Origin of the sequence: Staphylococcus lugdunensis (assembly GCF_001558775.1) — a bacterium.
Taxonomy (GTDB): domain Bacteria; phylum Bacillota; class Bacilli; order Staphylococcales; family Staphylococcaceae; genus Staphylococcus; species Staphylococcus lugdunensis.
This window is the reverse complement of record NZ_CP014022.1, coordinates 1,703,873-1,761,543: the sequence shown is the minus strand read 5'-3', so window position 1 is coordinate 1,761,543 and position 57,671 is coordinate 1,703,873. Positions and strand designations below refer to the sequence as shown.

At 33.3% G+C, this 57,671-nt stretch carries 55 protein-coding genes (2 of these 55 running past the window's edge); 22 read left to right on the top strand and 33 right to left on the bottom strand.

Annotated features, from left to right (window positions below):
* From AL499_RS08270 to AL499_RS12345, 6 genes are all read right to left on the bottom strand, one after another.
* A protein-coding gene (locus AL499_RS08270; RefSeq protein ID WP_002492483.1) for a nucleoside-diphosphate sugar epimerase/dehydratase crosses the window boundary here: on the bottom strand, positions 1-804 show its 5' portion. 219 nt of this gene lie to the left of the window's left edge; the window shows 804 of its 1,023 coding nt (coding positions 1-804); its start codon is at positions 802-804; its stop codon lies off the left edge, out of view.
* Between the two features lie 10 nt (positions 805-814).
* Complete coding sequence (locus tag AL499_RS08265) at positions 815-2,614, bottom strand: polysaccharide biosynthesis protein (protein WP_002492552.1); 1,800 nt, start codon at positions 2,612-2,614, stop codon at positions 815-817.
* A 34-nt stretch (positions 2,615-2,648) separates the two neighbouring features.
* A complete protein-coding gene (locus AL499_RS08260; RefSeq protein ID WP_002460634.1) occupies positions 2,649-3,416 on the bottom strand; it encodes a tyrosine-protein phosphatase in 768 nt (255 codons plus the stop codon).
* A complete protein-coding gene (locus AL499_RS08255; protein ID WP_037540927.1) occupies positions 3,417-4,112 on the bottom strand; it encodes a polysaccharide biosynthesis tyrosine autokinase in 696 nt (231 codons plus the stop codon). It lies immediately after the preceding gene.
* Positions 4,113-4,123: 11 nt separating this feature from the next.
* Positions 4,124-4,786, bottom strand: a complete 663-nt coding sequence (locus AL499_RS08250; protein WP_002460638.1) for a Wzz/FepE/Etk N-terminal domain-containing protein — start codon at positions 4,784-4,786, stop codon at positions 4,124-4,126.
* A 266-nt stretch (positions 4,787-5,052) separates the two neighbouring features.
* On the bottom strand, positions 5,053-5,154 hold the full coding sequence (locus AL499_RS12345; protein WP_002478498.1) for an SE2200 family small protein: 102 nt from the start codon (positions 5,152-5,154) through the stop codon (positions 5,053-5,055).
* A 243-nt stretch (positions 5,155-5,397) separates the two neighbouring features.
* Here AL499_RS12345 and AL499_RS08245 point away from each other — a divergent pair, with 243 nt between their 5' ends.
* Positions 5,398-6,024 carry an FMN-dependent NADH-azoreductase gene (locus AL499_RS08245; protein WP_002492456.1) on the top strand — a complete coding sequence of 209 codons (627 nt, stop codon included), beginning with the start codon at positions 5,398-5,400 and terminating at the stop codon, positions 6,022-6,024.
* 31 nt (positions 6,025-6,055) lie between these two features.
* Here the strand turns inward: AL499_RS08245 and AL499_RS08240 are convergent, their stop codons facing one another.
* The 4 genes from AL499_RS08240 to arcA all read right to left on the bottom strand — a co-directional run bounded on the left by AL499_RS08240 (position 6,056) and on the right by arcA (position 10,877).
* Positions 6,056-6,898 carry a poly-gamma-glutamate hydrolase family protein gene (locus AL499_RS08240; RefSeq protein WP_002478496.1) on the bottom strand — a complete coding sequence of 281 codons (843 nt, stop codon included), beginning with the start codon at positions 6,896-6,898 and terminating at the stop codon, positions 6,056-6,058.
* Positions 6,899-7,072: 174 nt separating this feature from the next.
* Positions 7,073-8,212 (bottom strand): CapA family protein, encoded by a 1,140-nt coding sequence (locus AL499_RS08235; RefSeq protein ID WP_002478495.1) that lies wholly within the window; start codon positions 8,210-8,212, stop codon positions 7,073-7,075.
* A 370-nt stretch (positions 8,213-8,582) separates the two neighbouring features.
* Positions 8,583-9,344: an alpha/beta hydrolase gene (locus AL499_RS08230; RefSeq protein ID WP_002492397.1), complete on the bottom strand. Its 762-nt coding sequence runs from the start codon at positions 9,342-9,344 to the stop codon at positions 8,583-8,585.
* 294 nt (positions 9,345-9,638) lie between these two features.
* A complete protein-coding gene (arcA, locus tag AL499_RS08225) occupies positions 9,639-10,877 on the bottom strand; it encodes an arginine deiminase (RefSeq protein ID WP_002492452.1) in 1,239 nt (412 codons plus the stop codon).
* A gap of 173 nt (positions 10,878-11,050) precedes the next feature.
* Here arcA and AL499_RS12550 point away from each other — a divergent pair, with 173 nt between their 5' ends.
* Positions 11,051-11,194, top strand: coding sequence for a hypothetical protein (locus tag AL499_RS12550; RefSeq protein WP_094449190.1), 144 nt, complete (start codon positions 11,051-11,053; stop codon positions 11,192-11,194).
* A gap of 51 nt (positions 11,195-11,245) precedes the next feature.
* On the opposite strand, the gene blaI is transcribed toward AL499_RS12550, so the two are convergent.
* Both blaI and blaR1 read right to left on the bottom strand, forming a co-directional pair.
* Positions 11,246-11,626 (bottom strand): penicillinase repressor BlaI, encoded by a 381-nt coding sequence (blaI, locus tag AL499_RS08220; protein WP_001284658.1) that lies wholly within the window; start codon positions 11,624-11,626, stop codon positions 11,246-11,248.
* Positions 11,616-13,373: a beta-lactam sensor/signal transducer BlaR1 gene (blaR1, locus tag AL499_RS08215; RefSeq protein WP_001096367.1), complete on the bottom strand. Its 1,758-nt coding sequence runs from the start codon at positions 13,371-13,373 to the stop codon at positions 11,616-11,618. Before blaR1 ends, blaI begins: the two co-directional genes overlap by 11 nt.
* A gap of 106 nt (positions 13,374-13,479) precedes the next feature.
* On the opposite strand from blaR1, the gene blaZ reads away from it, so the two are divergent.
* Together blaZ and AL499_RS08205 are read left to right on the top strand one after the other, a co-directional pair.
* Complete coding sequence (blaZ, locus tag AL499_RS08210; protein ID WP_000733622.1) at positions 13,480-14,325, top strand: penicillin-hydrolyzing class A beta-lactamase BlaZ; 846 nt, start codon at positions 13,480-13,482, stop codon at positions 14,323-14,325.
* Positions 14,326-14,638: 313 nt separating this feature from the next.
* Complete coding sequence (locus AL499_RS08205) at positions 14,639-15,049, top strand: YolD-like family protein (RefSeq protein ID WP_000612779.1); 411 nt, start codon at positions 14,639-14,641, stop codon at positions 15,047-15,049.
* Positions 15,050-15,091: 42 nt separating this feature from the next.
* On the opposite strand, the gene AL499_RS08200 is transcribed toward AL499_RS08205, so the two are convergent.
* From AL499_RS08200 to AL499_RS08185, 4 genes are read right to left on the bottom strand one after another with little or no spacing between them, the layout of a single operon-like run.
* A complete protein-coding gene (locus AL499_RS08200; RefSeq protein WP_000368919.1) occupies positions 15,092-16,462 on the bottom strand; it encodes a hypothetical protein in 1,371 nt (456 codons plus the stop codon).
* Between the two features lie 4 nt (positions 16,463-16,466).
* The gene (locus tag AL499_RS08195) at positions 16,467-16,832 is read right to left on the bottom strand and encodes a DUF6262 family protein (protein ID WP_000410574.1); all 366 of its coding nucleotides are present in this window, start codon (positions 16,830-16,832) and stop codon (positions 16,467-16,469) included.
* Between the two features lie 8 nt (positions 16,833-16,840).
* Entirely contained in the window at positions 16,841-18,904 is a 2,064-nt protein-coding gene (locus tag AL499_RS08190; RefSeq protein WP_000026850.1) for a site-specific integrase, read from the bottom strand.
* Positions 18,905-18,906: 2 nt separating this feature from the next.
* Positions 18,907-20,019: a tyrosine-type recombinase/integrase gene (locus AL499_RS08185; RefSeq protein WP_000706213.1), complete on the bottom strand. Its 1,113-nt coding sequence runs from the start codon at positions 20,017-20,019 to the stop codon at positions 18,907-18,909.
* A 195-nt stretch (positions 20,020-20,214) separates the two neighbouring features.
* Here AL499_RS08185 and AL499_RS08180 point away from each other — a divergent pair, with 195 nt between their 5' ends.
* Positions 20,215-20,499: a YolD-like family protein gene (locus tag AL499_RS08180; protein WP_081094472.1), complete on the top strand. Its 285-nt coding sequence runs from the start codon at positions 20,215-20,217 to the stop codon at positions 20,497-20,499.
* Positions 20,500-20,568: 69 nt separating this feature from the next.
* Here the strand turns inward: AL499_RS08180 and AL499_RS12675 are convergent, their stop codons facing one another.
* Positions 20,569-20,706 carry a hypothetical protein gene (locus AL499_RS12675; protein WP_162494754.1) on the bottom strand — a complete coding sequence of 46 codons (138 nt, stop codon included), beginning with the start codon at positions 20,704-20,706 and terminating at the stop codon, positions 20,569-20,571.
* A gap of 356 nt (positions 20,707-21,062) precedes the next feature.
* On the opposite strand from AL499_RS12675, the gene AL499_RS08175 reads away from it, so the two are divergent.
* Positions 21,063-21,551 (top strand): hypothetical protein, encoded by a 489-nt coding sequence (locus tag AL499_RS08175; protein WP_002492560.1) that lies wholly within the window; start codon positions 21,063-21,065, stop codon positions 21,549-21,551.
* A 61-nt stretch (positions 21,552-21,612) separates the two neighbouring features.
* Here AL499_RS08175 and AL499_RS08170 read toward each other — a convergent pair whose 3' ends face one another.
* Entirely contained in the window at positions 21,613-24,450 is a 2,838-nt protein-coding gene (locus AL499_RS08170; protein ID WP_002492582.1) for a YhgE/Pip domain-containing protein, read from the bottom strand.
* Between the two features lie 308 nt (positions 24,451-24,758).
* Here AL499_RS08170 and AL499_RS08165 point away from each other — a divergent pair, with 308 nt between their 5' ends.
* A complete protein-coding gene (locus AL499_RS08165; protein WP_002492407.1) occupies positions 24,759-26,765 on the top strand; it encodes an amidase domain-containing protein in 2,007 nt (668 codons plus the stop codon).
* A 505-nt stretch (positions 26,766-27,270) separates the two neighbouring features.
* Here the strand turns inward: AL499_RS08165 and AL499_RS08160 are convergent.
* Complete coding sequence (locus tag AL499_RS08160) at positions 27,271-29,250, bottom strand: GA module-containing protein (RefSeq protein ID WP_037540924.1); 1,980 nt, start codon at positions 29,248-29,250, stop codon at positions 27,271-27,273.
* A gap of 645 nt (positions 29,251-29,895) precedes the next feature.
* On the opposite strand from AL499_RS08160, the gene AL499_RS08155 reads away from it, so the two are divergent.
* Together AL499_RS08155 and AL499_RS08150 are read left to right on the top strand one after the other, a co-directional pair.
* Entirely contained in the window at positions 29,896-30,948 is a 1,053-nt protein-coding gene (locus AL499_RS08155) for an LLM class flavin-dependent oxidoreductase (protein WP_002492426.1), read from the top strand.
* Between the two features lie 12 nt (positions 30,949-30,960).
* Complete coding sequence (locus tag AL499_RS08150; protein WP_002492563.1) at positions 30,961-31,320, top strand: hypothetical protein; 360 nt, start codon at positions 30,961-30,963, stop codon at positions 31,318-31,320.
* A 186-nt stretch (positions 31,321-31,506) separates the two neighbouring features.
* On the opposite strand, the gene AL499_RS08145 is transcribed toward AL499_RS08150, so the two are convergent.
* Together AL499_RS08145 and AL499_RS08140 are read right to left on the bottom strand one after the other, a co-directional pair.
* Positions 31,507-32,349, bottom strand: a complete 843-nt coding sequence (locus AL499_RS08145) for an SDR family oxidoreductase (RefSeq protein WP_002460656.1) — start codon at positions 32,347-32,349, stop codon at positions 31,507-31,509.
* A gap of 1,170 nt (positions 32,350-33,519) precedes the next feature.
* Positions 33,520-33,891 (bottom strand): hypothetical protein, encoded by a 372-nt coding sequence (locus AL499_RS08140; RefSeq protein WP_002478990.1) that lies wholly within the window; start codon positions 33,889-33,891, stop codon positions 33,520-33,522.
* A gap of 642 nt (positions 33,892-34,533) precedes the next feature.
* On the opposite strand from AL499_RS08140, the gene AL499_RS08135 reads away from it, so the two are divergent.
* From AL499_RS08135 to AL499_RS08120, 4 genes are read left to right on the top strand one after another with little or no spacing between them, the layout of a single operon-like run.
* Positions 34,534-34,737, top strand: a complete 204-nt coding sequence (locus AL499_RS08135; RefSeq protein ID WP_002460658.1) for a helix-turn-helix transcriptional regulator — start codon at positions 34,534-34,536, stop codon at positions 34,735-34,737.
* The gene (locus AL499_RS08130; RefSeq protein WP_002492438.1) at positions 34,734-35,450 is read left to right on the top strand and encodes a DUF3169 family protein; all 717 of its coding nucleotides are present in this window, start codon (positions 34,734-34,736) and stop codon (positions 35,448-35,450) included. Before AL499_RS08135 ends, AL499_RS08130 begins: the two co-directional genes overlap by 4 nt.
* 58 nt (positions 35,451-35,508) lie before the next feature.
* Positions 35,509-36,351 carry an ABC transporter ATP-binding protein gene (locus AL499_RS08125; RefSeq protein ID WP_002460661.1) on the top strand — a complete coding sequence of 281 codons (843 nt, stop codon included), beginning with the start codon at positions 35,509-35,511 and terminating at the stop codon, positions 36,349-36,351.
* Positions 36,351-36,986, top strand: coding sequence for an ABC-2 transporter permease (locus tag AL499_RS08120; RefSeq protein WP_002460663.1), 636 nt, complete (start codon positions 36,351-36,353; stop codon positions 36,984-36,986). The genes AL499_RS08125 and AL499_RS08120 overlap by 1 nt, the downstream gene beginning before the upstream one ends.
* 99 nt (positions 36,987-37,085) lie before the next feature.
* Here AL499_RS08120 and rbsK read toward each other — a convergent pair whose 3' ends face one another.
* The 4 genes from rbsK to AL499_RS08100 form a co-directional block, all read right to left on the bottom strand.
* A complete protein-coding gene (rbsK, locus tag AL499_RS08115) occupies positions 37,086-37,961 on the bottom strand; it encodes a ribokinase (protein ID WP_002492500.1) in 876 nt (291 codons plus the stop codon).
* Positions 37,962-38,083: 122 nt separating this feature from the next.
* Complete coding sequence (locus tag AL499_RS08110; protein WP_002492459.1) at positions 38,084-38,488, bottom strand: SRPBCC domain-containing protein; 405 nt, start codon at positions 38,486-38,488, stop codon at positions 38,084-38,086.
* Positions 38,489-38,501: 13 nt separating this feature from the next.
* Complete coding sequence (locus AL499_RS08105; protein WP_002478995.1) at positions 38,502-39,068, bottom strand: VOC family protein; 567 nt, start codon at positions 39,066-39,068, stop codon at positions 38,502-38,504.
* A 149-nt stretch (positions 39,069-39,217) separates the two neighbouring features.
* Positions 39,218-40,195 (bottom strand): SMP-30/gluconolactonase/LRE family protein, encoded by a 978-nt coding sequence (locus AL499_RS08100; protein ID WP_002492574.1) that lies wholly within the window; start codon positions 40,193-40,195, stop codon positions 39,218-39,220.
* 230 nt (positions 40,196-40,425) lie between these two features.
* On the opposite strand from AL499_RS08100, the gene trhO reads away from it, so the two are divergent.
* Positions 40,426-41,388, top strand: coding sequence for an oxygen-dependent tRNA uridine(34) hydroxylase TrhO (trhO, locus tag AL499_RS08095; RefSeq protein ID WP_002492567.1), 963 nt, complete (start codon positions 40,426-40,428; stop codon positions 41,386-41,388).
* A 67-nt stretch (positions 41,389-41,455) separates the two neighbouring features.
* Here the strand turns inward: trhO and AL499_RS08090 are convergent, their stop codons facing one another.
* Genes AL499_RS08090 through AL499_RS08075 form a run of 4 tightly spaced genes read right to left on the bottom strand, consistent with a single transcriptional unit; the run spans position 41,456 to position 45,503 of the window.
* On the bottom strand, positions 41,456-42,811 hold the full coding sequence (locus AL499_RS08090) for a PTS ascorbate transporter subunit IIC (RefSeq protein WP_002492448.1): 1,356 nt from the start codon (positions 42,809-42,811) through the stop codon (positions 41,456-41,458).
* Between the two features lie 14 nt (positions 42,812-42,825).
* Positions 42,826-43,110 carry a PTS sugar transporter subunit IIB gene (locus AL499_RS08085; protein WP_002460675.1) on the bottom strand — a complete coding sequence of 95 codons (285 nt, stop codon included), beginning with the start codon at positions 43,108-43,110 and terminating at the stop codon, positions 42,826-42,828.
* Complete coding sequence (locus AL499_RS08080) at positions 43,110-43,556, bottom strand: PTS sugar transporter subunit IIA (RefSeq protein WP_002460676.1); 447 nt, start codon at positions 43,554-43,556, stop codon at positions 43,110-43,112. The genes AL499_RS08085 and AL499_RS08080 overlap by 1 nt, the downstream gene beginning before the upstream one ends.
* A gap of 15 nt (positions 43,557-43,571) precedes the next feature.
* Positions 43,572-45,503 (bottom strand): BglG family transcription antiterminator, encoded by a 1,932-nt coding sequence (locus tag AL499_RS08075; protein ID WP_002492561.1) that lies wholly within the window; start codon positions 45,501-45,503, stop codon positions 43,572-43,574.
* A 210-nt stretch (positions 45,504-45,713) separates the two neighbouring features.
* Between AL499_RS08075 and AL499_RS08070 the strand changes: the two genes are divergently transcribed.
* Entirely contained in the window at positions 45,714-46,694 is a 981-nt protein-coding gene (locus AL499_RS08070; RefSeq protein WP_002492511.1) for a choloylglycine hydrolase family protein, read from the top strand.
* Positions 46,695-46,811: 117 nt separating this feature from the next.
* Here the strand turns inward: AL499_RS08070 and AL499_RS08065 are convergent, their stop codons facing one another.
* A complete protein-coding gene (locus AL499_RS08065; protein WP_002492370.1) occupies positions 46,812-48,185 on the bottom strand; it encodes an MFS transporter in 1,374 nt (457 codons plus the stop codon).
* A gap of 284 nt (positions 48,186-48,469) precedes the next feature.
* Here AL499_RS08065 and AL499_RS08060 point away from each other — a divergent pair, with 284 nt between their 5' ends.
* From AL499_RS08060 to pcp, 3 genes are read left to right on the top strand one after another with little or no spacing between them, the layout of a single operon-like run.
* Positions 48,470-49,186, top strand: a complete 717-nt coding sequence (locus AL499_RS08060) for a DUF969 domain-containing protein (RefSeq protein WP_002460682.1) — start codon at positions 48,470-48,472, stop codon at positions 49,184-49,186.
* Complete coding sequence (locus tag AL499_RS08055; RefSeq protein WP_002460683.1) at positions 49,167-50,093, top strand: DUF979 domain-containing protein; 927 nt, start codon at positions 49,167-49,169, stop codon at positions 50,091-50,093. Before AL499_RS08060 ends, AL499_RS08055 begins: the two co-directional genes overlap by 20 nt.
* A gap of 44 nt (positions 50,094-50,137) precedes the next feature.
* On the top strand, positions 50,138-50,776 hold the full coding sequence (gene pcp, locus AL499_RS08050) for a pyroglutamyl-peptidase I (RefSeq protein ID WP_002460684.1): 639 nt from the start codon (positions 50,138-50,140) through the stop codon (positions 50,774-50,776).
* A 91-nt stretch (positions 50,777-50,867) separates the two neighbouring features.
* Here the strand turns inward: pcp and AL499_RS08045 are convergent, their stop codons facing one another.
* Positions 50,868-51,515 (bottom strand): CPBP family intramembrane glutamic endopeptidase, encoded by a 648-nt coding sequence (locus tag AL499_RS08045; RefSeq protein WP_002492411.1) that lies wholly within the window; start codon positions 51,513-51,515, stop codon positions 50,868-50,870.
* A 289-nt stretch (positions 51,516-51,804) separates the two neighbouring features.
* On the opposite strand from AL499_RS08045, the gene AL499_RS08040 reads away from it, so the two are divergent.
* Complete coding sequence (locus AL499_RS08040) at positions 51,805-52,605, top strand: CPBP family intramembrane glutamic endopeptidase (RefSeq protein WP_002479005.1); 801 nt, start codon at positions 51,805-51,807, stop codon at positions 52,603-52,605.
* Positions 52,606-52,763: 158 nt separating this feature from the next.
* Here AL499_RS08040 and AL499_RS08035 read toward each other — a convergent pair whose 3' ends face one another.
* A complete protein-coding gene (locus AL499_RS08035) occupies positions 52,764-53,345 on the bottom strand; it encodes an NDxxF motif lipoprotein (RefSeq protein ID WP_002460688.1) in 582 nt (193 codons plus the stop codon).
* Between the two features lie 19 nt (positions 53,346-53,364).
* Positions 53,365-54,183 carry a CPBP family intramembrane glutamic endopeptidase gene (locus AL499_RS08030; RefSeq protein WP_002460689.1) on the bottom strand — a complete coding sequence of 273 codons (819 nt, stop codon included), beginning with the start codon at positions 54,181-54,183 and terminating at the stop codon, positions 53,365-53,367.
* 300 nt (positions 54,184-54,483) lie between these two features.
* Between AL499_RS08030 and AL499_RS08025 the strand changes: the two genes are divergently transcribed.
* The 3 genes in view from AL499_RS08025 to AL499_RS08015 are tightly spaced (at most 9 nt apart) and all read left to right on the top strand, a layout consistent with a single transcriptional unit that may run on beyond the window.
* Positions 54,484-55,590: a carbohydrate kinase gene (locus AL499_RS08025; protein WP_002460690.1), complete on the top strand. Its 1,107-nt coding sequence runs from the start codon at positions 54,484-54,486 to the stop codon at positions 55,588-55,590.
* The gene (locus tag AL499_RS08020; protein ID WP_002492513.1) at positions 55,574-56,485 is read left to right on the top strand and encodes a pseudouridine-5'-phosphate glycosidase; all 912 of its coding nucleotides are present in this window, start codon (positions 55,574-55,576) and stop codon (positions 56,483-56,485) included. Before AL499_RS08025 ends, AL499_RS08020 begins: the two co-directional genes overlap by 17 nt.
* 9 nt (positions 56,486-56,494) lie before the next feature.
* A protein-coding gene (locus AL499_RS08015) for a NupC/NupG family nucleoside CNT transporter (protein WP_002492421.1) crosses the window boundary here: on the top strand, positions 56,495-57,671 show its 5' portion. The gene runs 44 nt beyond the window's last position; only the first 1,177 of its 1,221 coding nucleotides appear in the window; it begins with the start codon at positions 56,495-56,497; its stop codon lies off the right edge, out of view.

The window sequence follows — 57,671 nt, the reverse complement described above, 5'->3', positions numbered from 1 at the left end:
TTCTTCTCTAGTTAAAAGTGTCTCAGCTTTCTTTTCACCATGTCTTGTACCAATAATTTTTATTTCATTATCCGCTTCAAACAATTGTAATAGCGCTTCAGCTAAGTCGCCGACTGTTGAGCTTGGTGCTTTTTGAACCATAATGTCACCCGTTTTGGCATATTTAAATGCATGTACTACGAGTTCAACTGCCTCTTCTAAACTCATTAAAAATCGTGTCATGTTAGGATCTGTTATTGTTAAAGGCTCACCAGCTTTTATTTTTTCAATAAATAATGGAATAACTGACCCTCTTGATGCCATAACATTGCCGTATCTCGTACCACAAATTAATGATTGCTCACCATCAACATTTCTAGATTTGGAAACAAAGACTTTTTCCATCATTGCTTTTGAAATACCCATCGCATTAATCGGATAAGCAGCTTTATCTGTTGATAAACAAATGACTTTTTTCACTTTATTACGAATTGCATTTTGAAGTACATTTTCTGTTCCAATAATATTCGTTTTTACAGCTTCCATAGGGAAAAACTCACAAGATGGAACTTGTTTCAATGCAGCGGCATGAAACACATAATCAACATCTCTCATTGCAGTTTCAACACTATGCGAATCTCTTACGTCTCCAATATAGAACTTTAATTTGGCATTGTTGTATTTTTTTCTCATGTCATCTTGCTTTTTCTCATCTCTGGAGAAAACTCTTATTTCTTTAATATCAGTATCAAGAAATCTTTCCATAACTGCATTTCCAAATGACCCTGTTCCTCCAGTTATTAGTAGCACTTTATCTTTAAACATATTAAGTCTCCTAATCATTAGCAATTTTGATTATTTTTTCTTTCTTAAAATCTTTCACTAAATCATTGATGATTGCTTCTACTTCGTCTTTAGAAAAGTTTCTTACTTTACCTCTATAAATCTTTTCATAAACTTGCTCAGGATGTATTTCATTTTCATTCAGTAATTCTTCGTACATCTTTTCACCTGGACGAATACCAGTAAATTTAATTTGAATATCATCTTCGGATTTTCCACTTAATCTAATTAAATTTTTTGCTAAATCAACAATCTTAACAGGTTCGCCCATATCTAAAACAAATATTTCTCCACCTTGTGCTAAGGCACCAGCTTGTAACACAAGTCTTGAGGCCTCTGGAATCGTCATGAAATATCTCGTCATATCAGGATGTGTTACTGTAACTGGACCACCAGCTTCAATTTGTTTTTTAAATAATGGGATTACTGAACCACGTGAACCTAATACATTACCAAAACGAACAGCTACGAAATCGGTTTTACTATTTTCTTCATTTAAACTTTGAACAACCATTTCAGCTAAACGTTTTGACGCGCCCATCACATTTGGTGGATTTACAGCTTTATCTGTAGAAATCATGACGAATTTTCTGACCCCTGCAGTTTTAGCAGCTATCGCGACATTTCGTGTACCTAAAACGTTATTTCTAAATGCTTCAATTGGATTGTATTCCATTAAAGGTACATGTTTATGCGCAGCAGCGTGATATACGGCATATGGCTTATACCGATTCATCACATCTTGAATGCGTTCTGGATTTTGTACATCGGCTATAATTGGAATAATTCTAATTTTATCTTTGTAAATTGCATTTAATTCTTGATGAATAAGATAAATACTATTTTCGCCGTGCCCTAATAACAGAATACAATCAGGTTCAAACTTACAAACTTGTCTACATATCTCAGAGCCAATCGAACCACCAGCACCGGTAACCATTATCGTTTTATGCGTTAGTTCTTTTGAAATCATAGCCATATTTAATTCAACTGGTTCACGCCCAAGTAAATCTTCTACCTCTACACGTTTTAATTGATTAACTTCTAGTTCACCAACTAATACTTGTTCAATGCTAGGCATTTTAAACAATTCTATGCCAGTGCTATTACAAATATCGTTAATTTCTTTTAGGCGATTAGGCTTGAGTGTTGGAATAGCAATAATAATACGCTTAATGCGGAATTTATTTACTAAATTAGGGATATCATCAATTGTCCCTTGTACTTTTACACCGTCTGCTATGGTGAGTTTTCTTTTTTGAGGATCATCATCCACTGCCAATACCGGTTCTAGCCCCATTTCAGGACTTCTTAACATTTGGCGAATAAGTAAAGAACCACCTCGTCCAGCCCCAACAATAAGGGTTGGTTTTTTCTTTTGATGTTTGCCAACGACAAATTTTCGTGTCACTCTCCATGAAATACGGGAACCTCCGATTAATATTAACACCATCATCCATGTAATAAGATATAATCTAAAGAACGGTGGGTGCCCCGTAAATACTGGAACTAATATGACTGTAGCTAAAATAGAACAAGTCACTGACTCTACTATGATTAATAATTCATTTACACTGGCATACTCCCATGCACGATGGTATAAGTTAAAAATATAAGCAAATACATGATGCGCGATTAATAGCAATATTGAAGTCAAAATTAGAATTTTATTGGCGTATCCTTTGAAAAAAGGCTCCAAAATGTTATAACAAATAAAAACTGAAAATGCTACAATCAACGAGTCTATTATAATTAAAGCAAAAAGCCTTACTCGAGCATTTAATTTGTTCACATGTTTTCATCTCCTCATCCATCATGCGTATAAATTAAAATAAACCAAACAATTTTTTATGCTTATATTCTTGAAGTGGTTGTTTTTTTACTATATTTTCATTTTTGATGACAGATTTTGCATTATTCATAAAATTTTTTATGTTTTCTTCATATTTTTGTAAATTTTTATTGCTAAACAAACTATTCATGATAAAAGGTCTTTGGGTGACATGGTGTGCATCTGAAGCTATGAAATGGGATAAATTATTTTCAATCATTTGAATGGACAATTTTTGCACTTTTTTTCCAAGTTTTCCCATTAACGAGGCTGAAGTAAGCTGGCTGAACGCACCCGAATTTATAAGTTCATATAAAACATCTAAGTCTTGGGTGATGACCTTATTCCTCTCTGGATGGGCAATGATGGGGATATAACCATTCGACTGTAAATCAAAGAAAAGACGTTTTGTATAGTGTGGAACACTATTTGACGGCAACTCTATTAATAAATAGTTAGAGTTATTTAATCCAATGGCATCTCCTTTTTGTAATAAGGACAGTATTTGATCTGTTATTCTTATTTCTTGTCCTGGATAAAGCTTGATACCTAAATCTTTGACTTCATCCATATCTAAGAGTTGTTCTAAACTTTCTTTAACCTGACTATAACTGTTATCATATTGGGGACTTAAGTGATGTGGTGTCGCAACAATCTCTGTAACCCCTTCATTCTTCGCTTGAGTTAATAAAGTAATGGCATCTTCTTTAGTTTTAGGACCATCGTCCACATTAATCAAAATATGATTATGTATATCAATCATTTATTCATCATCTCCGTAATAATAATAACTAGATGATTTTTCTTTAGGTGTTTTATTTAACACTGCTCCTAGTACACGTCCTCCTACTTTTTCAATTAATTCTTTTGCTTTCTTCACTTCATTTTTATTATTATTCTGTACATCAATGACCATGACACAATTAGGTACGAATCTTAAGTATACCTGTGCATCTGTAACTGAAATGATTGGCGGTGTGTCAATTAAAATGAAGTCATATATTTCATTTAAATCACGTAATATGTTCTCAAATGCCCCAGAACCAATTAATTCAGATGGATTAGGTGGTGTGGGACCTGCTGTCATTAAATCAAGATTCTTTACTCTCGTCTTGATAATCGATTTATCAAAGTTAGACTTTCCTATAATTAAATTTGATAATCCATCATAATTCGTCGTTTCAAAATGATAATGTTGCGTGGGCTTTCTCATATCTCCATCTATGATTAATGTTTTATATCCTGCTTGTGCATATGTGATTGCAATATTCGCTGAAATAATACTTTTACCTGCAGCTGGCTTTTCAGAAGTAACAATGATACTTTGAACTTCTTCTACTCCTGAAAACATGATATTAGAGCGTATACCTCTAACTTTTTCACTCACGATTGATTTAGAATTATCTTCAGTAAACAATGGCGTACTTAAATTTTTTCGTTTCTCATTCTTTTTAGTCATACTTTCGTCTCCTATTTCAATTTATGGATTGAACCTAGAACTGGAATGTCCAACTCTCTAATAACATCTTCTTCTGTTTTAATTCTTCTATCAAATAATTCTTTAAAAATGATAATTACAATAGTGAGTACTAAGCCTAATACAAGTCCTATTGCTAAGTTTTGCGACAAATTAGGTGAAACTTTGGATGCAGTTCCATCTGCTTTCGATAATATCGAAACGTTATCTATATCCATGATTTTCGGCATATCTTTACTAAATACACTTACAATTTCATTTGCTATGCGTTCTGCGTCTGCCTTGCTATGATTTTCAACACTTACATTTAAAATTTGTGAGTCAGCTTGTTTTGTGACTGTAAGCATGTTGCCAATTTCACTTGCAGAGAGATTTTTATCTTTTTTCGCTACGTCTTCTAATATACGTGGACTCTTAAGAATTTCAGAATACGTATTAACAAGTTGAATATTACTTTGAACTTCTTGAGCCCTGTATTGTTCATTGCTTTCTTTTTGGTTTACTAACACTTGTGTATTTGCCTCATATTTAGGCTTCATTAAAAATATAGTTATTAATAAGCTTATAACTACAAAAACCACAGGTATTAAAATAAATAACTTCCAATTCTTTTTTAGTGCAGTTATAAACATCGATAAATCAAGCGTTTTTTCCATTTTGACCTCCAGCAGTAATTTGAATTTTTGTATTTATTTGTGAAATTATCTAGTATGTTTAGAATTACTCTTTATATCTAAGTATTATAAACTTTTTTAAGAAATATACAATTACATTTAATCCTACAATAACTTTTATAAATTAAATTTAATTTTTTGTAAACATCATGTAAATTTTCACTATAAAGTTACGATTTACACTGCACATCCTATAAAACAAAAGCCAGGATATTTTCTAGATGTGAAAATATCCTGGCTTGTTGTTTTTAATATTCAATATTTGGCATTTTATTTACTTTCTCTTGATATTTTTTGAAAGCTACAAAACCAACTGCACCTAATATAATTGTAATGAATAGACCTTTCATTCTTGTCACTCCTTTTGGTAAATCAAAATTCAAACTCTTCACGTGTCGTGTGAAAGCTTCATATACCTATTATACACATTTATCTTCTATTTTTAAAAATAAGAATTCTATTTTATGCATCGCTTATCAATAATATCAATCATACATACGCCATTAGTATGATTTTAAAACAAAGTGCTTGCGCTATATGCAATTAGAAGTATAATAATTATATCTAAATCACAATTTAAAGGAGCTCAACTCATGTCTAAATTACTCTATATTACTGCACATCCATTAGATGAACTGGCATCTAACTCTATGGCAGCTGGTAAAGCCTTTTTAAACGCTTATAAAGAACAACATGCTCAAGATGACATCGTGCATATCGATTTATTCAATACTTACATTCCACTCATTGACAAAGATGTCTTAACAGGATGGGGTAAAGCAGCAAACGGTGAAACACTTAACGGTGATGAAAAAGAAAAAATTGAACGTTTAGCTGAAATTCTTGATGAATTTTTAAGCGCTGATAAATATGTATTCGTGTCACCAATGTGGAATTTATCATTCCCTCCTGTATTAAAAGCTTATATTGACGCTATTACTGTTGCCGGTAAAACATTCAAATACACAGCAGAAGGCCCACAAGGTTTATTAACAGATAAAAAAGTACTACATATCCAATCTCGTGGTGGATATTATAGTGAAGGCCCCGCAGCTGAAATGGAATCTGGTGACCGTTACTTGAAAACAATTATGACTTTCTTAGGAGTGCCATCATATGAGAATGTCATTATTGAAGGTCACAATGCAGAACCAGAAAAAACAGAAGAAATCAAAGCAGCTAGTCTAGCAAAAGCTACAGAAGTTGCTAAAAACTTCTAATAAATTTTATTTAAAAAGCACGTCCGACCATTTAATCTGAGTCAGACGTGCTTTTCTTATGTTCTATTTCATCTATTGCGCGATCAATAGCGTCTGCAAAAACATACATACGCTTTGTAAAATCTTGATGCTTATCCTTAGCGATATGATTAAAATTATCATTGACGAAAAAAGATTTGCGCAATGCAGTGGTGAGCTCCAATTGTACTCCTGCATGCTTTAAATCCTTGTTGACAAAGTTACCGGTCAGTTCGCCACCAAGATATGTTGGCGCAGGTTTAACAACAAAATGTGACTTAATCAATTGCTTTTGAATGGCTAATTTTAAAGGTGTGTCCAATCCCCCAATATAGACAATCGGGTGATTCCCTTTTGCGCCATGTATCGCAACGGCATATTCTTGCTTTTGGAGCATCTTTAATAGTTGAGGATCATTATAATGCGCCGACGTTACATGTAAACGTTCTGCATGATGACGCAAAGCTATAAATGAATAGAAATTATAATGGTTCTTTCGTGCAACAAGTCGCGATAATTCCGTTGTTCCTTTTTCAATATTACCCCCGTGCGGTGCAATAATGATTGCATCGCTCTTTGTATGTATGACTTCTTTCTTCCAATCTCGCCCTTCTTTAGTATGAGCAAATAATTGAGTCATTGATTTAAAGTAATCTGGACGTCTCACATCTGGGACAGGAACTTTATCTGGTGCTAATTGTGCTAGTTCACCACGATTAAATACTCCGTGATGTAACTCTGCCGTTGTCCTATGATAAAAAATTGCTAAACATACGCATATAATGGTAATGAGTATCATAACAAACAGAAATATTTTTTTATTATTTGTGCGTTGTTTGGCTTTTTGTGGTGACATATTTTATCTCCAATATCAATTTATAGCTTTTATATTAGCTTATTCACAAGAAAAAACAAATCTTTCCTGTTATATTTAATGAAAACGTTAGACCTTTTCACATATACTTTAACATGATTTTACGTTAGCTCAATGGTTGGATGACAAGCGATGTTTCTCGTGAAACGTGACGCACTAAATACTTTGTGCGTCTAAAAATTCATCATCAATAATGCTTTTAGTCATTTGCTGTAAGTGTGGGATGTCCCATTGACTTTGTATATTTTGGCGTAAGGCATGTTTCTCAGCCAACGCCGGTGTATAATCGTGTAAATTATATAATACAAAATGTTTGCGCGTACGTTTATCCATAGGCTTACTTTGTTCATAATGGTTAACCATGCTGCGCCATTTTACGTTGTTCACGGTAACACCTTTAGAAGTTTTTTCTAAATTAAAATTCAACCGTCCTAATAATTGGTTCCATTCCGTTGAAGTATATTGCCCGTTTAAGAAATTACCAAGTGAATATGCCACTAACGTTTGATGCTGATTTTTTCCTTTTACCCATTTAACCGGTTGAATAACATGTGGATGCATTCCTAAAACAACGTCAACACCTTCATCTGCAAATAACTGCGCATACTTTTGTTGCTTCTCATTCGGCATTGTATGATTCTCATTGCCCCAATGTGCTGAAACAATTACCGCATCACTATGTTCCTTTGCTTTGCGCACATCTTTTTTTATCGTTGCTTCATCAAAGGTTTTTACTGTATAAGGATATTGAGATATTTGGCCATTTGTACCATATGTATAGCAAAGTAAGCTTACAGTAATACCATTTCTCGTAATTGTATGTACCGCTTCGCTTTCTTTTTGAGACTTGAAAACACCAGAAAACAACACGTCATGGCGATAGGGTTTCCAAGCATTTATATGATTGGTTACTCCTGAATCACCTTGATCCAGTGAATGGTTGTTTGCACCATTTATGATGTTAAACCCACTATCTACAATGGCTTTAGTTACATCACTCGGTGTATTAAATTGTTTAAATCCTGAGTACGGCTTATCATCTCCACCAATCGGTGATTCTTGATTCACATACGCGAAGTCTGCTTGTTGAATATTTGATTTCACATGCTTGTACATAGGTTTAAAATCATATTTATTCGAACCTACTTTAGCATCGTTATAAACAACTGGATGTATTAAATTATCACCAACAGCTACGACAGATGCTGAGGCATTAACCTTTGTGGTTAAAGTTAAATAACTCATTATCAACATTAAAACTAAGGCAATCACACATACAATACGATACTTCTGCATACACATACCTCCTAACATGCATTTTTAGCGGCCCAAAATCCAATTTATCTACTTTTTAATTCTATAATATATTCTAATTACATTCAATTTTAATCATGGTAATAAAACACCACTATTATATAATACAAATAATGATAAATTGCAAAGTCATGTTTATGATATGATTACTATTTTTAATTTTGATGAATTAATTTAGTCGTATATTTCAGTAGCACGCACTAAGGAATGTAATGCCTTAGTAGGTTTTCGTAGCATGACATCTTTGCATCATGATGACAATAAACTTAAAACTATATATATGTGACCAATGCAATATAAGCGAAATATAAAAAATACCCTCCTATTTTACTATGGAAGGTATTTTAATGGATTAATCATTAACAAACCATGCTAAGGCACGCGCAATACTTTTATCCCAATAAGTGTAATCATGGGCGCCTGGACTAGGTTCAAAACGATAAGGAATCTGTTTATCTGCTAGATAGTCAATAAATGTTAAGTTATCTTGGTACAGAAAATCTTCGGTTCCGCACTGAATAAATAATTCTGGAAGTGTTTCTTCTCGTGCCACTGCTGCATCAACCAAATGATATGTATCTAAATTTGTGCCTTTAACATTAGTATGTTCACCTGTAATTGCTTGCGGATGATAGTCTGTCCATTCTAAATCAATCAAGGTTTGTGCTTGAAAGACGGCAGACATTGGTGCTGCTTTGGAAAATAACTGACTTTGTGTCAGTGCAAATTTCATCGTTCCATAACCCCCCATAGAATGACCAGCAATAAAGTTATCCTCTCGACGCGTTGATAGAGGAAAAATTTGATGCACATAATGATACACTTCTAAAATATAATCATAATAACGATGGCCATACGCCATATTGGCATACCCACTATGATCAGCATTAGGCATAATAATGGCCAATTGATGTGATTCTGCATAGCGTTCAACGCTTGTAAATCTCATATATGATGTGGCATCACTTGATAATCCATGTAGCAGCATAACCGTTTTAAGTGGTTTAGCAATTCCATCACTTTTAAAAAAACTCGTATCTTCTGGTAGAATAACTGTTAAATTTTGATTCATGCCAATCGTTGGCGATTGATAATTTAATGTAATATAAGCCATCTTGATGTTCATTCCTCTCATTATCAATAGATTATTCTAATCATATCATTTTACACTTTAGCACGCTATTTGGTCTCTTTTAAAATCAAACAATGCTCAGACATTCATATCAATTAAAATCTGTATACAGCTCAAAAAATAAGGCCCTATCGTATAGTCTAATAAACTTTATTAAACCAAAATAATGAGGGGCCTTATATATTACAATCATAATCTTGCTCATATTGCTATACATGATTTTCCAATAATTTTCCGTGTTATAGCATTATAATCATATCAGAAAGAACCACTTTGCTAATCTATCTCTTCTCTATATAAAGGCTGACTCATACATCTTGGACCTCCGCGACCACGCACGAGTTCACTACCTCTAATTTCAATCACTTTAATCCCTTTTTCACGTAATAATTGGTTAGATACATAATTGCGATTATATGTAATAACCACTCCTGGACGAATGCATAATGTGTTAGAACCATCATTCCATTGCTCTCGAGCACCATCGATAATATCTCCATTACCTGTAGGAATAAATTCAATTTCTTCGATACCAAGTGCCTGCTCTAATGTCGCTTTTAAATCGCTTGACCGTGTAATTTGAATATCATCACCTTGTGTATTTTGCTCAATAGTAAAGATATTCATATTTTGTTCTTTCTTGAAAATAGCTGCATGCATCGTAAATTTATCATAATCAATCATCGTAAAGACAGTATCCAAGTGCATAAAGGTACGACTATTAGGAATTTCTATCGCTAATACTTTTGTGAATGTTGCATCTGCATTAAATAAGACTTGCCGTGCTAAACGTTCAATCGCTTGGGCAGACGTGCGTTCGGAAATTCCAATAGCTAATACTTCTTTAGATAATACGAGTTCATCCCCACCTTCAATATTAAATGGTGTCTGTCGATCCAACCATACTGGAATATCTTCATCTTTAAAACGAGGATGATACTTTAATATATATGACATAAAAATAGACTCTCGACGGCGTGCACCAAAATACATGCGGTTTACTGTCATCCCATGTCCAATAGAAGCTTGTGGATCACGTGTAAAGTATAAATTTGGCATTGGGTCTAAATAAAATGGGTATAAATCATCAATATATTCCACTAAATGAATTGATTTTAATTTAATTTCTTCTTTGCGAACACCAGACATGATTTTTTCAATCAATTCCTCATTAGTCAATGTAGCAAAGTAGGCTTTAATTTCTTGTTCATGTCCGAGAATCGTTTCTGGACATTCTGTCAACACCTCTTCAATAAATTGTGCACGTACGTTCGGCTCTACAATTGCTTCGGCTGCTAATTGCTCCAAATATAGTACTTCTACACCTTCATCCCGCAATGTTTGTGCAAAATGATCATGCTCTTCTTGAGCCACTTTTAAATATGGAATATCATCAAACAATAGACCACTTAAATGATCCGGTATTAAATTTTCTAATTCTTTCCCCGGTCGTTTTAGCAATACAGTTTTTAATGTTCCAATTTCACTATTCACTTGAATAGGACCATGTGACATAAATTCATTTCCCCTTTGTTCAATCAATCATGATATGCATAAAGTCTTTCTACGAATTACCTATACCCTATTAATCCACTTCTATGTCCTGCTATTATTTATATTTTTGAAAATTGTAGTTTTCTATTTAAATTTACGAACATATGTTCTATAATGAGTTCGAGGTGATAACTATGATTCCTAAACAATATCGACATGAAACCGATTATCGAAAAATACCAAGAGAATACTTAGACAGTAATATTCCACAAGGTCGTGGTATCGTCAAATGGGCACCGTTTGTTATATGTACTAATCTCATAAAAAATCTAATTTAATAGGGTTCAAACATAATTTATATATGTATTATGTTTGAACCCTATATCTATTTATTTTTTACTAATATCATTTAAAATGTCTCGCAATTCTTCAATTTCTTTGTTATTTAATTCTTCATTTTTCGCAAAATTAAGCACTAAACTTTTCATATCCCCTCCATACAATTTATTAAGAAAGGTTTTAGCAGTTTTCATTTTAATATCATCTTCTTTAATAATTGATGAGTAAAAATAAATATTATTATATTTATAGCGTTTTATAATCTCTTTTTTATATAGTCTTGTAATTAATGTTCTAATCGTCTTATCGCTAACTTCTTTATTTTTTTGAATCTCAACTACAATTTCATTAGCTGATACTGATTTTTTATTCCATATTATATTCATAACATCCCATTCAGCCATAGATATTTCAACTTGCTTATTGGCCATTTAAAACACCCATTTCTTTTAATATTTTTTCATTTATGAATTTAGCATTTTCACCAGAGGCTTTTTCATCTGATAAATGTGTAGAAAAATAATACTTATCATGATTTGTAATTACGTAACCTACAAACCACCCATTATTATATTTCCCGTTTACTATACCTGTACCTGTTTTCCCATACAATTCATAATTTTCATTTTTTCTAATCAATAACGAAGAAGATAATTGTTTCTTTTCATTTTTACTAAAATGGTTATTTTGTTCCATCATATTTTTTAAAACTATTACTTGTTCAAGATTAGATATTTTCAAACTATCTTCCAACCAATAGGCTTTATAACTTCCCAAATTTTTATTACCATAATTTAATTGCTTGAGTTGATCAGAAGTATAGTTCTTTGATAATTGATTACTAATACGTTCGAAGTACCAATTAACTGAGTTTTGTATTGCCGTATTTAAATCTTGATCCTTATTCCAAGAATCGAAAGGATAATGATTATGATTCCATGACATACGTGAATTTTTATCACTTATAATATGACGGTCAAGTCCAAACAGTGCTAAATAAATTTTGTAAGTTGAATCAGGAGAATATCTTTTTCTACTTTCTTTTTCATTATAAATATAGTATTTGTCTTTCTTCATGCTGTACATAACGAAAGATCCACTATTTGAACCAAAATTTTTACTTTCATCTAAAATTTGGTAATCGCTTTGTAAGGGCTTTTTATAATTATAATCAGTTAAGGATTGCCCCATTAAAAACTGGCTTTGAATTATCATGATAAAAAAAGTAAAAATACAAATAAAAATTAGAATTAATTTTGACTGCTTCTTCAGATTGCCTTCTTTTATATTAATTAATCTTCTTTTGAGTAATGATTTTTTACCATTAAATGAATGGCTTAATATATTTTTGTTGAAAAATGAGGTTTTTAATACGGAATCCATAATAGCTTCCGCATAAGACTTAAATTCATTTTTGTTAATATTATTAAGGACAAATCTATCGGCTTCTACTTCATTGTCATGAATCATCTTTCTTTTTACAATTTGTATTAGTGGATTATAACTCATAGCAATAGAAAAAATATGAAAGATAATTAAATGCAAAGTATCTCTGTTTTTAGCATGAGCATACTCGTGCAATATTATATATTTTAGTTTTTTGTCATTTATACTTTTAAAATATAAACTGGGAATCAAAATAATATATTTTCCATACCAAAAAGTTATTGGAGAATGAATAGATTCTGCTTTTCGAATCACAATATTTCTTTTATATTGATGATTGAAAAGTATCTTGTTTATTTTATCTTTTTCTTTTTCATTTAGATAAAGTGACTGTTTCTTTAAATACTTAAGATATAATAAAGAATTTAAAAATTTAAAACTTAAAATAATAACTAAAACTATCCAAATAACTGTGCAGATATTATCTATTGAATCCCAATTAAACTTATGGATGTCTGTTGTAAACTCATGAACAGGTTTAGTGGTATTTATGTTAGGATTCAAATTGTGTGAATTACTTTCAACTGTGGGCTCTTGATTATTCAAATTATTAAATTTAAAAAAAGAGAATTTAATAGGGATGAAAGGAATTAATCCTGCAAGAAGAGTTAGATACCAAACTTTATAATTTAACATATAATTAAAATAGCGTTTTAATATGTACCTAAAAAATAATAACAATAGAAATATAAAACAAAAGCTTACTATGCTCATTATTAATAACTTAGCCATTTCAACACCTTCTTTCAAATATTTATAATAAACTATTGACGCGAATATTACAATTGTAATATTATTGATTTATAGAAATTACAACTGTAATATTGGAGGGTATATTTTGAAAAAGTTAATACTTTTAATTGCAATTGCTTTAGTTTTAAGTGCATGTAATTCAACCAGTTCACATGCTAAAGAGTTAAATAATTTAGAAAAGAAATATAATGCTAATATTGGTGTCTATGCATTAGATACTAAAAGTGGTAAGGAAGTAAAATTTAATGCCGATAAGAGATTTGCCTATGCTTCAACTTCAAAAGCGATAAATAGTGCTATTTTGTTAGAACAAGTACCTTATAATAAGTTAAATAAAAAAGTACATATTAACAAAGATGATATAGTTGCTTATTCTCCTATTTTAGAAAAATATGTAGGAAAAGATATCACTTTAAAAGAACTTATTGAGGCTTCAATGAAGTATAGTGATAATACAGCAAACAATAAAATTATAAACGAAATCGGTGGAATCAAAAAAATTAAAAAACGTTTAAAAAAATTGGGAGATAAAGTAACAAATCCAGTTAGATATGAAATAGAATTAAATTACTATTCACCAAAGAGCAAAAAAGATACTTCAACGCCTGCTGCTTTCGGCAAGACTTTAAATAAACTTATCGCAAATGGAAAATTAAGCAAAAAAAATAAAAATTTCTTACTTGATTTAATGTTAAATAATAAAAACGGAGACACTTTAATTAAAGATGGTGTTCCAAAAGACTATAAGGTTGCTGATAAAAGTGGTCAAGCAATAACATATGCTTCTAGAAATGATGTAGCTTTTGTTTATCCTAAGAACCAATCTGAACCTATTATTTTAGTCATTTTTACGAATAAAGACAATAAAAGTGATAAACCTAATGATAAATTGATAAGTGAAACCGCCAAGAATGTAATAAACAAATTTTAATAGTCTAAATGTACTACAAAAACTGATATAATTCTATCTTTCATAAAACTTCATAATATCGAAGAACATATATATTATTTATAATTATATATGTTCTATTTTTTTATGTTCACATTTTTTAAAAGAGAAAATACTATTAACATACCAAACATCATAATTCCAGTTACTATAATTATAAATGCTCGATAATCTTACTCAACTTTTCCATATAGAAAATAACTTATTTTAAATTAATTAATTAATCACATTAAAAAATTATATAATCCTTGCCAAAAAAGAACATACGTTCTACAATGATGATGAGGTGGTAAACATGATTCCAAATCCTAATGCGCCAGATGAATATAAATATGAAACTGATTATAGAAAAATACCAAGAAAATATTTAAACCCTAAAATCCCTCAAGGGCGTGGAAAAATCAAATGGCAAGCTTTTGCGACTCTCCCGCAACAGTTTGAAATTTTAGAACAAATTATAAAGGATCAAAATAAAATAGAAAAACCATTGCTAACACATGATTCATTAGATAATTTAGATCAGATTTTTCAAATAAAAATTCAAAATGATGAGTTATGTACAATCTCATATTGGGAAGACGGTAACATTTCAAAATATACAGGAAAAATTTTAAAAAAGGATGAAATTAGTAATACATTTTCCTTTTCTGATACTAACAATAATATATATAATTTAAATAATGCTAACGTTTGTAGTATCACTTAACACTATTTAAACTTTTAAAAAGTTTAAATAGTGTTCTTATAATTACCTTTTTCGAAATACTTCTAGCAAAATCATTATAAGTATCATACTGATATTAAATATATTATTTTTATCACTGAAAAAAATTTCTACTACTTGGAAAATTGATAAAAGACTTATTATTAACAAAAGTTTATTTAATTTTTCGCTTCTTTCTTCTTCCTTATATGACTGCTCCAATTCAATTAGTGATAATTCTTCTTTGTTTAATTCTTCAATATATTGTGGAGATTTAAAATCATTATTATTCTTTAGATACAAATATAAATATAAACTAGGTAAAAGCTCTGTTCTATAAATAATTGCAATAGATCTCTTGAAATTTAGTATCCATTGTCTAAAATATAGGGCTTCTTTTTTTCCATTTAAATTATATTGTTGATACCCATACAATTGTAATTCATTTAACATAGTTTCTAAGAAAAAGAAATTAGCAGAACTATTGAAATAAAGTGCCATTTGAGAACATTTTTCTAAAACATCTTCTTCTTGCTCATCCATCCAAACTACAAAAACAGATGCTTTATTCAAGAAGTTTATATAATTATCGCTATAACCATCTTGCCTAAAATGTTTACTTTTTCCTTCAAATGAAAAAATAGGCGCATTTACTAACCACTCTTGAATCTTCACGTCCTCATAGAAAGGATCATCAGTAAATTCATTTTCATTAGCTAAATAATAAACTTCAAAACCCATATTTTTAGATACTTTATATTCAAAAATATCCTTACTATTAATTTTTATAATTCTATTAATTTGTCTAGAAACATCTCTAATATTTTTACAATGTCTATTACCATACAATTGATACTGTCTTTGTCTATTATTTTTTTCTTGATTAATTAGAGGATATATCTTATCTTTTACACATGAGAAAGTACTATACAAGTCGCTTCCAAAGTTTATACTCTCTAAGTCTTCAATGATTTCTATAACAAATGTACCATTGTTAAATATAGTTAAGGTTAAAAAAAATAAATTCAAAGTGTTCTCATGAGTAATTTCAATATGTGGAGTGAATATATATTTTTTATATTTGTATCCATGTATATTATTTTGATCAAACAATCCATCATTAATATTTGCATTAGTAGCAAATTTTTCTAAAAATTTTTCTAGTTTTTCGTGATATTCTTTTGTATGTCTTTTATATCTTCCAGGTAAAATCCAATAATCATAATTTACCGGGGGGTTGTCAGGAGATAAAATGCGTATAACTCCTTTTACATTCAATAGAATTTCCTCAATTTTTTCAAACCAAGGGTTCATGTTATTATCTTTTATATTTATAGCAGTAGCATATTGATATGTTACTTTATAGCCTTGTAATTTATTAATATCTTCTAGAATCTTTTCAATTTTATTGTCCATTATTTTAAATATCCTCATACAGCCTAGAATATAAAACGCTAATTTCTTCTTTCAACATTTTTTTCTCTTTTTCTAAAGAATTTACTTTTCTTTTTAAAGAGGAGATTAACGCATCTTTACCGTCATTTTTATTTTTATGAACAAATATTTCTCTGTTTTGTTCACGTAACTTCTCTATTTTCTTTCGAATTTTATTATTTTTATATAATGTAGCTTTCGAAACTTTTGAATGTTTAGAAACGATGTTAAAGTTAATTTCTTTATTTTTTTGAACTAAATCATTTATTGCTTTATCAACTTTTTTCTCGGTTTTAACTTTTCGTTCTGCATGCAACTGTTTTAATTGTTCTTGTCTATTAAATTTTTCCATCTTAACCTCTATACTTTTATTCTATTACTTCTCCCGAATATAATGTTTCCATCTTTTATATTACCTAGTATTTCTTCATATTTATTTAATATATTTATATGCTTTTCAACCATATCTTGTCTATTATTATTTTTAGCTAATTCTATAGATTTGACCGTTGATTTGATATGTAATTCATATTTTTCAACATCTAAATCAGAAAATCCAATAGCTAAATCCTTACATGGTTTCCCAGAATTACAAGTCAGGCATGGCGGAGCTTCCATGTATGGACAATCACCACTCAATCTAGCATGACAAGTGCCATAAGGATTGTCCATTGCGTTTAATTTATGTTCTTGCCATAAAGAATTCAATGCTTTTTCAGATAGTTCACTACTATGCTGTATATTTTTAATTTTACCGTCAACATCAAAACTAAAAGCTCCTTGATCAATAACTGATTCAAAAGCCTTTCTCTTTGTATCATCAAGTAACTTAGCATATCTTAGAGTCATTTCTGGTGAGGAGTGTGCTAATAATTCTTGTATCGTTAATATATCTGCTCCACCATTTAACAATTTTACTGCATAGGTATGTCTAAATTGATGAGTTTTGAAATGGAAGATTTCTCCTTGTTCATCAATAATATTTTTAGTCTTTGATAAATGATTTAAGTGTGCTCTGACCATATGTTGTGTAAAGGGCATTCCCTTTCTTTTTCCTTTATAAATAGCAAAAATATAATTATTAGGATTATTATCTTTTGTACTTTTACTTTTAGAATCGGCTATTAAAACTGCTATTATATCAGCTAATTTATTATCAATTGGTATTCTATGTCCTTTAACAAAAGTTTTAGCAATATCTGTGATTATTGAATACTTTCCATTAACTTTTGCAAGGCAATTATTTTGTAATGTCAATACATCAGAAATTCTTAATCCTGTTTTAAAAGCTATCCAAACTACAGGTATTAAATCTTTATGCAAATCATTTATATGCTCAAAAAGCTGTTCCAATACAAAATCTGGGATATAATCAATTTGGCTACTATTTTTCTTTTCGTGTTTAGGTAAGTCTTGAGGATAAATTAAAAATCGTATATCTTGGTACGGTGCTATAGCATAGTTTTGAGTTATAATATCGTTTAAGAACCTTCTAATTGTTTTTAATTCTTCTCTCACAAAATTCTTAGTACTTTGCAAATGTTTATTAGCTGCATATTCAAACAAAAATTCTATATATGCTTCGATATGACATCTATCTAGTTCATTTAAACTATTCCTTGTTTCTTTATTTTTAGATATATTTTGAAAAAACCTAGTTAAAACTCTTATATAAAACCTTGCTGTAGCAAATGCTATATCACCAGTTATCAAACGATTTTTTAAATATTTTTTTGCTAATTCTCGCATTTTAATTGACTCAATTTTTTCAAAGTTTAAATAATTGCCAGTTAGTGTTTTATTATAACTCAATCCATATTTTTCTAAATTTCTAATATCCCATTTATCTTTTTCCCATTCTTCTCGCTTATCAATGAACTTAATTAGATTAATGTACATATTCTTTAAAAAAGAAGCCAGTCCGCTTTTGTATTCATAATCACCAAAAACTATTGTTGATGATCTTCTTTTTATTGGTATATTATTTTCAGTCAGCCAATTAAACCAGTGCTTTTCTAATGTATTTATATCACAATCAAGTAAAGAATTTAAATTTGGATAAACTTCATTAAAGAACTTAGCAATCTTATTAAGCTTTACTGCTCCAGTATTAAATAAATTAGATAAGGACCAATCCTCTTTAACTATCAGTTTCAAAAAAAGGTATTTAAATTCTAAATTCAAATTTTTACTTTTAATCCTAAAGAAAACATTTTTTCTTTTGTCTCTATAGTTCTTGATACTATCTTGAAATTGCTTGAATTTGTTAAAAGCTGTAATGTGCCACTCATCATTTTTAAAAAAGTAATCATCATATATTTCAGTTATTAAAACCTCTCCTTTTATATTGATGGTTCTACTTTGTAATGTACATAATTCATTAATCATAGTACTGTTTGTAGGTAAATTAATTGGTATTGACATAGTCATTCCCCTTTATTAAAAACTTGAAATTGATGCTTTACTTTATTCCAATCTTCACGTATATCTTCTTCAGTGGGATGAACATATAAATTAATAGTCGTTTGTATATTACTATGACCAAGTCTTTCTTGAACTTGTTTTATATCCTTAGTTTCATTATAAAAAACAGTTGCATGTGTATGGCGAAATAAATGAGGATGAACATTTATAGATGTTTTATGTTTTAGCCTTTTAAATAATGAATATATATCACTATAATTCATAGCTTCTCCTACATTTCTCCCCTTTATTTTTACAAAAAGATAATCAGAACATATTGAAAGTTCGTCAATTATTTCGTAGACATAATCATCGTATAAATCAATTAACGATTGGGAAATAAATATTTTTCTTTCCCCAGTTTTCAAATAAGTACCATTATCATTAAATCTATTTTTCAAAACTATTTGATGGCCTTTTCTAAAGTCAAATTTAATATCATCAATACGTAATGATAATACCTCACCTATACGTAATCCGGTTTCATATAGTAATTGTATTAAGAATTTATCTCTAATATTATTAGCTTCCTCTAATAATTTCTTAACCTCCGCATTAGTTAACACTTCTATTTTTTTCTTTGGTTCTTTAACTTTCAAAATATTTTTCAACGTTCTATAGTCCTTATTTATGTGATGCATGAAACTTTTATATTTTTTAGAGTATTTACTTTCCATATGCATAAAATCATAGAAATTAACATCTAATTTTTTACTCCTATAGAGATAATCATAAAAATTAGATACTACAGTCATAGTCAGATTAATTGTCTTAGGACTAATGCTTTTTTCTTTTCGGTGATAAGAGAGGACATTCTCATATTCAAAAGGTGTTTTCATCCATCTTATAAAATCAACAAAGTTATCAAAACTAACTTCTTTATAGCATATCTTTTTACTTTCTAAGTAAACAAAAAAATTTTTTAGTGCATAGGCATAGGTTTTCTTGGTATTTAAACTTTTCTTAACACTATCCAGATACTTCAAATATCTTACTGCATCTACTATAGGTTCATTATTACCATCTAAAATCATAAAATTGGTACCATTCTTAGATTTTACTTCTACTATTTTCATAATAATCTCATTTCTAATTTTAATAGTATAAGTATACACTATTCAAATTCTTTTTACATCATACATATTAAACTTATTACACGTAATAAAAAAAGACTATTTAATATTTTTACTTTGTTCATTTTTTCTTAAAATATGATTCATTTTAAACAAAATAGTCTATATTCTTCAACATATATATAACCGTTTGCGACAATGCCAGAGCAATATCAACAGCTGCGTGACTATATCGAAGAACAAAATAAAATTGACATGCCCATCTTATCTGAAGACCAATTAACACTCATCAATCACAATTTAACAACGAAATTCGTCCACCAGCAACTCGCTATTATTAGTTATTGGCGCAGTGGTTATATCCATTCAATCTCTGGCTATATTAAACATATTGACACGCAACAGCAATATATTGTTATAGGTAATGAGCGTGGCAATGAAACAATAAACTTGGATTTTAATGTCTTATGTAATGTGGAATAACCTCAAATGTCTAGACAAAAAAATAGCTATGAAGACGTCTTTTATCACTGTCTTCATAGACTACTTATATTATTTACTTGTTGTAAATCTCGCATCGCTCATATCTACTTCAACTACTTTGCCATGTTTAACAAAGCATGTAACTCCTAAACCCTTTTTTTGTTGATTTATAGACGAACAGGCTTGTATCTTTTCTATTTGTATCATCTTTAACTTTTTTCAAGTTGTTACCATAAGCTTTAACTAACTTGTCATATGTTAAGTTACCTTTAACGACAAATTGAACTTTACTCGCTTTACAATCATTCGCTGTAACACCAGTGAACTTTTAATTATACTTTTCTACTACTTTCTTACTGTGAGTTGGGAGCAGGACAGAGTTCATAGCTAATCTTAGTATGTCTCCTACATATTAGACTTTAGCCTTATATGAAAATTAAGTCGAAATCATTTTTTTAATAGTGTAAAATGATAAAGTATACATTATTTGCATCATAAAACTCAATACATAGATATAAGGTGAAGTTTAATACATAATCATTTAGACGATGGAGGCATTATTTTTGAAAAAAGTATTAGCAGCTATAACTATTTTATTACTCGTTGTTGCTTTAGGCTTTTCTGTGTTTTTTGCAGCTACGACAACGCATCATTCAACTTCCGACCAGAAAGACAAGGTTGAATCTACTAAGAAAAAGAATGATACACACAAAGACAACAGCCCTGAAGACGATGCACAATTAGACACACCGCAGTCGGCAAACAATGCTACTACAGCACCTGCCAACAATGGACAAAATGTTCAGCAACAGGCACCCCAATATCATTATCAACAACAGCAACCTGTAAAATCTCAACAGTCTGCTGAGCAACAAAAATCAAATGAAACACCTAAGACAAATAACAATGCGAATTCAAACCACGGCAACAACGCTAAGTCACAGCAGCACAGTGGCCAAGGTGGTGGCGGTAATGATAGTGATAGTAATACTACCCGTTCTGCTTCCCATTCTTCCGCTGCGTCTACTACACAATCTAAAACGAACCATTAACAATAAAGCGCACGCCTCGTGATGACATCATATCATCACGAGGCATACGCTTTTCTTATAGCTATTCTGTAACATTACTTTTATTAACTTTTTTAGTGACTTTGCGCATCATCGGATCAAGAATTGGTTTTAAACATAAACCAATCGTTAAGAAGCCGAGACCAAACAATCCTAAAATAATCAATTTTGGAATTAAAATAGCTGGTACTATACCTCCAACAGTTTCACGTAATGAATCAATCGCATACGTAAATGGTAAATAAGGCGAAATCGTTTGGAAGAATCCCGGTGCAGTCACTACAGGGAAGGTTCCTCCACCACCAGCGATTTGTAATACTAACAAAATAATGGCAATGGCTTTACCTGGATTACCAAGTAATGAAACACATGTATAAACAATGGTATTAAAGACTAATGAAGCAAAAAGTGCTATTAATACAAATAGTATAGGTGATTCTACACTTGCTTTTAAAATAAGCAAGTCTCCTAATGTCACAATTAGTGCCTGTACCACACCTAATAATAAGAACAATCCGGCTTTTCCTAAATAGATTTGTCGTGTTGTCAATCGACCTTTTAGAACTTGATGTTTGTTGTCTACAGACAATAGACTTACCATCAATAGTGCGCCTACCCAAATTGATAATGCCGTATAGAATGGTGTCATACCTGAACCATAATTTTTAACTGGAAAAATATCAATTTGCTTTTTAGAGATTGGATGTGCAATGACGTCAGCTTGTTTCTTCAAGTCATTCTTCAATGTATCGATCACTTTATCAACGGCATCATCTTTATCTAGCTGCCTGAAAATCTTATCCGCTTTAGTTAAATCTTTCTCAATGCCAGGCAATTTATGCTCAATAAATTGAGCCATATTTCCTAATGCTTGCTTCGCTTGTGGCTGGTTCTTATCTAACAATCCAACAAGTTGATCATATCTAGAAAATAATGCTGGAATATTATCATTTACCGTCGCTGTAGCGTTAGCAAGCCGTTGTTCTAACTGTGGTAAATCATTTCTTACAAAGTTAGCAGCTTTAGCTACATTCTGTTTGATCGTTGGGAAATAAGCTTGTGCCGTTTGCATCGCATTAATATAAGCTTGCTCGATAGCAGGTAATTCACTTTGAATACGACTTACCGTTTGTTGTCCGTTATTAAGAATATGATGCCCTGCTTCAATCACGTTCTCAATGCTTGTGAGCTTAGACTGCACAGTAGATAAGGTTTGTTGCCCCTTATTTAACACATCTGTAATGTCATTAGATATGTCGAGTAAGCGTTGATTAAGATCTTGCTTGATAAATGAACGAAACTGCTTAAGTTGCTCATTGACATTTGGTAATTGACGTAATATATCTACGGCTTGAGCTTGACCCGTACTACCATTAGATAAGGCATCAGATAATTGATTTACTGAACGCATTAAATCATTCAGTTGCTTATTTGTGTTATTAATCTTGTTGATTTGTGAGCTTAAATCGACATGTTCACTTTTTTCAAGTTCTTTTAACGTATCGATAAATTGACGATTATATTGTGTTGTAGCTTCAATACGAGATGACACATGATTTAAACTTTCTTTAAATTCATCTGGTTTATCCGATGCAATCACACCATAAGCTATATTTTTTAATGCTGCTAAATCGGATTGGTTTCCTTCAACTTGCGTATCTGCTTGTTTAGATAGTGATAATAGTACTTCTGCTAAAGCGCTATTCATGGACTTAACATCATTGTTTGAAACAATTTGTCCAGCTTGCGGTACATCATAGCTGCTCGTGCTAACTTGCTCAACTTTATAAGGCACACCATTGCTGGATGTCTGAGTGCTTTGCTGACTTACACTGCCTTGTTGTAAACGTGAGTTAATGTTGTTATTCGCATCTTGCGCACGTCCAGCTGCTTCTTGGTAATCTCCCACACGCTGTTTTGCTATGGTTAAATAACGGTCGGCATCATTTAACCCACTTTGTGCAGTGTTCATACCTTGATTGACGAGTGAGACACCGCGGTTAATTTTAGGAAATTGTTGTGGCACGTCATTAGAAGCAACATTTAACACACGTTCAATGTTAGGCATATAGGCGTTCAAAGCTAATACGAGTTTTGCCTTTTCATTTAAAGCAGGTATGGATGCATTGACTGCATTTAACTTATCTTGTGCCGATACAATATCACCTTTGTAACGACCAAGTCCTCGAAACTTATCTGCATACTGATCTAATTGATCTTGATGATCGTTTAAATAGAGTATTTTATCACCAATTGCATTAATTTTTGGCAATGATTGTTTCGCTGCATAAACAGCATTTTTTATTTTGTTTATCGTAGGTACTTCATCTTCGATTTTTAGTCCTACTTTATTTGCTTCTGTCAACAATGCTTTAGAGACGGTTTCATCAAAGGCTTTATTTGCTTCATCAACAATTACTGTCGATCCTGTATCTGTCATTTTAGGTGCAACAGCATTGTTTTTTTGGTTTACTTTATATTCAACATTAGCCTTTTGTGGTTGTTTGCGCAATGTTCCCGTTATTTCATGTGAAAATTCTTTAGGTATGTATATGCCTGCAGTGTATTTCCCCATTTTGATTTCATGGTCTGCTTTCGCTCTGCTAACAAATTGCCAATCAAACTTTCCATTTTTCTTAAGCTTGTTAACAATTGAATTACCTACATTGATTTCTTTATTTCGAACTTTGTCTCCCTGATCTTCATTCACAACGGCTACTTTAATATGATCCGTCTTACTATATGGATCCCACATGGCCCATAAATTGAACCAGGCATAAAAAGACGGCAAAATTGCTAAACCTGCTATGATAATCCAAACTGCTGGCGTTTTCGCAATTCGTTTTAAATCAAATCGAAATAATTTCAGTGCGTTTTTCATTGTCACACTCCCTATAAAAAATACTGTCCTACGCACATAAGCTACTCATTTATGTTACATTAGATTATTTTAAACTGATAGTATAAATATATTGTTATTTATCTAGTCCTTGGACTGTTTTTTTCTAACCAATACTAGTATAATAATTTTTATTACAAGGTTTAATCATTGGTTGATAGATATCAACAAAAACAAATCTAAACTAAATTATATCAAATACATGCCAGTGTGACAAAGTAAATCTAATGTCAGTCACATGATCATTTTACCGTATTACAGAAATTAATTTCCAAGGAGTTCTTCTAAAGATGTCAAAGCAAAAAATATTCATTTACTTATTATCAGCAACACTTATCGTACCTACATTTACATCCGATATCGCACATGCGACTGAATTGACAAACCAAAGCCATAATGAAAGTAACCATGCGTCTGTAGATAAATCAGATAACGATGATACTTCTGACACTAATGATGAACAAACAACAAAGAAACAAGAGAAATCTGCTAAAACTACTAAGTTCAAACAATATACTCGAGCAAAAAAAGCTTCCCATGATGAAGATGACTTATCTATATTTAATAAGCTCTTTTCCGACGATACTTTATCTTCAAATTATTTAAATCCACGTGGTCAACAGGATTCATTGTCAGAGCTATTGACAGCAATTTTTTCATCTGATTCTGAAACAACCGAGCGTACCGCTCAAGATACGTCTGATGATATGGAACCTGCAGCTGAGCAACAAGACAAAGCATCTACAACAGACTCAACAGAACAGCATTCAACAACGACATCAGAACAAAATGACCAATCAGCTAAAGACGCGACAACAGATGATAATAAAGTCAGCGATGCGTTAGATGAATTAGATAACTTAGATGATGCTTCTAATCACGCTCAAGATACACAGCGTCGACATGATAGTGAAGCATCAAAGGATGATGACAAAGAGACGTCATCTGAGGAAAAACCACACCAAGAAGCGCCATCACATGATACCGCGCAAGATAAACAGAATGATTCAAACAAAGAGTCAACCGATTCAGCTTCAGATGCCGTTATAGATTCAATTTTGGATGAATACAGTGATAATGCAAAGAAAACACAGCAAGACTATACACAAGATAAAACATCAGATAAACATAAACAAAGTAACGCAACAACGACAACACACCAAAAATACGCGCATATCGATGTCAAGAAAGATCGTGAAACACGTCATCAAATTGACAACCCACAATTACCATCAAAAGATAGCGTGTCCCATGCTACTGTCCCAGCTCAATCATTTGAAGAAGCTACAAAACAAGCCAATACACGTGCAACAAGTCTATTTGCAACAATACCCCAAGCTTCAGACAATACAAGTTCTACTGATGACTTAAGTGTGGTTGACAGTCAACAAACACGCACATTTATTAAGGCAATTGGTACTGATGCCCATCAATTAGGACAAGAAAATGATATCTATGCCTCTGTCATGATTGCACAAGCAATTTTAGAATCTGATTCCGGTCAGAGTACGCTTGCCAAAGCACCAAACTTTAATTTGTTCGGTATTAAAGGCGCATATAAAGGAGAATCTAGTGAATTTAATACACTAGAGGCTACGGCAAATAATCAATTATATAGTATCCAAGCTGCTTTCCGTAAATATCCGAATAAAAAAGCTTCATTAGAAGATTATGTTCAACTGATTAAAGAGGGCATTGATGGTAATGCAACGATTTATCAACCAACATGGAAAAGTGAAACATCTAGCTATCGTGACGCCACAGCGCATTTAGCTAGAACATATGCAACAGACCCAAACTATGCAACAAAGTTAAATCAACTCATCAAACATTATCATTTAACAGATTTTGATCACAAAAAACTACCAGATTTAACACATTACAATTCTAGCAATCCAGGCATGGATAACACAGGTAATGACTTTAAACCATTTATTGACACCAATTCAACAAGCCCATATCCACAAGGTCAATGTACTTGGTATGTTTATAAACGTATGCAACAATTTGACTTAGCTATTGGTGGAGATTTAGGTGACGCACATAATTGGAATAATCGTGCACAATCTGAAGGTTATCATGTTGATACCACACCTAAAACTCATAGTGCAGTGGTCTTTGAAGCTGGTCAAGCAGGTGCAAGTAGTTATTACGGACACGTGGCCTTTGTAGAACGCGTCAATGATGATGGTTCTATCGTCATTTCTGAATCTAATGTCAAAGGTTTAGGTATTATTTCATATCGCACACTCGATGCTAATACAGCGGATCAATTAAGTTATATTAGTGGAAAATAATGTAAGTTATTCAATAGATAACAATAAACACCAAAATAAGACATACATCTCAAAATATATAGTCTAGGACAGAATTCCTAGGATAAGGAGCGGGACAGAATTCATTATAAATTCGTAGTACCGCTCTCTTCTTTATTTACAAGACTTCGTATTGTTGGCTCGCTATAAAATATAAGTATGACATTACAGAATATTATGGATATGTATTTTTGGTAAATGTAATAATTCTATAATTACCTGTCATTTTCACTTTGGCGTATCACTAACTTATAGTAAGTATGATTATCACCTTAAACATATGATTGCGTGTCAACATCGCTAGTACATCCATTTTTTTAATATATGCATAGCCACCTTTCCTACTATGCATGGTTGAATTATTTTTACTTAACTTCAGATTTATAATGTTACTCCATAAAAATACACCCCATTAAGTTGCATTTTAATCCAACTTTTGGGGTGTATATCATAACTGACGCTTTATTCGTCTAATTTTATGTGATTTTTATGATTTTGCATTATGCTGTTTTCGAGTTCTTGCAAGCAACAATAATCCTCCACCAATAAGTATCATGCCTATTGCTAGTACCGGCCAATAAGTTTTAAGTACCTGACCAGAGGCAGGTAATGATAGCGAGCCATTATCATCAAATAATCCGCTTAAAAAGTTGTCTTGATTATTAATATGACCTAATGATAACCCTTGTGTTGGGTTAGGAATATCGTCGATTTGATCAAGTACGCTTCGATGTCGTTGTGCATCTGCATGAAGTCGATCAAGTAAGGAAGGTCGATTTTTAATTGGCGCTAAAATATCATCTGCTTGATATTGTGCTTGATCGAGTCTATGTTTCAATTGTAATAAATCATCTGCTTTGCCATTAAGTGCACTTTTCACTAATTGCAATACGTCTTTTTTATCTTTACTTACACGAGAAATGACATCTGCTAAAAGTCGTGCTTTTTCCTCGTTGATTTTAGTGGCTAAAATCGTTTTAATTGCTTCTTTCTGATTGGTTGACTGATCTAATATACTTTGCAAAATATCATCTGCATTGGCTTTACCATTAAGTCCAAATTCCTTTTTCAATTGTTGAACTAATGCTTTATTAGATAATTTTGCATTTGTTAAACGTTGAGCCGCTTTCTTGGCTTCTTCCGGGCTTAGTTTCATGCCTAAAATGGTTTCGATAAGGTGTGATTTGTCTTTTGTTTGATCAAACATTGATGCTAATATGTCGTCACTTGATGTTAAAGCTAGTTTATCAATATGCTGCAACAATTGGTCTGCAATCTCTTTGTCTGTTTTCCCTTTAACTGACATATTTTTTAATATTTGTTGTGCCTCGTTCGGGCTAAAAATAGTTGTAACAATATCTTTAACTACAGCTTCTTTATCTTCTGCCTGAGCTAAATCATTTTGTATGATTTGGCGATTAGCAGTAGTCTTGTTTGCTGCACGCTCAATATCAGTTATGATTTGTTTTTTCTTATCTTGAGCAATATCAACTCTGTTAGCGACATTTTCTTTCAATGTCGCTAATTGATTAAGTCGTTTATCAGCATAATCTTTATTGTTATGATGATTATCATTTTGAACTTTAGTAACAGCAGCTTCAATTTTTTCCGTTGGTGTTAACTGTTTGTCTAATTTTTCCATCAGATGAGTGCTGTTTGTATCTTGTTTAGATGCAGCTGAATCTATTGCTTTATCAGCCCGTGTTGAATGATTCGCATCACGATGTTGTGGCTTCAATTGATCCTCATTCTTTTCGTGTGATTTTACTGTTGGAGTTTGCTGTTGATTACTTTTTGTTTCTTTATTATTTGGCTCGGTTTGTTCCTTGTCATCTTTAGTTACAGCACTATCAGCTTGTTTAACATGATCTTTAATATGCGCTAAATCATCTAGCACTGTTGTTGATTTTTGGTCATTTTGACGTTCTTTATCTTGCACCTTTGATGCATCGTACTGTTCGTTGTCTTTAGTTCCACGTTGTGCCTCAGACGCTTTTGGTGTATCGGTAATATCCTTATCAACAACTGCATTTAAATTAGCTAAAATTTTATCTAACTCAGCAGTAATATCTGTCGTTGTAGTTGATTGTGCTGAATGCTTTGTATCTTGTGACGAAGTGTTATCCGCTTCGCTACTGTCCTCACGCGCTTGATTTTCATCTGTTGCATCAGCGACAATTTGTTTAATTTCTTGACGTGAAGTAGCCTCATCTAGCTGTTTCTCAAATTGTTTACGAACGCTATCGTTTAATGCATTTAATTCATTTATATCTTGTTTAGCATCACTAATCCACTGTGATATTTTATGATGATTTTCATCTATACTTTGATTTTCTGCGGTTTCAGCGTGAACATTCTCTATTGAACTATAATTCACAAACACACTACTTATAAGCAATGCAGAACATGATAGTTTAATATAGGTGCCGAATGGTTGTCTTCCTTGTGATGATTTGAATAACCTCATTTATGTCACCCTTTTTCTAATATTCCTTGACAATTTATAACTATTTATAGCTATGTTATACACGATTGGTTGATAATTATCAACTTTATTTTACACACGAGTCACTCTTTTTTGCAACAGATGCACTTATTACACAAATTCTATCATTTCATAATTTTAGTTAATTAAATTTTACAAATTTACAAACACTTCATATTCACGCATTTTTTATGTGCTTTTAGGGAATATGTATATTGCTTAAAATTAGTACCTCAAGCATTCCATAGTCTTTGATAAGGGGGCTTTCTATGTTTATTATCTCTTTATTGTTAATCGTTATCGGTATAACGCTAATGATATTAAGTTGGCTAATTTCGCATCGAACAACGTCGGTAGACTTAAGAGAAAAGCTTTATTTACCTGGCTTATGTGTTTGTCTTATCGGTTGCTTGTGTCTTATTGGATTCTTGATTAATCACTCTTTTTAACAAGGTAAAGTGATCAGTTACATACATAAAGATAGGAACATATACTGCTAAAACAGAGTATTTAATGTTTCTATTTTTATAATTTAAATAAAAAAGATACCGGAAACATCGTTATTGACACTTTAATGAAATAAGCATAAAATATCAGTATAATTTTTATACCTAGGTGGTGTTCATATTGAAAGTAGAATTAGGTTTAACATCATTCGCTGATAACAGTGACATCTATATGCCAGATGGTAAACAGGAAAAAATCAGCAATGCCCGACGCATACGTAATATTGTAGAAGAAATAAAGTTAGCTGATCAATTAGGTTTAGATATCTATGGATTAGGGGAACACCATAGAGAGGATTACGCCGTTTCAGATCCAGTAACGGTGTTAGCCGCTGCTGCTGCTACCACATCACATATTCGCTTATCATCAGCAGTAACCGTCCTTTCATCTGATGACCCTGTACGTGTTTATGAACGTTTTTCAACATTAGATGCTGTATCAAATGGACGTGCTGAAATCATGATTGGCCGAGGTTCATTTATTGAATCCTTTCCGCTGTTTGGTTATAACCTTAATGATTATGAGGATCTTTTTAATGAAAAGTTGCAATTATTGTTAAAAATTAACCAGCAACCCGTGATTAGCTGGAAAGGAACTTTACGTCCCAGCATTGATGAAACAGGTATTTATCCGCGTGCTGAACATGGACCAATACCAATTTCTATCGCGACTGGTGGCACACCTGAATCATCATTGCGTGCTGGTGCATTCGGCTTACCTATTACGTATGCCATCATTGGAGGTAATCCACGTCGTTTCAAACGACATATCGAAATTTATAAATCTGTGGCACGTTCATACGGACACAATCCTGAGAAATTACCTATTGCTGTACATTCTTGGGGCTATATTGCTGAAACAGATGAAGATGCTAGAAGAGAATTTTTCCCATCTTTAAAAGCACATCAAGATGTATTAGGACAAGAACGCGGTTGGCCCGAGTTTGATGAGAATGCGTTCGAAAGAGAAATCGGGCCACAAGGTGCCATTTATCTTGGAAGCCCTGAAACCGTAGCACAAAAAATAATTGAGACGATTGAAACATTAGGTTTATCACGCTTTATGATCCACACACCCGTAGGCTCTATGCCACATGAAAACACAATGAAGTCTATTCGTTTATTTGGCGAACGTGTCAAACCTATTGTAGATAAATATTTTGAAGATAAGTAGGAGGAATTTTAAATGATATTAAGATACGTCACAAATGTTAAAATTGCGAAAGAATTATTTGAGGCTTCAAAGCCAAAATTAAAAGGTGATCAAGAAATGAAAGATACATTCAATAATGTCTTTGGTCTTGATGAAAAACTTGTCCCATTAGTAGGTGGATTAGAAGCTGCTAGTGCAACATTATTTTCTGTAAGTTTTTTAAACAAAAACATTTCACGCCTTGCTTCTTTAACAACTATTGGCGTGTTAGGTGTAGCCGCTTATAAACACTTTGAAGCAGGCCACGGTAAAGCAGGCGCACAACATGCTTTAGATTTATTAGGACTTGCAACTTTAAGTCTCTTAGATACTTTTGACGGTAAACGTCGTTAAACATAGTTCAAATAGTTAGAAAAATGAAGCGAGTCTGGTACATCATTATGTTCTAGGCTATGAACTAAATATTGGCAGTAGTTGACTGGATTGAAAATACGCTGATACCAAGCTTTATCAATCCTAGTCAACCTTACCGCGGGCGGGACTACGAATTCATAATGAATGCTGTCCCGTTATTATTTTTTAAGACTGTGATAAAAATTGTGCAAATGTCTGTGGTGTGTCATTCACAAGCTTTTGATAATCATCAGCATGTTGATCTAATAAGCCTCTAGCAGCTGCATCATACATTGAAGCTAATAACGCTCCAAATCCTTTTGGTTCATCATACATAGAAGCAAACGTATCTAACGAGACAGGCGCATAGTTGATTGTACTACCAGCTGCTTCTGAAAGTATTGTGGCTAGTTCTGGCATACTATAACTATGCCCTGATAATAAATACCGTCCACCCCATGCCTCTGGTTGTTGCAAGATAGCAATCACACCTTTAGCTATATCGTGACGCGAAATATAATTAATACGGCCATCACCCACTGGATAAATAAGCTTTTTCATTTTTACTAATTCAGGTAAGTACGGTTTCAATGGGTCCATATACATCGCCATGCGAATATACGTGTAGTTAAGACGGCTAGAAGCTAGTAAGCGTTCTGCATAGGCAAAATATGGACTCATATGGAATGGATTATTGTGCTGATCTGCATAAAAACCAATATAAAATATCTGTTTCACTTGTGCCTTTTGTGCTGCTTGCACTAAGTTTTCAACTTCTGGCAATCGTTTAAATGACGGATGAATAATACTTGGAATGAAGATAACTAAATCTATGTGTTCAAACGCTTGTGTCATACTTTCTACATCAAAATAATCTAATTGACGAATTGACACATTGTCCTTCCAGTGAGTTGGTACTTTCTCTAAATTTCTAACACCTATATTAAAATCTTTGATACGTGCTTTTATTGCTAATTCAGTAATATGAGTCCCTAAATGTCCCGTTGCTCCAGTAAGTAAGATTTTCATCTGATATGCCCCTTTTTTCAAAATTTATGAACTACACTTGCGAATCTTTTATAATATTAAAATCATAGTTATGGTCCTAGTTTACCTTTGTATAAGCTTATAATTCAATTTATAAATCATGATGTAATTGTTATTTATATCCAAATATATTAGCAACATTTTGTTTTGGATGTGACAAAATTGTAAGTCAATTGAGAGCTCATATTAAGGAGACTTTATTCCAGCTGTGGTAATTTAGTAACATACACAAAGAAGTAACGATTCCGTTTTAAGTCATAAATAATTACTATTATTTCTTTGCTGTATAGCTTGATTGAAGGACGCCTATTCTAAAGCCAGTAACGAATGTGCATGATAATATGTCGTTCTTGTTTCCATTAACATGTCTAGTCTGCTATTTCCACCTATGAGAAATCTCAACCGTCACTTTACATTTTTTGGTTTTCAAATACTTCCATAGAATCACTTATTAATAACAGTTCACTTACTTCACATTAATTTACTATCAACACCACTGATGTTGCATATTTCACAACACGAATGATTAAACTCAGCATCTATTTGGAAGATAACGACAAACATTGAATTGACAGCTTAATTTGGTTAAAATTTAACAGCTATGAATTATGAAAATAATTCGAGATATCTACATTAATACAACTATAACTTAACTTTAAGTATATCTATTCCGCATGATAGATAATTAGTGAAAAACATCTAAGCATCAACACCTTAAGCTGTCATTCATCCTTTCTAAACGTCATATTCGTATGTCTGACATCATGACTATTTTATGACTTAAATTTATGTAATGATTCACACAAACATCAAAGACGCGCAAATTATTTGAAGCTGTATCGCATGATATTTTGTTCCATATCCATAAGTAAACTGAGCAAAATTTGTTTATATGGAAAAGTATTTCACCTCTTAAACAATACACTTCATCTAAGGTAAGTACATTCTCATGGCTTTATAATAGGCTAATTTCATCAAAAAAGAGGAGAGACATCGCTAAATGTCTCAACCTCATAACTAACACATTTACTGTTGTTGGCTTGCTAAAAATCTCTTTGTTTATATAACCTAGTATGTGATTTGTCGATATAATACAACAAGCACGCAGCTGGGTTCCCTACACAAGTACCTCGTCAGCTTTCCCTAATTTAGCTAACGGGGTACTTTTATGGTCATAAATAGCTTTACTGCACGCATAATGTTAATTACAAATAAGATTCCCAGGAGAATAAATAGTATAAATGCTATAACGGGAGCTATTACCTGTATAATCTCTATGTATTCTGGCACTACCATTGCAGAAACAAAAAGAAACGCACCAGAACCTGGAATTCCAAATATGCATAGTAAGCATGCAATATGATTAAAAAAAGCATATTTTGCATGATATTTGATAGTGTCTTCCATCATAATCCACATCACAACGGGTAAAATAACTGGTGCGAAGAAGATGCTTAAATATGCAATTGCAGATAATATATTATCATTTTTACTACCTATTTGATGAGGTTTTATCGTAACCATGTGTGTTCTCCTTCTCAATATGATTTTAGTCAATAACAACACGCTTTTCTTCTTAAATGATCGTTTTAATAAACTGTATCATTTCGCTTACATATTGTCCTCTTATTTTAACATTATACTAAATCTTTCACTAAAAAAGCCAAGATAACTTATATTGCACATTTTGCCAATAATAAAATTATATTATACAAAATTTTGTGTATCTATAAATAACTGTCAAGATTTATCTTTTATTATCTACAAATAACACTAAACTCATATTTTTTTATTACAGTCAATATTAACATTTATTATCATTTTATGTTATGTTGAGCTTAAAGGTTGGTGAAATAGTGACTTCTACTGAAAATCGATTATATAAAAATGAAAATCAATGCAATAAACGCAAACATCGCAAAAGTTTCAAGTCATTGATTGACGCAGTGTTACTGTATATACCAGAAATTTTCGGTTTATGCTTTCGCTCAATTAAATGGTTAATGTCACGATTATAACGCCATTTTAGGCTTCAAGTTGTCTAACAACAGATATCTCGGAGTCTATTTTTTAATAATTAAAAGACAAATATTTATGTCATTTTGACTAATATACTTGTCAAAATGACAAAGATGTTGTATTGTGACATTAAGGAGTTGATGTCTATTGCGCAATCGCCTGAAAGAACTGCGTGCTCGAGATGGTTATAATCAAACGCAACTTGCAAAGAAAGCAGGGATTTCTAGACAAACCGTTTCTTTAATAGAACGTAATGATTTTACACCATCTATCTTGACCGCTATGAAAATCGCACGGATTTTTGGAGAATCTGTAGAAGATGTCTTCATCATTGAGGAGGAAGATTTATGAAAGTAGGCCGTTATATATTCTTTATAATCATTGGTGGTATCATCGGTGGCTTAATTGGTAGCAATATAGAACGTGTTGGCACGTTTATTGCTTCAACAAATTTCTCTGGTAGTCGCCTGAACCTTATTATATGCGTAAGTACTTCGTTACTTATTTTGGCATTAATGCTATATCAATGGTATGTACAACAACGTTCATTAAAGTATAAATATATGATTTCAAATGTTGATGACGGCAGTGATATAGATCATTATGAGAAGCAAGCAACTTTAGACTATAACAAAGTACACATTATAGCTCATTTACAATTGGCCATTGGTTTTATAGCTATCTTTTTTATTGCTCTAGGCAATGCAGCTCCTAATGAATTTTTTTATGCTCTTATCCCATATTTATTAACTTTAATCCCCTCATTGATGTTAGGCTTCTATTCACGTCGTTTTGATGCTCTACTACCTAAAATAGCCGAAAAACATTACACAGAGAAAGCTTTAGCTTTATTAGATGATGGTGAGCGTCATATTGTATTAATCTCTATGTATAAAAATTATCAAGTAAATCTTGTCCTACTGATAATGGCCATTGTCTTCATCGGTATTTTCTCCATCTACACTGGTTTAAACCAAACACCTGGCTTATTAGCACTCATTGTTATTTTTATTTATAACAGCTTAGGCTATTTAATAAAATTACGACAGTTTTATAAAGCATAAAATAATAGTGTATGACGCTCATTATTAAACATAAAATAGAAAAAGGGAGTGTGTATTAATGACACAGTTGTTAGAAGTTAGCAATCTTAATAAATCATATACCAAGTCTGACTTTAATCTTAGCGATATTTCGTTGTCGATTGCACCAGGTGAAGTATTGGGGCTGATTGGTAAAAATGGCAGTGGTAAATCCACGTTAATTAATACTTTGGTTGGCAATCGTTTTAAAGACTCTGGTGACATTAAATTTTTTGGACAATCTGTTACTGCAAGGAACAACCAATATAAAGAACACATCGGTGTAGTCTTTGATGATTTAAGGGTCCCAAACAAATTGACTTTAACTGACATAGACAAAGTTTTCACAAATATTTATACGACTTGGGATAGCAATAAATTTAAATCGACGCTAAAAGACTTTGATTTACCTACATCAAATGCGATTAAATCTTTCTCTCGCGGTATGCGCATGAAAGCAGCGATCGCCATTGCCTTAGCACATGATAGTCAACTGCTCATCTTGGATGAAGCAACTGCTGGCATGGACGTGTCAGGTCGTGAAGAAGTCATGGAAATCTTACAAGACTACGTTGCTAAAGACTATGGCATTATGATTTCTTCGCATATTTCAGAAGATATTGAAACACTAGCCACAAAGCTTGTATTTATGCGAGACGGGAAAATTGTCTTACATGTAGATAAATCGCATTTACTCTCACATTATGGCATTGTTAATGTGCCGTTAGCAGAATTCAATGTATCCAATGATTATATCATTGCTTCTAGAAAGCGTAACGATCGCATAGAAGCGTTGATTCATGACAGAAACCTAGTTCCTGAAGCTGAACCATTAAAATCAATCGATGATGCCACAAAAATCATTATGAGAGGTGATAAATAATGAAGGGTTTATTATTAAGCAGTTATTATACATCGAAAAAATCATTATTCACATATCTCATCGTTGCTTTGGCCTCAGCTATTATGTTTAGTTTTTTCAATCCAATCATGACATGCTTTTTAGCTATGATTTTCCTTATTTCACCGGTCACTGATAATATTAAACATGAAAAAGATTCACGCTGGATGTACTATGTTTCGACTTTACCTACAGGTCGAGCAACTTATGTTAAAAGTTATTTTGTCTACTATGGAATACTTATCCTGATTGGCCTAATTATGGGTGCTGGCGCATGTTTCATTGTGACGCAAAATATCAATTTAACGCTTATTTCGATACTCGTTGGGATAGGTGGCTCAGGTACATATGCCATTATGTTCCCTTTAACCTTTAAATTTGGACCGGAAAATTCCAATGTCATTATGATTTCAACATCATTCATCGTTATTGGCTTATTTTTCTTCGTGTTCTTTGGATTTGTTATACCATCGCTAAGTGATAGCGGATCATTTGATAGTGTGCTTAGCAATCTAACAACTCTATGGGTGCTTATTATATACGGTATAATAGGATGCGCTCTATTAATCCTTTCTTATATTGCATCATTGCAAATATTTAAACGCCAAGAACTATAACCTTAAATTCTTATATTTAACACAAATGAGCTAGAAATCTACTTTTATTCCACAGATTTCTAGCTCATTTTTAAAATTGCGTAGTATCACTACTTAACATCAAAATTCATCTACGAGATCATTAAAATATGGCATACCACCTTGGGCACCCATACCGGTGACAGCATGGCTTGCTGCTAAATTAGCAAATGTAAGTGCTTGGTCTATATCATATCCTTTTTGTAATCCAACAGCAAACGCGCCGTTAAATGTATCTCCTGCCCCTGTTGTATCTACAACTTGACGCTCAAAACCTGGTATCATCACTTTTATATTACCATTATGATACACTGCCCCTTGGTGTCCGAGCGTCACAATCAATTTGTTAGGAAATTGTTTAAGGGCAGCATCAATATTAGTACCAAACATAGCTGCGCTCTCTGTTTCATTCGGTGTTAAATAGGTTGCTTGGTCAATAACTTCTGCAGTCAAATCTCTATACGGCGCTGGATTTAAAATCGTAATAATATCATGTTCTGCACAATATGTAATGACTTCACTGACAGTATCTTCTGGTATTTCTTGTTGCAGCAGCACAATGTCTCCAGCTTTTATATGCTTTAAAGCCGTGGATACATAGCTTGAAGTCACTTCATTATTCGCTGAGGGTACTACGATAATACTATTATCATTATCACAAAGTGTAATATGTGCCGTTCCTGATGTCGAATCAGCAACAGGCTTTACATAATCTACTCGCACCTTATTGCGCTGTAAATTCTCATAAATCTCTTCTCCTAATTGGTCATCTCCAATACGTCCCACCATATAAACTTGCTCACCCAGACGTGCAGCAGCTACCGCTTGATTAGCTCCTTTACCACCTGGTGTAGTGAAAAAAGACTCTCCTAATATCGTTTCACCTTTTTGTGGTACTCGTTTAGTTGAAACAACTAAATCCATAGACATACTGCCTACAACATAAATACGCTTCATCTATGTTTCCTCCCTGTTGTCTTATTATGATTTAAAACCAAATATCTTTTTAAAATTAAACCAATATACACACAGCCATTTACTTTGTTAATCAGTAAAAACTCACGTAAAAAAGCAGGTACTCAACGCAACCCACCCCGTATAATTGCGTTGAATTCGAGATAAGATTTTAAACAAGTTAGCATGTATACCCAACCTTCAGTTTTGTCTAACATCATCTGGACATCTTGTTCATGGTAAGGATACTCGCGAACACTGACAATTGTCCCTTCTGCACTTGGTTCAAAACATATCTCGCCTTGATATGTTCCCCATTGGAATTTGATTTGTTCATTAGGTATTGTTTCTTTTATAAAAATTTCCATAGTAGCATCATATTCTTTGTATTGTAACTGAATCGTTTTCCCCGTTTCCCAACGTTCTGAGCTTGATGAAAACCAAAATCTTCCAATTTTCGCTGGGTCAACAAAGGCCTCATATGCTTTATCTGGTTCAACATTAATTTGCATCTTTGCATTTAATTCCATGTCAACGATCCTCCTATGGTGTTGTATCATCTTTCTGGTTCAAATCTATAGGTTCAGGCGTAAACAATGTTGCTTCGCTATCTTTAGGATAGTAAAATCCTTGAGGAACTGTTTGCAATTCTAATAAACTTCCCCATGGCGTTTGAATATATACAGTTTGATTTCCTGGTGTATCCTCATAGCGCGTATTCGCATGTGGCTCTGACAAAGGAATGCCACCTGCTTTCTTTACTTTTTCTAAAGCTGCAGGAAAGTCGTCTACATAAAATGAAATATGCGTATAACCCATATCTTGTAATGTAATCGCCGATGCTTGCGATGCATCTTTAAATTCAAACATTTCAATGTTAGGACCGTGACCAAAGACCATCATACGTTTTTTTATAATCTTAGCTCCCTTTTCAATACCTAATACACGTTCAACAAATTGTCCTGCACGTGGTTCATCTGTTAATTTTTGACTATCATAAGCGATTTTACCATCTAATGCCGTTTGAAAAAATGTCGTCGCTTGTTCTATATCGGGTACGGTTAAGCCAATATGATTAATTCCTCTTGTTACAGCCATGATTTTATTCATCTCTCTTTATCTCATTTTCATTTACTTTACCTATTTACCCTAATCATCATCACTGCTATCACAGTCTTATCTTCTTGCAGCTATTGACAACAGAAATTTGATGCTACCATCTATTCCTGCTTATGTTTAAAACGTACCTGCTGTTTAATTTATTGAAATTGGTAACTGTTATGCGCTTTGGCAAAGCCATTCACTGTGTAAATCATCGAACCGCCTTCTGAGTTGTTTTCAATATCATTTGTACAAATGAGTAATTGATTTGTCCCTGGAATAAATTGAGGGTGCGTGGAACGCAGCATTTTCCCTTCATCACGACCGGGCATTAGAATTTGACCAATTGGATAGCCACGGCGATTAAACACAAGTACACGACCTTGGCCATACATGGCTACATATAAATTATCGTCACTGTCAATACAACATGAATCCGGTCCTTCATGCCCAGTAAAATAGTATGGAATTGTCGCGCCAAACGGTGCAATCGTCACACCATCATCTTCAAGCTGTATACGATGCAATCGATTTGTTGTAGTTTCTGTCACCCATAAAATTTTCTCATCCGTACTTAATGCAATTCCATTGGCTACTGAAATATTTTGAATGACAGGTGTGACGGTTTGAAAATCAGGTGAAACATAATAAACACCACCTTGTGGCTGTGTAGAGTATCCTCTAAAATCTGTAAAATAGAATCCACCTTTACTATCGAAAACCATATCATCTATACAATAATCATTACCAATATCCGAAATAATATCTTCAAAGTGTTGACCGTGTGCATCCGTCGCAAAGATGCCACCTGTTGTCTTAAAGTCCCCTAAATAACACGTGAACAAACGGCCATCCTTATGAATTTTTACTGCTGCGGGATTAACTTTAGGCGCTTGAAAAGCCGTACTTAATTTTTTCTTGGCAACATCAACTTTAAATACTCGCCCACCAAAAACTTCACACAAATATAAATCACCTTGCTGATCAAAAATCAAACCTTCTAACTGTAAGCCATCATCCGAAACTTTTAACCAAGGTTCCGCCATTACTGTTTGTAAATCAGCCTCAGAAATAATCGGTACAGCGCTTTTAGAGGCACCAATGTATTTTAATGTAGGAAGTGCTTGTTCACACATGATTTATTCTCCTTTACATCGCAATTTATAGCTCTATCATATTATATGTGATCGTTTTCATCAAAAAAATATCATTCTCCATATCCGTCTGTTGATGTATTTGCGGCTTAATCTATTGAATAATGAATCATATTTGATAAAATATAGTAATGTCTTTTTTAAGAAAATTTGATTATTGTCATTTACTACATTTAACGATATAACTTTTAGAATAAGGAGAATCACAAATTATGGATTATAATGTACTGCTATATTACAAATATACAACCATTGATGACCCTGAAACATTTGCAGCTGAGCACTTAGCATTCTGTAAAACAAACAACTTAAAAGGTAGAATCTTAGTTTCTACTGAAGGTATTAATGGTACGTTATCAGGTACGAAAGAAGATACAGAAAACTATATGGCACATATGCATGCAGACGAACGTTTTGCAGATATGACGTTTAAAATTGATGAAGCTGAAGGGCATGCTTTCAAAAAAATGCATGTGCGACCTCGTAATGAAATTGTTGCGTTAGGTTTAGAAGATGATGTAGATCCTCGTGTAACAACTGGTAAATATTACTCACCAAGCGAATTCAAAAAAGCTTTGGAAGATGATGAAACAATTATTTTGGATGCTCGTAATGATTATGAATTCGATTTAGGGCACTTCCGTGGTGCAATTCGTCCAGATATTACACGTTTCAGAGATTTACCAAATTGGATTCGTGAAAACAAAGACCAATTAGAAGGTAAAAACATCGTAACATATTGTACTGGCGGTATTCGTTGCGAAAAATTCTCTGGTTGGCTAGTCAAAGAAGGCTTTGAAAACGTAGGTCAATTACATGGTGGTATCGCAACTTACGGTAAAGACCCTGAAACAAAAGGTGCGTATTGGGATGGTAAAATGTACGTCTTCGATGAACGTATCAGTGTTGATATCAATCAAATTGAAAAGACCATTATTGGCAAAGAACATTTCGACGGTACGCCTTGCGAACGGTATATCAACTGTGCCAACCCTGAATGTAATAAACAAATTCTGGTTTCCGAGGAAAATGAAGCAAAATATCTTGGCGCTTGTTCTTATGACTGTGCTAAACATGAGCGCAATCGTTATGTTGCTGAACATAATATTAGTGATGAAGCATGGAAACATCGTTTAGAAAATTTTAAAGATGTGCCAGAACGCGCACATGCTTAATTGCAATTCAAAAGAAGGACTCGAAAGATGCTATTTGCGTCTCGAGTCCTTCTTTTATTAATTATGATTACTGTTGTTCATATTTCTTATCTGCTTTTCCTTTTAAAAAGATAGCGCCTGCTGCCAAAATGACTATAAAGATGACAGAACCTATAATACCTGCATACTTAACGATATTACCAAAGATAATACCTACAGCTAAGAAGTCTGTATCTGAAAATGTTGTTGTCGCTAAACCTAAGTCTCCCAAGAAAGGGATAAATAATAATGGCAAGAACGTAATTAATATACCATTCAAGGCCGCACCAGCAACAGCACCTTTAATACCGCCTCGAGCATTACCAAAGACAGCAGATGTTGCACCTAGGAAAAAGTGTGCAACAACACCTGGTAATATGACAATGCCTCCCGTGAAGAATAGAATGAACATGCCAATTACCCCGGTAATAAAACTAACAAAAAATCCTATTAGCACAGCATTTTGTGCATATGGAAAGACAATTGGACAATCCAATGCTGGTTTAGAGCTCGGTACTAGTTTTTCCGAAATACCCTTAAACGCCGGAACAATTTCAGCTAAAATTAAACGTACCCCTGTTAAGATAATAAAAACACCTGCCGCAAAGGTCACACCTTGAATAACTGAAAAGACTATAAAGTTTTGTCCTTGGCTAATATGATCATGCACATAACCTACACCGGCAAATAGACAAGCAATCAAGTATAGCAGTGCCATGGTAATAGAAATACTAATTGTACTTTCTCGTAAAAAACTTAATCCTTTAGGAAATTTAATTTCTTCCGTAGATTTAGATTTCCCTTTAAATAGTTTACCAACCTCACCCGCTGCCCAGTAACTGATTGTTCCAAAATGACCTAATGCAACTTGATCATTTCCAGTTATTTTACGCATAGTAGGTTGTGCTAACGTTGGTAATATGGACATTAATAAGCCTAGTAACACAGCACCAATTGTTACAGTTAAATAACCTTTAATATGACCGACTGTCAATAAAATGGCTAAAAAGGCAGCCATATAAAAGGTATGATGTCCTGTTAAGAAAATATATTTTAAATTTGATATGCGTGCAATCACAATATTAATTAACATACCAAATACCATGATTAACGCAGCTGTTGTCCCATAGTCCTTTAATGCTAATGAAATAATTGCTTCGTTGTTTGGCACGACACCTTGAACACCAAATGCATGTTGGAATATTTTTCCAAAAGGTTCTAATGAATTAGACACAACGCCTGCACCAGCACTTAAAATAAGAAAGCCTAACATTGTTTTAATGGTACCTGTTGTAATCGCTGTGGCTGATTTTTTCTGTACTAACAAACCAATTAACGCAATCAATGCAACTAGAATCGCAGGTTGACTTAAAATATCAACAATAAAATCTAATATGGCATGCATGTGCGTCGCCTCCTTTAAATCATATTTAATGCTTGTAATTTTTGTTGTAATTTTTGTTGCAATTCTTCTTTATCTAAAATATTATCTAGCACTAAGACGTCTCCCAAGCGCTGTGCATTTTCTGCTAAATCGCGTCCACAAATAAATAAATCTGCCATTTCGGGACTTGCAGTCATAATATCACTATGCTCTACTTCGATATCTGCTGGTGCAGCTAAATTTTTCAGTGCTTCTTGTGCATTCATTTCTACCATAAAACTACTACCTAAACCATGTCCGCATACGACTAAAATTTTCATTATTCATCCGTCTCCTTTAATAAATTTAAAATTTCTGCTTTGTCTTGAGTTGCTAATAATTGTTGAACTGTATCTTTATCACCTAACACGCTGGCCAAATCTTGTAATACTGTAAGATGTGACTGCCCATCTACTGCGCTAAGCACAAACACTAATGATGCATAATGTCCTTCCTCCGAAAAGTTAACATGTTCCTTTAATTTAAGTAAGCTTAATCCTACCTCATTCACGTCACCATTTGGTCTAGCATGGGCGATGGCTATTTCGGGCGCAATGACAATATATGGTCCAAATTCATTGACACTATTAATCATGGCATCTACATAACCTTCATTGATAACATTTGCATTTAAGAGTGGCTGTGCCGCTTCATGAATGGCAGTTGACCAGTCTGTGGTAGATGTTTTGACTACTACTTTATCTTCTGTCAATAAATCTAATGTCACCTTGCATTCCTCCTCTCAATCTAAATCGTCGATAAATCTATGAACAACTTCAAGTTGTCCTTCTAAAATATGTTGCCTGTCTTTGTCATTCGTAATCAGTGCACTAAGTTGCCCAAGTGCAGTGAGATGAAAAGTAGGATTTTTTGTTGCCAATACAATAACAATATGCACTGGGTCATAATGTTGATGTCCAAAACGCACGCCATGCTCAAAGTAACACATTGAAAATCCTGCATCTTGAAGCACATGTGCCGTGCCTGCATGAACCAATGCAATATGTGGACTAATCACCATATATGGCCCAAATTTTTCTAACTGTGCAATCATCTCTTCAACATAGTCCTGCGCTACAATACCATCTTGTATTAATGCCGTTGTTGCATGTGCGATGGCTTCATTGCGCTGCATATGCTGTTGACACTTTTGAATGCGATGAATCGGCAACAACTGTCGTAACGTATAACCCTCTTGGTCAAGACGTCGCACCTTTTGTTCACGATGCGTATTGACGATGTGGTTTAATTTTTCTCTTGCCGCTAAGCTAAGAAAAGGATCAACAATAATAACGGGAATCTGTGTTGCCTCACATGGAACTGTTGAAATGATGTAATCTATGCCCCGTGCTAACAATTGACTTTCATCAATTTGATATATCGAGTAAGCATCTAAAATATCAAATTCTGGATAAACATTGCGCAGCTTATTTTTTAATAATTGTGATGTGCCAATGCCTGAACCACACAATAGTACAACTTTAATTTGATCTTGATGCTGGGCAATACGTTCAATACTTGACGCGAAATGAATCACGATAAAGGCAAGTTCATCTACCGTAAATGTAATATCATAGGTCTGTTCTAACAACGTAATTTGGCTCTCAATGATTCCAACAAGCTGATGATATTGTTGATAAATCTCTTCTTGCAATGGATTTTGTTGACTCATTCGATATTTAAGTCGATGAAGTGCTGGTTTCATATGAAGCAATAAGTTATCAAATAACTTGTCATCCTTATGCATGTCAATGCCTATTTCAGCACTGACTTGATAAATAAAACGTCGCAACACAGTTTCTAAACCTTCTTGCGTCCCCCGCATTTCTGCATTTGTCGAAACTTTTGACCCTAATAAATGCAGCGTGATAAAAATTGCTTCTGAATCTGGAAATTTAATATTAAATTGTCCTTCTAAGTTGTCTTTTAACTGTGATGCAATTTGAAACTGATACGTTTGTTTCAATGTTTCAGCTTGTTCGCTTGGCACATCAAATGAAAACTTTCCCTTTAGCCTATGAATAGCGATAAGCACATGATATATCAATCCATCAATCGCACTTTGTACTAGATGATAATCCATTTGTGTCAATGTATGAATCACGGTGTTTCTCACTTTAGTCAATTCTTCATCCGTAAATATATCCAATGTGATGAATGGCGACATTGTTTTAAAATATACTTGAATTCTGTTAGCGTAGGCACTGCGGTAAGCTTCTTCATCCCCTGTAATCATAAAACCTTTATTTTTAATATAGGCTAATTCGAGTTGATATTGTGTTAACCAATGCTGAATCGCTTTCAAATCATTGACAATCGTTCGTCGTGATACAGCCATTGCTTGTGCCAAATCACTTGAAGTCAACGGTTGTGATGTTTCGAATAATTTTAATATGATATTTAATACACGTTCATCTTTTGATAAGTGTACATCCGTATAAATAAGTTCATCATTTTTAGACAACGTCTCTTGTAAATTGTGGATTCTAACTCCATATGATTTGTGTCGTTGTAACGTAAATTGTCTTTCTCGCTGTAGATTCTCAATATGTTCGAGGTCATATTGAATCGTACGTTGAGAGACGTCAAACATGGTTGCTAAATCTGCAATTGTAGTATATTGCTCTGATTTCACTAAAAGGTCAAAAATTTTACTTTGCCGATTATTTAACAATTGTATCAACGCCTCCTTTTATAATTGTAAGCGATTTCTTTAGTGAATAGGTGTGCAACTTATTTCGTTTTAAAATCCGCAAAATTTCATAGCTATAGCATAACATCATTTAACATATTTTCTCTTTATTTTAAAAAGTTGAAACAGCTGTCTCAACCTATTATAATTGAAAATAATTCTCAATTAAATCTATTGGAGGTTGTTGTAAACATGTGTACAGGCTTTACTTTCCAATCACATAATAATGAAGTTATTCTAGGAAGAACAATGGATTATGACTGGCCTTTAACTGGACATCCTGCCGTCCAGCCACGTCATTATGAATGGAAATCACGTGTCGATTATCAAGGACAAACGCTTTATGGCTTTGTTGGTACTGGCAGCGACATGGAAGGATTTATTTTTGGTGATGGTATGAATGAACACGGATTAGCCATCTCCACTCAGTACAATCGTGATTATTGCAGTTATGCCTCTCAGTGCCGTGACGATGCTATGAACATTTCACAAAATGAAGTACTTACTTGGGTACTTGGCTACCATCAATCTATAGAAGAGTTATGTGCTCATGCGGATCAAGTTAACGTTGTAGCTGTAACTTTAAATGATATCAACGATGTACCACCATTACATTATCACGTTTCTGATGCTAGTGGTCGTACAGTCGAGTTAACATTTGACCAAGGACGTGTAGTCATTCATGACAATCCAATTGCTGTGTTGACGAATAATCCTGACTTAAATTGGCATTACGAAAATTTAAAAAACTATGTCGCAATCACACCTTATCGTCCTTCAGCCAAACAATTTAATGATGTCGAACTAACAACGCTTGGTAGTGAAGGTGGCACACGAGGTTTACCTGGCGGATTCACCTCTCCAGAGCGCTTTGTACGTGCAGCTTATCTTATACGTCATCTACAACCTTCTGATGACGATCATGCAGTTCTTGACGCCTTCAGAATTCTTGATGCTGTAAGCATTCCAAAAGGTGCCGTACGCTCACAAAATGACGATTTGCATTATACGTTATATCAAACCGTCTTTAATCTAACTTCACGCACGATGTTCGTCAAATATTATCAATCCAATCAGATTATTGAATTATCACTAACTGAATCCTTGCTTAACCAGTCGCACTTACAACTATTCGAACCAATATCTGGCATATCAACCACTAAGCTAAATTAAGCACACAGTTTTAGCATAAATATAAAAGAAGCACAAAGACGATTTTTAATGTCAAATCATCTTTGTGCTATTATTTTGTTATTGATATCCCAGCCAGAAATGATTTAAAATCAAATTTTAAGCTTTTACATTGCGCGGTATCAATACAAAGGCTGAAATAACACCTAAAATCATCACAATGGCACCCGCAATAAACGAAACCATAGCTGCCGTTTCAACTGTATAGAATTGCAAACATACAGTAAATATGGTCGTATTAAAGGCAATGCCGAATGCACCACCAAGCGTCGCACCCATTTTATAAAGTCCTGTAGCAAAGCTTACTTTGTGCTCTGGCATATTAAAAATCGCAATCGTCAATCCTGGCGTTGCAACTAAGCCATTGCCGATAGCACAAATCACGTAAGCAATTGTTACAATCGCAATATATAAATGTGTCGTTAATGATGTCATACTAATCAGCATAATACCTAATGTTGGGAATAATGGACCGGCGATTAACATACTTTTACCGCCATAGCGTTTAATCGCAAGTTCACCTAAACGAATCATCGCAATTGCCATAATCGTATAAGGTACTATTACCAAGCCTGTTTGCATTTCAGTCAATCCGAGTTGCTTTTGGGCATAAACATTAAAGACAACCGTTGTTCCTGTCCCTGTATTAACCACAAAATTATTAATTGTTGATCCTAAAAAAGCTCTGTTTTTGATAATTGAAAAATCGATGAATGGTACTTTTTGTCGTTTTTCATATAAATAAAAGATAATGAGCGCCATAATCATTACAACTACAAGTGTGATAGTAAATGTACCTATCCCATAGTTAAACCCTTGTGTCATTAATATCATTAACGCAGCAATAAACACCCCAAAAATGAACATACCAACATAATCAAATGGCTGATGATTACGTTCTGCACGAGGCACCTCTTGTTTATTCTTTAATATCCATAAAGCAACCACAGATAAAATAATAGATAAAACGAAAATACTTTGCCAATGTAAGTATTGTGATATTGTCCCACCAATATATGAAGCAAAACCAATCCCCCCAACAGTGGCAATCATCAAATAACTATATGCTTTACGTAACGTTTCCCCACTAAAACGATCCGTCACTAAGCCAATCGTAGACGGTAATAGTACCGCTGCAGATAAACCTTGAAATATACGACCAATAATCAGAAATGCTGTTAAATGGGTACTAATTAAACATATACAGCCAATAATACTTAACATCAGCCCCAATTTAGTCATTTTTAAGTTTCCAACTTTATCCGCAACATCACCTGCACCAACCATAAAAATTCCTGTGACAAACGCAACAATACTAATAGATAAGTTTAATGTCGTATCCACTGCTCCAAAAGTATGTTGTACGCTTGCACCTATATTAATAAATGACTGGGCAAACATCCAATATGTTAACACTGCCAAACATGCAGCGAGTACTAGACTTAAATCAAATTTATGGTCTTTGATAGACACATCATTCACTCCTTTAACATTCTAAGGTCAATTCCTATTGAGAATAATTATCAATTAACCATTCGTTATTATATCATGCTTCAGCTTGCAACACTATACGAATAATGACTTTTCTAATTAACGACTTCACCAAACAAATCGCATAGGTATTTTATTTACCGCTAAAATTTATTTTTTCAATTCTTTATTCATCATAAATGTAATTCATTTTATTTTTTAGTTATGCTAATATTAAGAAAATTGCAGTATATATATGCAATGATTATTTGTTAAGGAGGATTATTATGGAATGGCTTAAATTGATTGGGATATTAATTATTATTTTGGGATTTTTATTTAAGTTTGATACGATTGCGGTTATTCTTGTAGCTGCATTAATTACTGGTCTTGTATCTGGCTTAGATTTCACAGAGGTTTTGTCTATTCTAGGCAAGGCTTTCGTTGACAACCGTTTAGTTACACTCTTCATGTTGACATTGCCTATGGTTGGTTTGATTGAACGTTTTGGCTTAAAACAACAAGCTTCTAAACTAATCAGTAATGTGAAACGCGTCACCGCTGGAAGGCTACTTACACTCTATTTAATTATTCGAGAGATTGCAGGCATCGCATCCATTCGTGTTGGTGGGCACCCTCAATTTGTGCGTCCACTTATCAATCCTATGGTACAAGGTGCTTTACGTACACGTTATAATCTTACTGATGCTACGATTGATGCCAAAGATATTGAAAAGCTTAAAGCTGAAGCATCAGCAATGGAAAACTATGGGAACTTCTTCGGCCAAAATTTATTTGTTGGGGCTGCTGGGGTCTTGTTGATGGTTGGAACATTTAGCTCATTACATATTAAAGTAAACGCCATCGACTTAGTTCTTGCATCAATTCCAGTAGCAGTTATTACATTACTGCTTATATGGATTAAAAACATGATGTTAGATCGTTATTTCAATAAAAAATATGGTCGCAACGAGGTGAAAACACATGAGTCAAACAACAATTAACCACATTCTTGAATTTTTTTATATTTTAATTGGACTACAATTTTTATATACTGCTTATCGTGCTTTACGAGCTACTGATAAACAAAAACGAATTGGGACTGCACTATTTTGGACTATATTAGCTATACTTTTTATTGCTGGTCCTTATATTCCAAATGCACTTAATGGTGCGCTCGTATTATGTATGGGGGCATTAACACTCTTTAAACAAGTCCAAATTAAAAACATTATCGATGTCACTGAGAAAGAAGCTGAACGCGGATCTGACCGTTATGGTAATAAATTATTTATTCCTGCAGTGGCCTTAGCCGTTATTGCAGTTGTTGTTTCAAACTGGACGCCTTTAGGTGGTGCCATTGGCTTAGGTATTTCATCAGTACTCGGTTTAATCGCCGCTGTATGGATTATTAGACCAAAATTACACTACATCCTGTATGATAGCGATCGTTTGACACAACAAGTTGGTACTACAGGTATATTGCCGCAATTTTTAGCAGCATTAGGTGTTCTCTTTACTGCTAGTGGCGTAGGCCAAGTCATTTCTAAGGGTATTTCATCATTTTTACCTGAAGGCAATCATTTTATCGGTGCTATCGCTTATATCTTAGGTATGGTAATCTTCACTATATTGATGGGTAATGCTTTTGCAGCATTCACTGTCATTACTGCAAGTATTGGTATTCCTTTTGTCATTGCACAAGGTGGCGATCCAGTGATTGCAGGTGCCTTAGCGATGACTGGTGGATTTTGTGGAACTTTATTAACACCAATGGCTGCTAACTTTAACACGTTACCTGTCGCTTTGCTTGAAATGAAACATGAATTTGGCGTCATTAAAGCACAAGCACCAATTGCCATCGCGTTAATTATTGTTCATATTGCATTAATGTATTTCTGGGCATTCTAACTATAGACACGCATTCCGTAAAAATTTTAGGAGGTAATATATTTATGGACATACTCGTTACAGCATTTGATCCCTTTGGTGGAGAAAAAATTAACCCCGCATTAGAAGTCGTTAAACGTTTAGACACGAACATCGGTGCACATACTATTACTAAACTAGAAATACCGACAGTCTTTCATGAATCTAAAGATGTCATTGCACAGAAATTAGCACAACAACATTTTGATGCCGTATTAGCTATTGGACAAGCCGGTGGACGTTTTGAAATCACACCAGAACGTGTCGGTATTAATATCGATGATGCACGTATCGCTGATAACAAAGGTAATCAACCTATTGATGTAGCGATTCAGCCTGATGGTGCACCTGCATACTTCTCAAATTTGCCTGTTAAAACAATGACAGAAGCGATTAAAGCTGAAGGTATTCCAGCAAAATTATCAAACACTGCTGGCACGTTTGTCTGCAACCATGTCCTATATCAACTTGGTTATCTTGCTGATACACAATTTACAGATCTTTTATTTGGTTTTATTCATGTTCCTTTTATTCCTGAACAAGTAACAACTAAACCTGAAACACCTTCCATGTCAATAGACACGATGACAAAGGGCTTAACTGCTGCCATAAAAGTGATATCTTATGGTGATGACCAAAAAATCGCCTTAGGTGAGACACATTAAAATATAGTTATTACATTTGTAAAGCCACAAAATGCTTTAAACAACACATTTTGTGGCTTTCATTTACTTTGTGATACAATATGTAAACGTTTTACAAAAATGAAACGATAGTCGCTTCAACGTTAATACATATATGGATTAAAATAGATACCTCTAAACGTTGTGTTTTTAAAAAAGCTACAACTAAGATGATTCCTGAAATACCATAGACAATCCATTCTATAACATTAGATGGTCCATGAACTGCGGCAAAGGCAATGACTGAAACGATCCCCCCAACAATGGGAATTCGACGAAAAATCCCTTTAATTATGAAGGCACGAAAAATACACTCTTCTATAATTGGTCCTACAATCCCAATAGATAACAGTTGTAGTAACAATGGTACACCACTTAAATATGCATCTAATTCCTCTTGATTTGCTGTCGTAGAAATAAAAAACATTGCAATATAATCACATACAATGGATATAATGACACCAATAACAACATAAACAAGGTGCCGCTTGGTTAGCTTATTAAAATTAAAGACATGCAAATTGAATGCGTTCATTAAACCAAATATACCGACTAAAAAGGCTAGCGATAATAAATAATAGTAACCACTTTTTAAAAAAAGAAAATCTAATGATTCAGCTATAAACAATAATATGATAAACATGATACTTTGTAATAACAATTTCCAATAATGTTTCGTCGATAATTGGTATTGATGAAGCGGTTGATGTGTCTCTATCATAATATTTACCTCTCTGTCTTTTATTATGAAACTCATTGTATTACTGTCATATTTCTTCACTAATACGTATATTTCAAATACTTTATAAGCAAACTTTATCGTGCTTTTAACACAAGCACAAGTTCTTACGAAACAATTTAAGCTAATTTTAAGCATCCTTTTTTTTAAAATTCTTGTGAAGCACTATAACAACTTGTAGATGATGTCAATTATATGTTACATTACTCATGTAGATGCGCAATGTTGCATTGTTATGATTTCAAAATCAACATAAAAGGGTGGGTTTATAGTGAATGATTACCATACTTCAACAGAACAGCGCTACAACGAAACAAATAGCACGATAGAAAGCAGTACCAAAAATGTAAAACCTAGAGGTAATATCATCCTAAATATTTTGATCTTTATTGGCTGGATGCTTTTATCACAAATGGTGATCTTAATAATTTTTGGAATCCTCAAGTTGTCTTCTATATTTAATTCATTCAGCGGAGCAATACTTACATGCCTATTTATAGTTATAGCGACAATCATTACGTGGCTCATTAGACGTTATTACATACGCCATTCATATGAAGAACGTCAGAAATTTAAACTAAAAGATATCGGTATTAATATTGGTTGGGCAGTATTGTTACGTGTTTTGGCACTGGCTTTTAGTTATTTGCTACATATCACAACTGGATCGGGGCAAAGCGAAAATGACAAAATGCTATTAGGTGATGCGAATCATCAGATCTCAGATGCAAGTCAATTACCTCAAATTTTTCCATTTTTGATGTTTATACTAACAATTAGTATACTCACGCCGTATCTTGAAGAGCTCATTTATAGAGGTATTTTTAAGGAAACATTATTTAGTCGTGCAGCTTTCTGGTTGCCATTAATCTTGTCATCCTTGATCTTTGCTTTACAACATAGCGTAACTGACATTATTTCAATATTAATGTTTATGTTTATGGGAATTATTTTTTATCTTGCTTATTCACGACGCGGTAATGTTCGAGATAGCATGATGGTTCATATGATTCATAATAGTACTACTGGTATTATCCTGCTCATAGGCTACTTCTATGTCTTACTTCACTAGTCAGAAAAAGGCTATGACATAAAAAATAAACAGTTTCGCAGTATTAAAAAATGGCAATTTTCTTTGGATTTATATGAAAACTGCCATTTTTATATGCTTTTATTTTTATTCAATTAATTCAAGACAATACAACTAAAGCACGTGGCTACTCTGTTTAATTAATCATATGCCTTTGTTTTAATGCCTTTTGCTTTTAAGAACTTTTCAATTTTCTTCTGTTCTCTTCCATTGACAACGTCTCTATCCTCATTTAACTGTTTAATATCATCAAGTACAGATGCGTCATCTTTTTTAGAAAGTTCATAACTCTTCTTGTCTATTTTATTACTTGCTTTTGTATATTCACTTATTTTATTCGTGAACTTATCATAGCCACCCTTTGGTAACACGTTATTATGAATATAGCGCGCAAAATTTTGATCATTTTGATCAGTAAGTTGCATCAATTTAGCAAATTCATCTTGTTGTGATGTCGTTAACTTATCATCAGAATCTATGATATCCATATAGTAGAATTTTGCATCTGTCAACTCACGATCAGTATCTAAATAAAGCTGAATATCTTGCTTCATTGTCTTTTCAGAAATTGAATCATTTGTTGTTTGTTTATTGAAAATTTGAGTAGGTATTTTTTTCTTCGTCACACTATCATCGTCATCATCGTGATCGTCTTCTGTGTCACAAGCGACAATTATGAATGATAGCAAGCATAATGTTAATATAAGTACAAATTTTTTCATAATCAAACTCCTATTTTATCTATTGTCTTAATCTCCGCCTTAACATGACTAACACTACAATAACACTCACGTAACCCAAAATAGATATGATTGACGCTTCAAAACCAAATTCACCACCTGTAAGTGCAAAGTTATGACTGTCGAGTATGTATTGAAATACTTTATCATCAACTTGTTTCTCTGTGATATAAAAGACTTGACTGATGTTCCAGAAGAAATGCAATGTCGCACTTGCCCAAATACTACGGAAGACATAAGCAGTTAATCCAAACATAACACCTGCCAAAGAACCACCAACTAATAATTGAAGAAAGCTTCCTACATTTAACGCGCCATTAAGTACGTGAATTGCGCCAAAAAATATACTCGTAGTCAAAATGGCAACAACAATATTAGTCTTTTTCTCAATATAGCCCATCAATAGACCACGAAAAACAAGCTCTTCAACTATAGCACCGGCTACAGCCACTTGGAAAATATCCCAAAATAGCGAACGGAACAACGTATCCTGTGTCTTAAAATGTGAGATTTTAAATTCCCCAGGCACAAAAATCAAATAAAATAGTATAACGCTAAGCGGTAAAATGATACCAAGTATAACCGCTCTGATATCAAAATGTGGTGATACAATTCGATAATCTACGCGTCTTTGCTTTAGTCCCTTTTCTATCATTAACCGCACAAAAAAATAAATCACAATACAATAAATTAATGCACTGATGATTATACCTATCCCTAAAAATGGAATCATCTCATCAAAAATAGCTCCTAAGGCTTGTGCAACAATAATCATCAAAAATGCTAAAACAAACATCCCCAAAATCTTTATATAGTTCATTTATGTATTTTCCTTCCCTTAAATGACTATGATTACATTAACTTCAAATACAAATACATATTATCATATTTTTCAATAAACTAATAATTCTCTTAAACCATCATATATAACATCAACTATTTTCAGTTCACAAATTAGTTAAAAACCTATAATTCCTCATGTTTATGACTTTTTACACACTTCTATATGCAAAATTTCGATTGTAAACGTTTACTAAAATGCATGTAATATGTTACTATATATATGAATATTAAAACATTTGTTTATATTAAAAACATATGTTTATAAGGAGGTGCACAGATGAATAAAAATGAACAAGCAATTTTCAACTTGGTTAAAGAAAACCCTTATATTACACAACTTGAATTAGCTGAACGCATAGGATTATCACGACCGGCAGTTGCAAATATTATTTCCGGATTAATGCGCCAACGATACATACTTGGTAAGGCTTATGTCATAAATGAAGAAAGCCCGATTGTTTGCATTGGCGCGGCTAACGTCGATCGCAAATTCTATATTGATACACCCTTACAACCAAAAACATCTAATCCTGTTTCCTCCTCCAGATCCATCGGTGGTGTTGGTAGGAATATTGCAGAAAATTTAGGCCGTTTAGGAGAGAAAGTGACCTTTTTAACTGCAAGTGGTAATGATAGTGAATGGGATATGATTAATAGAATGTCTTCACCTTTCATGGATTTAAGCGCCATACAACCAATAGAAAATGCTAGCACAGGCTCATACACTGCTGTCATTAAAGATGGCGATATGGAATATGGCTTTGCTGATATGGAAATCTATGAACAGATTACACCTGATTTTTTAGCACGTTATGCACAAATTTTAACTAAAGCAAAGTGTCTCGTTGCTGATTTGAATTTACCTAAAAGCGCGCTAGAATTTCTTAGTGCTTTTGCCCAAAAGAATCATATTAAGTTTGTTATCGTGCCAGTTTCTTCACCTAAGATGGTACGCATGCCTCAATCCTTGCACGCCGTAGATTGGTTAATCATCAATCGTGATGAGAGTGAGACATATCTTAATATGTCAATTCGCAATATTTCTGACATGCAACGTGCTGCAGAAAAATGGGTTGAACTCGGCGTGTCTAATGTCATCATTACAAACGGTCTTGAACCACTTATTTTTAAAAATTGTCATACAGAACACATCGTACCTATTTCTCCAGCACAGCATTTTGTCGATGCGACTGGAGCTGGTGACTCCTTTACTAGTGCAGTGATTTATAGTTGGCTCAATGACTTCTCACTCCAAGATATTATTAAATCCGGCATGGTCAATTCTTTAAAAACGGTTGAAACAAATTATACCGTACGTCAAAACCTTGATAATGAACAACTTAAACGTGATATGGAGGAATATAATTATGAAGCAATATCTTGAATTTTCAAGCGAAGTAGCTGAAGCGAAAAAGCATAATCAACCGATCGTCGCTTTAGAATCAACAATCATTTCTCATGGTATGCCCTACCCTCAAAATATCGAAATGGCCAAAAATGTAGAGCAAATCATTCGTGACCATGGTGCTGTTCCAGCGACGATTGCTTTGATAAATGGAAAAATTAAAATCGGCTTAAACGAGGCAGATTTAGAAACACTCGCACATAGTGAAAATGTTGCTAAAGTTTCTCGTCGTGATTTACCAGAAATCATTGCTACTAAACGCATTGGTGCCACAACTGTAGCATCTACAATGATTTGTGCAGCATTAGCTGACATACCATTCTTTGTCACTGGTGGTATTGGTGGCGTGCATAAAGGTGCAGAAGAAACCATGGATATTTCTGCAGATTTAGATGAGTTTGCAAAAACAAATGTTAGCGTTATCTGTGCAGGCGCTAAATCAATATTAGATCTGCCAAAAACAATGGAATATTTAGAAACAAAAGGTGTGCCTGTTATTGGCTACCAAACAGACGAACTGCCCGCATTTTTCACTAGAGAAAGTGGCGTAGCATTGACAAGTCGTGCAGACACACCCGAAGAAATAGCACGTATTTTTAAAGCTAAACAAGATTTACATCTTGAAGGTGGTATGGTCATTGCTAATCCAGTTCCTGAAAAAGATGAACTACCTAAAGACTACATCGATGCAATCATTGATGATGCTGTCAAAGAAGCAAAAGTTCAAGGAATCCACGGGAAAGATTCTACACCATTCTTACTCAAAACAATTGTTGAAAAAACTGCAGGAAAAAGTTTACAAACAAATATTAAATTAGTTGAAAATAACGCTGTCGTTGGTGCTCAAATAGCGGTTGCTTTCAATCAACTGTAGGTGATAATCATGTCAATACTATTTGGGATGTTAGGTGTTGCTTTTGCTTTAATCGTAGCATTTATTTTTAGCTTTAATAGGAAAGCAATTGACTATAAAAAACCATTGATTATGTTAGTAATCCAAGTACTGCTTGTCTTATTTATGATGAACACCACGATAGGTTTACATATTCTGACCGCCATGGGAACCTTCTTTGAAGGGCTGATGAATATTAGTAAAGCTGGTATAGATTTTGTATTTGGAGACTTGCAAAATAAAGGTGGCTATAATTTCTTCTTAAATGTGTTATTGCCATTAGTGTTTATTTCAGTGCTCATTGGCATATTAAATTATTTCAAAATCTTGCCTTTCATTATTAAAGTTGTCGGTTATATTATCAATAAAATTACACGCATGGGAAAACTAGAAAGCTATATTGCTATTTCAACATCGATGTTAGGTCAACCTGAAGTTTACTTAACAGTTAAAGATATTATTCCAAAGCTGTCTAAAGAAAAGTTATACACGATTACAACTTCAGGGATGAGTGCAGTTAGTATGGCAATGCTAGGCTCTTATATGCAGATGATTGAACCAAAATACGTTGTAACTGCCGTTATGTTAAATATCTTCAGCGCATTAATTATCGCAAGTATCATCAATCCTTATCATTCTGATGACAAGGAAGTAGATTTAAATGTGATTGATACACAAGCAACAAACAAGAAGACGGTAAATGGTTCAACTAAAGCAAAGAAACCTGCATTCTTCCAAATGATTGGAGACAGCGCGATTGATGGTTTCAAGATTGCAGTAACGGTCGCCATCATGTTACTCGCATTTATCTCATTAATGAAAGGCATTACAATTGTCTTTGATCTGGTGGGTCTAGACTTCAAACAAATCATTGGTTATATTTTTGCGCCAATCGCTTTTATTATGGGTGTACCATGGGAAGAAGCGATTCGTGCTGGATCGATTATGGCTACTAAATTAATTACGAATGAGTTTGTTGCGATGATAGACTTCCAAAAGATAGCTTCATCTTTATCACCTAAAACACAAGGTATTATTTCGGTATACTTAGTCAGTTTCGCCAACTTTGGGACAGTTGGTATTATGGTGGGAGCCATCAAAGGAATTAGTAGTGAGCAAGGCAATAAAGTAGCGACATTTGCACTACGACTACTTTTAGGTGCAACTC

Excerpts from the sequence above, each read along its gene's own strand:
- AL499_RS08030 (WP_002460689.1), bottom strand. The coding sequence starts at position 54,183 with ATGAACTATATAAAGATTTTGGGGATGTTTGTTTTAGCATTTTTGATG.
- AL499_RS08180 (WP_081094472.1), top strand. The coding sequence starts at position 20,215 with ATGCCAGAGCAATATCAACAGCTGCGTGACTATATCGAAGAACAAAAT.
- AL499_RS08130 (WP_002492438.1), top strand. The coding sequence starts at position 34,734 with ATGAAAGTAGGCCGTTATATATTCTTTATAATCATTGGTGGTATCATC.
- AL499_RS08055 (WP_002460683.1), top strand. The coding sequence starts at position 49,167 with ATGAGTCAAACAACAATTAACCACATTCTTGAATTTTTTTATATTTTA.
- AL499_RS12675 (WP_162494754.1), bottom strand. The coding sequence starts at position 20,706 with ATGATACAAATAGAAAAGATACAAGCCTGTTCGTCTATAAATCAACAA.
- AL499_RS08140 (WP_002478990.1), bottom strand. The coding sequence starts at position 33,891 with ATGGTTACGATAAAACCTCATCAAATAGGTAGTAAAAATGATAATATA.
- AL499_RS08020 (WP_002492513.1), top strand. The coding sequence starts at position 55,574 with ATGAAGCAATATCTTGAATTTTCAAGCGAAGTAGCTGAAGCGAAAAAG.
- AL499_RS08085 (WP_002460675.1), bottom strand. The coding sequence starts at position 43,110 with ATGAAAATTTTAGTCGTATGCGGACATGGTTTAGGTAGTAGTTTTATG.
- AL499_RS08240 (WP_002478496.1), bottom strand. The coding sequence starts at position 6,898 with ATGTCACCACAAAAAGCCAAACAACGCACAAATAATAAAAAAATATTT.
- pcp (WP_002460684.1), top strand. The coding sequence starts at position 50,138 with ATGGACATACTCGTTACAGCATTTGATCCCTTTGGTGGAGAAAAAATT.
- AL499_RS08070 (WP_002492511.1), top strand. The coding sequence starts at position 45,714 with ATGTGTACAGGCTTTACTTTCCAATCACATAATAATGAAGTTATTCTA.
- blaR1 (WP_001096367.1), bottom strand. The coding sequence starts at position 13,373 with ATGGCTAAGTTATTAATAATGAGCATAGTAAGCTTTTGTTTTATATTT.
- AL499_RS12550 (WP_094449190.1), top strand. The coding sequence starts at position 11,051 with ATGATTCCTAAACAATATCGACATGAAACCGATTATCGAAAAATACCA.
- AL499_RS08110 (WP_002492459.1), bottom strand. The coding sequence starts at position 38,488 with ATGGAATTAAATGCAAAGATGCAAATTAATGTTGAACCAGATAAAGCA.
- trhO (WP_002492567.1), top strand. The coding sequence starts at position 40,426 with ATGGATTATAATGTACTGCTATATTACAAATATACAACCATTGATGAC.
- AL499_RS08105 (WP_002478995.1), bottom strand. The coding sequence starts at position 39,068 with ATGAATAAAATCATGGCTGTAACAAGAGGAATTAATCATATTGGCTTA.
- AL499_RS08150 (WP_002492563.1), top strand. The coding sequence starts at position 30,961 with ATGATATTAAGATACGTCACAAATGTTAAAATTGCGAAAGAATTATTT.
- AL499_RS08060 (WP_002460682.1), top strand. The coding sequence starts at position 48,470 with ATGGAATGGCTTAAATTGATTGGGATATTAATTATTATTTTGGGATTT.
- AL499_RS08035 (WP_002460688.1), bottom strand. The coding sequence starts at position 53,345 with ATGAAAAAATTTGTACTTATATTAACATTATGCTTGCTATCATTCATA.
- AL499_RS08170 (WP_002492582.1), bottom strand. The coding sequence starts at position 24,450 with ATGAAAAACGCACTGAAATTATTTCGATTTGATTTAAAACGAATTGCG.
- AL499_RS08090 (WP_002492448.1), bottom strand. The coding sequence starts at position 42,811 with ATGCATGCCATATTAGATTTTATTGTTGATATTTTAAGTCAACCTGCG.
- arcA (WP_002492452.1), bottom strand. The coding sequence starts at position 10,877 with ATGTCACATGGTCCTATTCAAGTGAATAGTGAAATTGGAACATTAAAA.
- AL499_RS08260 (WP_002460634.1), bottom strand. The coding sequence starts at position 3,416 with ATGATTGATATACATAATCATATTTTGATTAATGTGGACGATGGTCCT.
- AL499_RS08245 (WP_002492456.1), top strand. The coding sequence starts at position 5,398 with ATGTCTAAATTACTCTATATTACTGCACATCCATTAGATGAACTGGCA.
- AL499_RS08205 (WP_000612779.1), top strand. The coding sequence starts at position 14,639 with ATGATTCCAAATCCTAATGCGCCAGATGAATATAAATATGAAACTGAT.
- AL499_RS08195 (WP_000410574.1), bottom strand. The coding sequence starts at position 16,832 with ATGGAAAAATTTAATAGACAAGAACAATTAAAACAGTTGCATGCAGAA.
- AL499_RS08045 (WP_002492411.1), bottom strand. The coding sequence starts at position 51,515 with ATGATAGAGACACATCAACCGCTTCATCAATACCAATTATCGACGAAA.
- AL499_RS08230 (WP_002492397.1), bottom strand. The coding sequence starts at position 9,344 with ATGGCTTATATTACATTAAATTATCAATCGCCAACGATTGGCATGAAT.
- AL499_RS08200 (WP_000368919.1), bottom strand. The coding sequence starts at position 16,462 with ATGGACAATAAAATTGAAAAGATTCTAGAAGATATTAATAAATTACAA.
- AL499_RS08190 (WP_000026850.1), bottom strand. The coding sequence starts at position 18,904 with ATGTCAATACCAATTAATTTACCTACAAACAGTACTATGATTAATGAA.
- rbsK (WP_002492500.1), bottom strand. The coding sequence starts at position 37,961 with ATGAAGCGTATTTATGTTGTAGGCAGTATGTCTATGGATTTAGTTGTT.
- AL499_RS08160 (WP_037540924.1), bottom strand. The coding sequence starts at position 29,250 with ATGAGGTTATTCAAATCATCACAAGGAAGACAACCATTCGGCACCTAT.
- AL499_RS08165 (WP_002492407.1), top strand. The coding sequence starts at position 24,759 with ATGTCAAAGCAAAAAATATTCATTTACTTATTATCAGCAACACTTATC.
- AL499_RS08025 (WP_002460690.1), top strand. The coding sequence starts at position 54,484 with ATGAATAAAAATGAACAAGCAATTTTCAACTTGGTTAAAGAAAACCCT.
- AL499_RS08255 (WP_037540927.1), bottom strand. The coding sequence starts at position 4,112 with ATGACTAAAAAGAATGAGAAACGAAAAAATTTAAGTACGCCATTGTTT.
- AL499_RS08235 (WP_002478495.1), bottom strand. The coding sequence starts at position 8,212 with ATGCAGAAGTATCGTATTGTATGTGTGATTGCCTTAGTTTTAATGTTG.
- AL499_RS08145 (WP_002460656.1), bottom strand. The coding sequence starts at position 32,349 with ATGAAAATCTTACTTACTGGAGCAACGGGACATTTAGGGACTCATATT.
- AL499_RS08185 (WP_000706213.1), bottom strand. The coding sequence starts at position 20,019 with ATGAAAATAGTAGAAGTAAAATCTAAGAATGGTACCAATTTTATGATT.
- AL499_RS08250 (WP_002460638.1), bottom strand. The coding sequence starts at position 4,786 with ATGGAAAAAACGCTTGATTTATCGATGTTTATAACTGCACTAAAAAAG.
- AL499_RS08125 (WP_002460661.1), top strand. The coding sequence starts at position 35,509 with ATGACACAGTTGTTAGAAGTTAGCAATCTTAATAAATCATATACCAAG.
- AL499_RS12345 (WP_002478498.1), bottom strand. The coding sequence starts at position 5,154 with ATGAAAGGTCTATTCATTACAATTATATTAGGTGCAGTTGGTTTTGTA.
- AL499_RS08100 (WP_002492574.1), bottom strand. The coding sequence starts at position 40,195 with ATGTGTGAACAAGCACTTCCTACATTAAAATACATTGGTGCCTCTAAA.
- AL499_RS08120 (WP_002460663.1), top strand. The coding sequence starts at position 36,351 with ATGAAGGGTTTATTATTAAGCAGTTATTATACATCGAAAAAATCATTA.
- blaI (WP_001284658.1), bottom strand. The coding sequence starts at position 11,626 with ATGGCCAATAAGCAAGTTGAAATATCTATGGCTGAATGGGATGTTATG.